Genomic DNA, 55,614 nt, shown 5'->3' on the forward strand with positions numbered 1-55,614 from the left:
TTTACTGCTATCTACCGCCAGCTGGCTGACCGCGTTGCAGCCCAGCTTTATTGGCAGGGAGAAGTCATTCCTGGCGAGATTTCCTTCCGCGCGGTCTGACGCGTATTAAACTTTTTGGTTGTTTTTCATACACCGCAGAGATGTTACATTGATGCGGTGTATTTGTTTTTGCCGCATTAATGAACACTTATTTAATGCTGCGAATATTCTGCGGACCTTCGTCCGAAACTCTATACGATCGATTGATCGTACAGGCAATGCATCATTATCATCCTTCGTGGCTGTGTAGTGGATGTACAGCTATAGTTTGTTATGCACTCATTCTATCCAGGCATAACCTTTACTACAGGGATAACGTTCAATGAATAAGTACTGGCTGTCAGGAATTATTTTTCTTGCCTATGGAATGGCTTCTCCCGCGTTCTCTTCACAGACTGCCACATTAACGATTAATGGCAGGATCAGTCCCCCAACATGCAGTATGGCTATGGTTAATGGTCAACCTCAACAGCATTGTGGTCAGTTAACGTATGATGTTGATACCCGTCATCAGGTTTCTTCGCCAGTCAAAGGTGTGACGACAGAAGTGGTTGTTGCAGGTAGCGATAGCAAACGTCGAATCGTGTTAAATCGCTACGATTAATTTGCCACCCTGGTTTTTTAAGCGGATTTAGAAAGCTGAAATCATTCGTGTGAATGATTTCAGCTTTTTTATTGATATTAATAATACCATTTAAAAAAATCTGCATTAATTAATAGATGTGATAAATATTTAATATGCTTAAGTATTTGTTGTATTTATATTGCAATAGTTAATTTGTTTTAAATCAATAAAACAATATGTTTACATTGCGGCAACTTTTTTGATGTGAGAAATTTGTTTCCAAGAGATACAGACTCTTAACAACCAAAAAATAAATTTTATTAAGGAACATATTATGAAACGTTCAATTATTGCTGCCGCTGTCTTTTCTTCTTTTTTTATGAGCGCTGGGGTATTTGCCGCAGACGTTGATACCGGAACATTAACCATTAAAGGGAATATTGCAGAATCTCCGTGTAAATTCGAAGCGGGTGGCGATTCAGTAAGTATTAATATGCCAACTGTACCAACCACTGTCTTTGAAGGTAAAGCTAAATACTCGACCTATGATGATGCAGTCGGTGTAACCAGCAGCATGTTAAAAATTAGCTGTCCGAAAGAAGTTGCTGGTGTAAAACTCTCGTTGATTACCAACGATAAAATAACCGGAAACGATAAGGCGATAGCCAGTAGCAACGATACCGTGGGGTACTACCTCTATTTAGGTGATAACAGCGATGTCCTGGATGTTTCTGCACCTTTTAACATTGAAAGTTATAAAACAGCGGAAGGTCAATATGCCATTCCGTTTAAAGCGAAATATCTGAAACTGACAGATAACTCAGTGCAATCAGGTGATGTGTTATCTTCTCTGGTTATGCGTGTGGCGCAGGATTAATAAATAAAATTTCAAATTTCTCCAGGTAATAAACATGGCCGCTATCCCCATGGCGGCCTTTTAATTTAAGAGGCATTAAGATGAAAGGATTATTAGCTTTACTTATTTCTTCTATGGTCCTTCCTGCGCATGCCGGAATTGTTATCTACGGGACGCGCATTATTTACCCGGCAGAAAATAAAGAAGTGATGGTGCAGTTGATGAACCAGGGAAACCGTTCTTCGCTGCTGCAGGCGTGGATTGATGATGGCGATACGTCGTTACCACCAGAAAAAATTCAGGTTCCTTTCATGTTAACGCCACCAGTGGCAAAAATAGGGGCAAATTCCGGGCAGCAAGTAAAAATCAAAATTATGTCGAATAAACTGCCCACTAATAAAGAGAGCATTTTTTATCTGAATGTTCTGGATATCCCACCAAATAGTCCAGAGCAAGAGGGCAAGAATGCACTGAAATTTGCAATGCAAAACAGAATCAAATTGTTTTACCGGCCTGCGGGTATTGCACCGGTAAATAAAGCGACATTTAAAAAGTTACTGGTAAATCGCAGTGGCAATGGATTGGTGATAAAAAATGACTCAGCAAATTGGGTAACGATTTCGGATGTCAAAGCTAATAATGTCAAAGTCAATTATGAAACTATTATGATTGCCCCCTTGGAAAGTCAGAGTATTAATGTCAAAAGTAATAATGCGAATAACTGGTATCTGACCATTATCGATGACCATGGCAACTATATTAGTGACAAAATTTAATTGCAGGAGCTGCCTATGTTGAGAATGACCCCACTTGCATCAGCAATCGTAGCGTTATTGCTCGGCATTGAAGCTTATGCAGCTGAAGAAACCTTTGATACCCATTTTATGATAGGTGGAATGAAAGACCAGCAGGTTGCAAATATTCGTCTTGATGATAATCAACCCTTGCCGGGGCAATATGACATCGATATTTATGTCAATAAGCAATGGCGCGGGAAATATGAGATTATTGTTAAAGACAACACGCAAGAAACATGTTTATCAAGGGAAATTATCAAGCGGTTAGGCATTAATACCGATAACTTTGCCAGCGGTAAGCAATGTTTAACATTTGAGCAACTTGTTCACGGTGGGAGCTATACCTGGGATATCGGAGTTTTTCGTCTCGATTTCAGTGTACCGCAGGCGTGGGTGGAAGAACTGGAAAGTGGCTATGTTCCACCGGATAACTGGGAGCGGGGTATTAATGCGTTTTATACCTCTTATTATGTGAGTCAGTATTACAGCGACTATAAAGCGTCGGGTAATAGCAAGAGTACATATGTACGTTTTAACAGCGGGTTAAATTTACTGGGGTGGCAACTGCATTCTGATGCCAGTTTCAGTAAAACAAATAGCAATCCAGGGGTGTGGAAAAGCAATACCCTGTATCTGGAACGTGGATTTGCCCAACTTCTCGGCACGCTTCGCGTGGGTGATATGTACACATCAAGCGATATTTTTGATTCTGTTCGCTTCAGCGGTGTGCGGTTGTTTCGTGATATGCAGATGTTGCCTAACTCGAAACAAAATTTTACTCCACGGGTGCAGGGGATTGCTCAGAGTAACGCGCTGGTAACGATTGAACAGAACGGTTTTGTGGTTTATCAGAAAGAGGTTCCTCCTGGCCCGTTTGCGATTACAGATTTGCAGTTGGCCGGTGGTGGAGCAGATCTTGATGTCAGCGTGAAAGAGGCGGACGGTTCGGTAACCACCTATCTGGTGCCTTATGCAGCAGTGCCGAATATGCTGCAACCCGGCGTGTCGAAATATGATTTTGCGGCAGGTCGTAGCCATATTGAAGGGGCGAGCAAACAAAGTGATTTTGTTCAGGCGGGTTATCAGTATGGTTTTAATAACTTATTGACGCTGTATGGCGGATCGATGGTCGCGAATAATTATTACGCGTTCACTTTGGGGACTGGCTGGAATACACGCATTGGTGCCATTTCCGTCGATGCCACGAAGTCGCATAGTAAACAAGACAACGGCGATGTGTTTGACGGGCAAAGTTATCAAATTGCCTACAACAAATTTGTGAGCCAAACGTCGACGCGTTTTGGTCTGGCGGCCTGGCGTTATTCGTCGCGTGATTACCGGACATTTAACGATCACGTTTGGGCAAACAATAAAGATAATTATCGCCGTGATGAAAACGATATCTTTGACATTGCCGATTATTACCAGAACGATTTTGGCCGTAAAAATAGCTTTTCTGCCAATATGAGCCAGTCATTGCCAGAAGGCTGGGGTTCTGTGTCCTTAAGTACGTTATGGCGAGATTACTGGGGGCGTAGCGGCAGCAGTAAGGATTATCAGTTGAGTTATTCCAACAACCTGCGACGGATAAGCTATACCCTCGCGGCAAGCCAGGCTTATGACGAGAATCATCATGAAGAGAAACGTTTTAATATTTTTATATCGATTCCCTTTGATTGGGGTGATGACGTTACGACGCCTCGTCGGCAAATATATATGTCTAACTCAACGACGTTTGATGATCAGGGTTTTGCCTCAAATAATACGGGATTATCGGGAACCGTTGGAAGCCGGGATCAATTTAACTATGGGGTCAACTTAAGTCATCAGCATCAGGGAAATGAAACGACAGCTGGCGCGAATTTGACCTGGAACGCGCCGGTTGCGACAGTGAATGGCAGTTATAGTCAGTCGAGTACTTATCGACAGGCTGGAGCCAGTATTTCAGGGGGCATTGTCGCCTGGTCGGGTGGCGTTAATCTGGCGAACCGTCTATCCGAAACGTTTGCTGTAATGAACGCACCTGGAATTAAAGATGCTTATGTCAATGGGCAAAAATATCGTACAACAAATCGTAATGGAGTGGTGGTATACGACGGAATGACACCTTATCGGGAAAATCACCTGATGCTGGATGTGTCGCAAAGCGATAGTGAAACAGAATTACGTGGTAACCGGAAAATTGCCGCACCTTATCGCGGCGCGGTCGTACTGGTTAATTTTGATACCGATCAGCGCAAGCCCTGGTTTATAAAAGCGTTAAGAGCGGATGGGCAACCATTAACGTTTGGTTATGAAGTCAATGATATCCACGGTCACAATATTGGTGTTGTCGGTCAGGGAAGCCAGTTATTTATTCGCACTAATGATGTACCGCCATCGGTTAATGTGGCAATTGATAAACAACAAGGGCTCTCATGCACAATCACCTTCGGTAAAGAGATTGATGAAAATAGGAACTATATTTGCCAGTAATAATCGGGTGGCTCTATGAAAATTCGCATAATGTTATTTATATTAATTATGATGGTAATGCCTGTGAGCTATGCAGCATGTTATAGTGAGTTATCTGTTCAGCACAATTTGATTGTTCAGGGGGATTTTGCACTTACTCAAACACAAACGGCGACATATGAGCATAATTTTAATGATTCGTCATGCGTGAGTACAAATACTATCACCCCTATGAGCCCGTCGGATATTATTGTTGGACTTTATAACGATACCATTAAATTAAATTTACATTTTGAATGGACCAATAAAAACAACATCACGTTGTCAAATAATCAGACCAGTTTCACTAATGGTTATTCGGTAACGGTGACACCTGCGGCCAGTAATGCAAAAGTGAATGTTTCTGCGGGGGGCGGCGGTTCAGTGATGATTAATGGTGTTGCGACATTATCCAGTGCTTCATCATCGACACGCGGGAGTGCTGCAGTACAATTTTTACTGTGTTTATTCGGTGGCAAGTCATGGGATGCATGTGTAAATAGCTACAGAAATGCATTGGCACAAAATGCAGGTGTCTATTCCTTTAATCTGACATTGTCATACAACCCGATAACCACAACCTGCAAACCGGACGATTTATTAATTACTTTAGAGAGTATTCCCGTTTCACAATTACCAGCTACAGGTAACAAAGCAAAAATAAATAGTAACAAAGGGGATATTGTTCTGCGTTGTAAAAACTTATTAGGTCAACAAAATCAAACATCACGGAAAATGCAGGTGTATTTATCAAGTTCTGACTTGTTAACCAACAGCAACACAATACTGAAAGGTGCGGAAGATAATGGCGTAGGATTTATTCTTGAAAGTAATGGTTCTCCAGTCACACTTTTAAATATCACTAACAGCAGTAAAGAATACACAAATTTAAAAGAAATTGCGGCAAAGTCAAAACTTACAGATACAACGGTTTCAATTCCGATAACTGCCAGTTACTACGTCTACGATACAAATAAAATTAAATCTGGCGCACTGGAGGCAACCGCATTAATCAACGTGAAATACGACTAATAACAAGCAAGACGAGCAAGTGGCTAATAATAAAAAATAACAAGGTGTCTGCATTTCCCCCTCATGATGAGGGGGCTTTTTTTAGCGATGATAAAAAATCTCACCATCGTAGGCTTTAATGATTTTACCGTCGGTGTCGCTGATCAACACGTACGCGCCACCCATATAGGTCCAGTGCGTCCCGGCATCAGGCGCGGGCAGGTTACGTAACTGCCACTGCTTAATGTTGTACTCATCGGTGCGGTACATCTCTGGGACGGTATCGCCTGGTTTGAAATGCTTAAAGTCAGCAATGAAACTGCTTAACTCATACTTAGAAATTCCCGAGGTATTGGTCGAACCCGCGGTGGCTAGTGCGGCCCAGGCGGCACTGGTAACCAGCAAAAGCACACCCAGCAACATCTTATTTTTAATGGTCATAAACTCTCCACTTTGGGGATCTGTAATATCAGTCGCATATCTTTCCTGCCATACAATATAACTGACAAGCGATATTTTGTTAGTGATCCCATGATTTCGTAAAAAGTGTAAATGAAAGGATGCCCTAAAAGCATCCTTAGCGAGCAGAGAGCCAGCGGAAATAGCTGATTTAAGAATCATCCTGGGCTGAAGATAACATGCAGCCTATCGCATAATGCCCATAAAGCCATGCACGCCCATATACACCCCAACTAAGCCAATCAACAGACTGGAAAAATAGGGGGCACGTTTAGCGAGAGTGTTAAATCCGCTCCAGCGTTTTGCGACCTGCTGAACGCTGATTGCTGCGCCAACGCCTACGGTGACTAGCGTTAACGCCAGGCCAATGCTGAAACTGACGACCAGTGTTGCGCCTAGTGTCAGGGCTTTCAACTGAATACAAATCAACAGCACGGTAATTGCTGCCGGGCAGGGGATCAGTCCACCTGTTAACCCAAACAATAAAATTTGCCAGTTGGTCACTTCTCTGCCATTGAAGCGTCGTTTGATGTCATTGGCATGGGCTCGTGCATGAGCATCCTGATACTCCCCATGTTCGTGATGGTGATGATGTCCATGGTCGTGGTGATCTTCGTGATCGTGATGATACTCATGATCATGCCCGTGCATATTCTCCAGCCAGTTGCGTTCGCCGCGCCAGGTACGCCAGAACATCCAGAACGCGGTGCCAATAATGATCACCGCGGAAATCAACTGGAGCCACGGTTCTGCAGATTGAGCAGTAAAACGTTTGCTGATCACCATCCCGCCAAAGGCAATCAACCAGACCACCGCGGTATGCGAAATGGTTGCTGCCAGTCCGAGCATCACCGCCTGTTTAATGGTGCCTTTGATGGCGATGATAAACGCCGCCATCATCGTTTTTGAGTGCCCTGGTTCCAGGCCATGAAGCGCACCAAGTAAGATGGCGCTGGGGATGAAGAACCAGGCATTTCCTTGCTGAAGAAGAGTGGTAAATTCGGTCATGATAATAATTCTTAGTATTAATTCGGCAATCCGATTCTACTCCCCCCCAGTACCTGATACTACCCCCCAGTAGAATAATAGTGCTATGATTTTTCATGTTCTTGTTAACCAGGTGTTGCCATGTCTCATACAATCCGTGATAAACAGAAACTGAAAGCGCGTGCCAGTAAGATTCAGGGTCAGGTCGTGGCGCTCAAGAAAATGCTCGACGAGCCGCACGAATGCGCAGCTGTTCTACAACAGATTGCTGCTATCCGTGGCGCGGTAAACGGCCTGATGCGCGAAGTGATTAAGGGGCATCTGACGGAACACATCGTTCACCAGGGGGATGAGCTAAAACGTGAAGAAGATCTGGATGTCGTTCTGAAGGTGCTGGATTCATATATCAAATAATTTCACAACGTTATTGTAATCCCGCCGTTTTTCCTCGTTTACAACGTGTGCGCGGGACATTACCATCCATCTCTGCGATTCATCATCGCAACCAAACGACTCGGGGTGCCCTTCTGCGTGAAGGCTGAGAAATACCCGTATCACCTGATCTGGATAATGCCAGCGTAGGGAAGTCACGGACCACCAGGTCATTGCTTCTTCACGTTATGGCAGGAGCAAACTATGCAAGTCGACCTGCTGAGTTCCGCGCAATCTGCGCACACGTTAAACCTCTTTTACCAACACTCTCCTCTTGTGCATTGCATGACCAATGATGTGGTGCAAACCTTTACTGCCAATACCTTGCTGGCGCTCGGTGCATCGCCAGCGATGGTTATCGAAACCGAAGAAGCCAGTCAGTTTGCGGCTATCGCCAGTGCGTTGCTGATTAACGTTGGCACGCTGACGCAGCCACGCGCACAGGCAATGCGTGCTGCCGTTGAACAGGCAACACACTCTCAAACCCCCTGGACGCTTGATCCGGTCGCGGTTGGCGCACTCGATTATCGTCGCCGTTTTTGTCATGAACTTTTATCTTTTAAACCGGCAGCGATACGTGGTAATGCTTCGGAAATCATGGCATTAGCTGGCGTTGCTAATGGTGGACGGGGAGTGGATACCACTGACGCCGCAGCTAATGCGATACCCGCTGCACAAACACTGGCACGGGAAACTGGCGCAATCGTCGTGGTCACAGGCGAGGTGGATTATGTTACCGATGGGCATCGTATCGTTGGCATTCACGGTGGCGATCCGCTAATGACCAAAGTGGTAGGAACTGGCTGTGCATTATCGGCAGTTGTCGCTGCCTGTTGTGCATTACCAGGCGATATGCTGGAAAATATCGCATCTGCCTGTCACTGGATGAAACAAGCCGGAGAACGCGCCGTCGCCAGAAGTGAAGGGCCTGGCAGTTTTGTTCCCCATTTTCTTGATGCGCTCTGGCAATTGACGCAGGAGGTGCAGGCATGAAACGGATTAACGCTCTGACAATTGCAGGCACTGATCCCAGTGGTGGCGCAGGAATTCAGGCAGATCTCAAAACGTTCTCTGCACTTGGTGCTTATGGTTGTTCAGTAATAACCGCCCTGGTAGCGCAAAACACCCGAGGCGTGCAATCGGTGTATCGCATAGATCCTGATTTTGTCGCCGCGCAGTTGGATTCGGTGTTCACTGATGTGCGAATCGACACCACTAAAATCGGTATGTTGGCGGAAACCGATATTGTTGAAGCGGTGGCAGAACGGTTGCAACGTTATCAGATCCAAAACGTGGTACTCGACACCGTTATGCTGGCAAAAAGCGGCGACCCTCTGCTTTCACCTTCGGCGGTTGCCACGCTGCGCAGTCGATTATTGCCACAGGTTTCATTAATAACGCCAAACTTGCCCGAAGCAGCTGCCTTGCTCGACGTGCCACACGCGCGCAACGAACAGGAAATGCTGGAACAAGGACGAGCGCTGTTAGCGATGGGCTGTGGCGCAGTGCTGATGAAAGGCGGTCATCTGGATGATGAGCAAAGCCCGGACTGGCTGTTTACCCGAGAGGGGGAACAACGGTTTACTGCACCGCGCATTATGACCAAAAACACCCACGGCACTGGTTGTACGCTCTCTGCGGCGTTGGCTGCACTACGCCCGCGCCATACAAACTGGGCTGACACCGTACAGGAGGCAAAAAGCTGGCTTTCATCGGCGTTAGCCCAGGCCGACACGCTGGAAGTTGGCGACGGTATTGGTCCGGTTCACCACTTCCACGCCTGGTGGTGAGCACCGTACTATAGCTGCTTTGGTTATTGTCAGTCTTTGGCGCTGACATTCAGGGATGAAACCAATGCAACTGAGAATCACCAGTCGAAAAAAATTCACCGCTTTATTATGCGCTCTGGGGCTCATTTCTATCGTTGCGATTTATCCGCGTCAGACGGTGAATTTTTTCTATTCGACAGCAATTCAGATTAAAGACTACATCCACTTCTACGGTTATCGCCCGGTCAAATCTTTTTCTATTCGCATTCCTGCCAGTTATACCATTCACGGAATAGATGTTTCGCGCTGGCAGGAGCGGATCGACTGGCTGCGTGTCGCAAAAATGCGCGACAACGGTATCCGCTTACAGTTTGCTTTTATTAAGGCCACGGAAGGCGAAAAGCTGGTTGACCCGTATTTTTCGCGCAACTGGCAAAAAAGCCGTGAAAATGGCCTACTGCGTGGGGCGTATCACTATTTTTCTCCGTCGGTATCCGCTTCAGTTCAGGCGAGATTATTTCTGCAAACGGTGGATTTTGCCCACGGCGATCTCCCTGCCGTGCTGGACGTAGAAGAGCGAGGAAAATTATCGGCAAAAGAATTACGCAAGCGGGTAAGTCAGTGGTTAAAAATGGTTGAAAAAAGCACGGGAAAAAAGCCGATTATTTACTCCGGAGCCGTGTTTTATCACACGAATCTGGCGGGGTATTTCAATGAGTATCCGTGGTGGGTAGCGCACTATTATCAACGTCGCCCGGACAATGACGGCATGGCATGGCGTTTCTGGCAGCATTCTGACCGTGGACAGGTCGATGGCATCAATGGTCCGGTGGATTTTAATGTGTTTAATGGCACGGTGGAGGAGTTGCAGGCATTCGTTGATGGGATTAAAGAAACGCCTTAAATAAGAAGCAGTGATATACTCCCACCAGACTCCCTGGCAGGAAAAAGACAAATGGAACAAGCGCATACCCAGCTGATTGCCCAACTGAACGAACGTATTTTAGCGGCGGATAACACGCCGCTTTATATTAAGTTTGCCGAAACGGTGAAAAATGCCGTGCGCAGCGGGGTGCTGGAACATGGCAATATTTTACCCGGCGAGCGCGATTTAAGTCAGTTAACCGGCGTTTCGCGTATTACGGTGCGCAAGGCGATGCAGGCGCTGGAAGAAGAGGGCGTGGTGACACGTTCGCGCGGCTACGGCACGCAGATTAATAACATCTTTGAATACTCGTTAAAAGAAGCGCGAGGATTTTCTCAGCAGGTGGTGTTGCGCGGGAAAAAGCCCGATACGCTATGGGTTAACAAGCGTGTCGTGAAATGTCCCGAAGAAGTCGCGCAGCAGCTGGCGGTCGAAGCAGGAAGTGATGTCTTTTTGCTTAAGCGTATTCGCTATGTTGATGAAGAAGCGGTCTCTATTGAGGAGTCGTGGGTTCCGGCGCATTTAATTCATGATGTTGATGCCATCGGAATCTCTCTTTATGACTACTTCCGCAGTCAGCATATTTTTCCAAAGCGTACCCGTTCCCGCGTTAGCGCCCGGATGCCGGATGCCGAGTTTCAGTCACATATTCAATTAGATAGTAAAATACCGGTGCTGGTGATCAAGCAAGTGGCGCTTGACCAACAGCAACGGCCTATTGAGTACAGCATCAGCCACTGTCGCAGTGATCTATACGTTTTTGTGTGTGAGGAGTAGTTCCTCGCGGGTTGGCGCGCAATCACCGCCGCGATGCCCGACAACCCACGACGCCACTGCATTGCCCAGCAATACGGCATCCGCCAGTGGCAAACCAGAGGCCAGTCCAGCTAATACGCCACCTGCATGACTGTCGCCCGCCCCAATGGTGTCTACAACTTGCGTTGGAAATGCCGGGATGCAGCCAGAAGCGTTATTGCTGAAATACCATGCGCCTTCTTTATCCAGACGAACGATCAACGGCGCGGCAAATTTCTCCTGCCATTGCTTGCCAAGTGTTGTTATCTCTGCTGATAAAGCAAAACGTTCGGCGGCAATCTCACCCTCCTGACGATTGAGTGACACTAAAGGTCGACAGGCCATGATTCGCGCCAGTAATGCATCCGGGATATCGCCAATACGTGGGCCAAAATCGATGAACGGCGTCACGTCTTGCAGACTCTCCAGCCATTCCACTAACAATTCACCGCAGGGCGAGGCCAGTTGATAACCGGAAAAATAGAGCAGGCTGCCAGGCGCAACGGTTAATCGCGCCAACCATTCGCGATTCCACTGATTTTCCACACCACTGAACGACATAAACGTGCGTTCACCATCAGGCTCAACCAGCGCCAGACACCAGCCGTTATCGCCTTCGGCGTTATCGATGAGGCTGATTAATCCTTCTTTCGCCATCCGGTTACGAATAATTTCCGCCCACACACCCTGGCCGAGCGGCAGGGCATTACCCGCTTCGATACCGAGGCGCTTTAACGCCACGGCAATATTCAGTGCGCAGCCGCCAACGTTAACGCTCTGCTGTTTCAGTTCGATATCGCACCCACGCCAGGGCAGGGCATAAGCGTCGGCGATCACATCAATGACTGCCGCGCCGACGACCATCACCGGCTGACGCGTGGTTAATTCAGGCAGCAGCGTGTGTAATCGAGCGCCGCTCATGCCGCCTCCCGTTGTTGACGATACTTCGCCAGCGCTGTGGCATAGCGGTTGAAATCAAGCTGATTTACCGCATCCAGTTCCGCCTTTAACGCAGGAGCGATAGTGTTAACGCCATGCAACGCGCCGCAAATCGCCGTCGCCATAGCGCCGATGGTGTCCGTGTCACCGCCAAGATTGGCGCACAGAATGGCGCAACGGTTCGGGTCGGTTTGTGCTAGTTCAACCAGCGCAATGGCGCACGGAACGGACTCAATAGTACTGGTACCTGCCCCAACCACCTGATACAGCTGTTCGCTGGCGGATTCGGTGCCGTCGGCATTGCGCACAATTTTCAGCGCAATCTCCAGACGTGCTGCCAGTGAGGCGCTGAAGGTAGTGATGCGTTTTTGCTGTGCATGTCGCGCAATTGAAGGCAGTGAATCAACAATCGCTGACCAGCTTTCTCCGTCAATGGCACGAGAAACCGCCCATGCGATGACTACCGCGCCTGCCACCGCCAGATCGGATTTATGGGTCGGGCTGGACGCCAGCGCCACATCATCAATAAAGGAATCAACATCGCGCGCCGGAAGCAAACAACCTAATGGCGAGACGCGCATCGCTGCGCCGTTGGTCACGCCATTGTTTTCCAGTTCAGCAACGGGTTTACCGTCGCGAATGGCGTTGAGAGCAATCTTCGAGGTCGGACCTAGTACGTTTTTGTTAAAGGCGTCGAAACGCAGCGCCCAGTCGAGAATATTACGCCCAATCAGATCCGGATCGATCTCGCCTTCACGTTCCAGTAACGCATCCGCCAGACACAGCGCCATTGAGGTATCGTCGGTGAATTCGGCGCGGTTAAAATAACAGGCCGCGTTATTCTCCTTTGGTCCAGGCAGAAAACGGTCAATCCAGCCAAAGTGTGCTTTAACGCGGCTGCGTGGCCAAAGCTCGGAGGGCATCCCCATCGCATCCCCTAACGCCTGCCCATAAAGAGCACCGAGAATACGTTCTGTTTTCATTTAACTTCCCCTTGTGTCAACGCAATATCGCGATCATCGACCTTGATAGCCGTAATTTCGTTGTCGGATTCGCGGAAAAAAATCATGAACAGCACGGCGATAATGGCAATCATCACCGCGCCGAAAGTCCACATCCCGGACCAGTTGAAAGTCAGTCCGTTTACCGGTTCCGGATAAGCGAACATCTTTTCCATCATCACACCGCCAAGACGATAGCCGAGCAAACTGCCGAATCCCTGGCAGCAGAGCGTGATCAGCCCCTGCGCAGCGGTACGCATATGCACGGGGGCTTTTTTATCGACATAGATGTAAGCGGTAACGTAGTAAAAATCGTAACTTACTCCATGCAGCAAAATGCCGAGGAACAGTAACGCGTAGGTGAAATATTCATCCGCACTACCGTAAATAAAGAAGCCATAGCGGATCGCAGCGGTGACCAGACCAAGTAATAATACCTTTTTGATACCAAATCGTTTGGTAAAAAACGGCAATGCCAGCATAAAGAAGATTTCAGAGAACTGGCCGAGCGTCATCCAGCCGGTGGCGTTTTTCATGCCGACTTCTGTCAGATAACCGTTGGCAAAGATGTAATAGAACGCCAGTGGCATCGCAAACAGGAATGAACAGAAGAAAAAGACGAGGAAGTTTTTATCGCGCAGCAGGATCAGCGCATCCAGGCCGAGCATGACTTTAATGTCCATTTTGCCGGTGCTTTTTGGCGGCGTGTCGGGCAGGAAAAACGCAAACACACCGAGTAATGCGGAGCTTCCGGCGGTAATTAATAGTGGAATATTGGTCGGTGAGATATCGTCATATCCCAGCATCTGAGGCAGGAATCCGCAGACCAGGCCAGAGGCAATCCAGCCTATAGTCCCCAGTACGCGAATGCGCGGAAAATCGCGCTCCACATCCGGGACGTTAGCAAACGCGATGCTGTTAGTCAGCGCAATGGTCGGCATATAGGTTAGCGAGTAGGCCAGCAGTAACGGGAAGAACCCGGCAAAAGTGGTCTGTTGCGCAGCGAAATACATCAGCGCCGCACCAGCGAACATCAATACCGCCAGCACTTTCTGCGCCGAGAAAAAGCGGTCAGTGATGGAGCCAACCAGAATTGGCGACAGGATCGCCGCAATGGCGGTACAGGCATACGACCAGCCAATTTCTCCGGCACTAAAACCGCTTTTACTTAACCACAACCACAATGGCACAAACCACGCGCCCCAGATAAACCATTCAACAAACATCATGAACGACAGCTTTGCTGTTGTTTTCATCTTTTAATTCCTTCATGACAGGTAATGTAAGGTACGCGATGACAATACCATTTAATAATACCTTTTAAATACCTTTGCGGTGAAAACTTGACCGCGGTAACATTTTTTCTGATGAATCGAGCCAACAGAAAACGCTGAAAAAACATCCAAAAGATGGAAAAACTCGCCTGTAACGACCAGGATTATGATTGCCCGCAAAAGGCGGGCCAGGACAATCCATAGCCGATATCCAATCGGAATTTACGGGAGCATAGTAATGACAGATATTGCGCAGTTGCTTGGCAAAGACGCCGACAACCTTTTACAGCACCGTTGTATGACTATTCCTTCTGACCAGCTTTATCTCCCCGGACATGACTACGTAGACCGCGTGATGATTGACAATAATCGCCCGCCAGCGGTGTTACGTAATATGCAGACGTTGTACAACACTGGGCGTCTGGCTGGCACAGGATATCTTTCTATTCTGCCGGTTGACCAGGGCGTTGAGCACTCTGCCGGAGCTTCATTTGCCGCTAACCCGCTCTACTTTGACCCGAAAAACATTGTTGAACTGGCGATCGAAGCGGGCTGTAACTGTGTGGCGTCAACTTACGGCGTGCTGGCATCGGTATCGCGGCGTTACGCGCATCGCATTCCATTCCTCGTCAAACTTAATCACAACGAGACGCTAAGTTACCCGAACACTTACGATCAAACGCTGTATGCCAGCGTGGAGCAGGCGTTCAACATGGGCGCGGTGGCGGTTGGCGCGACCATCTATTTTGGCTCGGAAGAGTCACGTCGCCAGATTGAAGAAATTTCTGCGGCCTTTGAACGTGCGCACGAGCTGGGCATGGTGACCGTGCTGTGGGCCTATTTGCGTAACTCCGCCTTTAAGAAAGATGGCGTTGATTATCATGTTTCCGCCGACCTGACAGGTCAGGCGAACCATCTGGCGGCAACCATAGGTGCAGATATCGTCAAACAAAAAATGGCGGAAAATAACGGCGGTTATAAAGCGATTAATTACGGTTATACCGACGATCGCGTGTACAGCAAGTTGACCAGCGAAAACCCGATTGATCTGGTGCGTTATCAGTTAGCTAACTGCTATATGGGCCGGGCAGGGTTGATAAACTCCGGCGGTGCTGCAGGCGGTGAAACTGACCTCAGCGATGCAGTGCGTACTGCGGTCATCAACAAACGCGCTGGCGGAATGGGGCTGATTCTTGGACGTAAGGCGTTCAAGAAATCGATGGCTGACGGCGTGAAACTGATTAACGCCGTGCAGGACGTTTATCTCGATAGCAAAATTACTATCGCCTGATACGCCTCATACGAACAGCACTACCCCGTAGGGCGGATAAGGCGTTCGCGCCGCATCTGACATAAAACAACGTGCACTTCGTTACGGCTTCCCCCGGGAGGCCGTTTTTTTTTCCTGTCATTCTGATTAATTTTCATATTGTCGTTTTTGTGATCGTTATCTCGACATTTGAAAACAAATAATTTCATTATATTTTGAAATCGAAAACAAACGACAGGATGTGAAAATGTACGTGGTATCGACAAAGCAGATGCTGAACAACGCGCAGCGCGGCGGTTATGCGGTTCCGGCATTCAATATTCACAATCTCGAAACGATGCAAGTGGTGGTGGAAACCGCTGCCAGCATGCATGCGCCGGTCATCATCGCCGGAACGCCCGGTACATTTACTCATGCTGGTACAGAAAATCTGGTGGCGCTGGTCAGCGCTATGGCGAAGCACTATCACCATCCATTGGCGATTCACCTCGACCATCACACGAAATTTGACGATATCGCTCAGAAAGTTCGTTCAGGTGTGCGCTCGGTAATGATCGACGCCTCGCATTTGCCTTATGCGCAAAATATTGCACGGGTAAAAGAGGTGGTGGATTTTTGCCATCGCTTTGATGTCAGCGTCGAAGCGGAGCTGGGGCAGCTTGGCGGCCAGGAAGATGATGTACAAGTCAATGAAGCTGATGCGTTGTATACCAACCCCATTCAGGCGCGTGAATTTGCCGAGACAACCGGGATTGATTCCCTGGCGGTCGCCATCGGCACGGCTCACGGTATGTATGCCAGCGCACCGGCGCTTGATTTTTCTCGACTGGAGAACATTCGCCAGTGGGTGAACTTACCGCTGGTGCTGCATGGCGCGTCAGGGTTATCGACTAAGGATATTCAGCAAACCATCAAACTGGGGATATGCAAAATCAACGTTGCAACGGAGCTGAAAAATGCCTTCTCGCAGGCGTTAAAAAATTACCTGACCGAGCACCCCGAAGCGACCGCTCCCCGGGATTATTTGCAGTCGGCTAAATCCGCAATGCGCGATGTGGTGAGCAAAGTGATTGCTGATTGTTGCTGCGAGGGCAGGGCATAACGCACCTGCCATTTACAAGGAAAAAACATGAAAACGTTAATTGCCCGGCATAAAGCTGGTGAACATATCGGCATATGTTCAGTCTGTTCTGCCCATCCGTTGGTTATCGAAGCGGCGCTGGCATTTGATCGCAACAGCACGCGCAAAGTGCTGATTGAAGCAACGTCAAACCAGGTCAATCAATTTGGCGGTTATACCGGAATGACACCGGCGGACTTTCGCGAATTTGTGTTTGCGATTGCCGATAAAATCGGATTTGCTCGTGAGCGTATCATTCTCGGCGGCGACCATCTGGGACCGAACTGCTGGCAGCAAGAAAATGCGGAAACGGCGATGGAAAAATCCGTCGAGCTGGTAAAAGCATATGTTCGAGCGGGGTTCAGTAAAATTCACCTTGATGCGTCAATGTCATGTGCGGGGGATCCAATACCATTAGCGCCAGAAACGGTTGCTGAACGTGCTGCCGTGCTTTGTCAGGCGGCGGAAAGTGTGGCGACAGATTACCAGCGTGAGCAACTGAGCTATGTCATTGGCACCGAAGTTCCGGTTCCGGGCGGTGAGGCCAGCGCCATTCAGTCAGTACACATTACCCGGGTTGAAGATGCCGCCAATACTTTACGTACGCATCAAAAGGCCTTTATTACTCGTGGGCTGACAGAGGCGTTAACACGCGTGATTGCCATCGTGGTACAGCCGGGTGTGGAATTTGATCACAGCAATATTATCCATTATCAGCCGCAAGAAGCGCAGGCGCTGGCGCAATGGATAGAAAACACCCGAATGGTTTATGAAGCACATTCTACCGATTACCAGACCCGGACGGCTTATTGGGAATTAGTCCGCGATCACTTTGCAATTTTGAAAGTAGGGCCAGCATTAACCTTTGCTCTACGTGAGGCGATATTTGCGTTGGCACAAATTGAGCAGGAGCTTATCGGCCCCGAAAATCGTAGCAGTTGCCTGGCGGTGATTGAAGAAGTGATGCTCGATGAACCGCAGTACTGGAAAAAATATTATCGCACGGGTTTTAACGATTCATTACTGGATATTCGTTACAGCCTGTCGGATCGTATTCGTTATTACTGGCCGCATAGTCGAATTAAAAATAGCGTTGAAACGATGATGGCGAATCTGGAAGACGTGGACATCCCACTGGGCATGATTAGTCAGTATCTACCCAAACAATTTGAACGCATACAGTCCGGGGAATTATCGGCAATACCGTATCAGTTGATTATGGATAAAATTTATGATGTTTTGCGTGCCTATCGCTACGGCTGTGCGGAATAAGGACGGTATATGACTAACCTGTTTGTTCGTAGCGGAATTTCTTTTGTCGATCGTAGCGAAGTTTTAACTCATATCGGTAATGAGATGATCGCGAAAGGTGTGGTTCATGAAACCTGGCCACAGGCATTAATTGCCAGAGAAGCAGAATTCCCCACGGGGATAATGCTTGAACAGCACGCCATTGCAATACCGCATTGTGAGGCGATTCATGCTAAGTCGTCAGCCATTTATCTGTTAAGACCGGCGAATAAAATAAAGTTTCAGCAAGCTGATGATGATAACGACGTGGCGGTGTCGTTGATTATCGCGCTGATTGTCGAAAATCCGCAGCAGCAACTGAAGCTTTTGCGGTGCTTATTTGGCAAGTTGCAGCAACCAGATATCGTTGAAACGCTAATCACCATTTCTGAATCGCAATTAAAGGAATATTTCACACAGCATATTTTAGATTCCGAATAACCAAAAACATCTGTACCAATAAAAAGGATTGATTATGAAACGCAAGATAATTGTCGCTTGCGGAGGCGCGGTTGCGACCTCTACGATGGCGGCGGAAGAAATTAAAGAGTTGTGTCAGAGTCATAATATTCCTGTTGAATTAATCCAGTGTCGGGTTAATGAAATAGAGACCTATATGGATGGCGTGCATTTGATATGTACTACCGCCAAAGTTGACCGCAGTTTTGGCGATATTCCGTTAGTTCACGGCATGCCTTTTGTTTCTGGTGTCGGTATCGAAGCATTACAAAATAAAATTCTGACTATCTTACAGGGGTGACCTATGTTTTCAGAAGTCATGCGTTATATTCTCGACCTCGGCCCTACGGTCATGTTGCCGATTGTCATCATTATTTTTTCTAAGATATTAGGCATGAAGGCAGGCGATTGCTTTAAAGCGGGTCTGCATATCGGGATTGGCTTTGTTGGCATTGGCCTTGTGATTGGCTTAATGCTGGATTCCATTGGCCCGGCGGCGAAAGCGATGGCGGAAAATTTCGACCTGAATCTGCATGTGGTCGATGTCGACTGGCCGGGCTCTTCACCCATGACCTGGGCGTCGCAAATTGCGCTGGTGGCGATTCCGATTGCGATTCTGGTTAACGTGGCGATGCTACTGACCCGTATGACGCGGGTAGTAAATGTTGATATATGGAATATCTGGCATATGACCTTCACCGGCGCATTGCTGCATCTGGCAACCGGTTCATGGATGATAGGGATGGCGGGTGTGGTAATTCACGCGGCGTTTGTTTATAAGCTCGGCGACTGGTTTGCCCGCGATACCCGAAATTTCTTTGAGCTGGAAGGCATTGCTATTCCGCACGGTACGTCGGCGTATCTGGGGCCAATTGCGGTGCTGGTGGATGCTATCATCGAGAAAATCCCAGGCGTTAACCGTATTAAATTTAGCGCCGACGATATTCAGCGCAAATTTGGCCCATTTGGCGAACCTGTCACCGTGGGCTTTGTGATGGGGCTGATTATCGGCATCCTCGCGGGTTACGATGTCAAAGGCGTATTGCAACTGGCGGTAAAAACGGCGGCAGTCATGCTGCTGATGCCACGGGTGATTAAACCCATCATGGATGGTTTAACGCCCATCGCTAAGCAGGCCCGTAGTCGTTTACAGGCGAAGTTCGGCGGTCAGGAGTTCCTGATAGGCCTTGATCCGGCATTACTGCTGGGGCATACGGCGGTGGTATCGGCAAGCCTGATTTTTATCCCGCTCACCATTTTAATTGCTGTTTGTGTTCCGGGTAATCAGGTACTGCCGTTTGGCGACCTTGCCACCATCGGCTTCTTTGTTGCGATGGCAGTTGCCGTGCATCGTGGAAATCTGTTCCGCACCTTAATCTCGGGTGTCATCATTATGAGCATCACCCTGTGGATCGCGACGCAAACTATTGGTTTGCACACCCAACTGGCGGCTAATGCTGGGGCGTTAAAAGCCGGGGGCATGGTGGCTTCAATGGATCAGGGCGGTTCTCCCATTACCTGGTTACTGATTCAGGTTTTCTCCCCGCAAAATATTCCCGGTTTCATTATTATCGGTGCCATTTATCTAACCGGTATTTTCATGACCTGGCGTAGAGCGCGCGGCTTTATTAAACAAGAGAAAGCCGTTCTCGCAGAATAATTTTTACCTGAGGGGGAGTTTATCCCCCTTAATAATCAGGAGTTTTTATGAAATCAGTGGTGAATGATACTGATGGTATCGTACGCGTTGCCCAACGAGTCATTCCTGAAATTAAACATCAGGATGAGGTGCGGGTAAAAATTGCCAGCTCGGGATTATGTGGTTCCGATTTACCCAGAATTTTTAAAAATGGTGCACATTATTATCCAATAACGTTAGGCCATGAATTTAGCGGCTATATTGATGCTGTGGGATCCGGTGTTGATGATTTACATCCTGGCGATGCGGTTGCCTGTGTGCCGTTATTACCCTGTTTTACTTGTCCAGAGTGTCTGAAAGGGTTTTATTCCCAGTGCGCAAAATATGATTTTATTGGCTCACGGCGTGATGGCGGGTTTGCCGAATATATTGTCGTTAAGCGGAAAAATGTCTTTGCTCTACCTGCGCATATGCCTATTGAGGATGGGGCTTTTATTGAACCGATTACCGTTGGCCTGCATGCTTTCCATTTAGCGCAAGGTTGTGAGAATAAAAACGTTATTATTATTGGTGCCGGAACCATTGGCCTGCTGGCCATTCAGTGCGCTGTCGCGCTGGGAGCAAAGAGTGTGACGGCTATCGACATTAGCTCAGAAAAACTGGCACTGGCAAAATCTTTCGGTGCGATGCAAACATTTAACAGCCTTGAAATGAGCGCGCCGCAAATGCAGGGCGTTTTACGCGAGCTGCGCTTTAATCAGCTTATCCTCGAGACGGCTGGCGTCCCGCAAACCGTCGAACTGGCGGTAGAGATTGCCGGGCCTCATGCCCAGCTGGCGCTGGTGGGCACGTTGCATCAGGATCTGCATTTAACATCGACAACGTTTGGCAAAATATTACGTAAAGAGCTGACGGTTATCGGCAGTTGGATGAACTACTCCAGCCCTTGGCCGGGGCAGGAGTGGGAAACGGCGAGCCGGTTGCTGACAGAACGTAAGTTAAGCCTGGAGCCATTAATCGCTCACCGTGGAAGCTTTGAAAGCTTCGCCCAGGCGGTGCGTGACATCGCTCGTAATGCTATGCCGGGCAAAGTGTTGCTTATTCCCTGAAACCGCGGGCCAGCGTGATGCTGGCCCGGTATTGTGCAAAACAGATCATTCACCAATGGTCCCCCTTCGTTTACACTAGCCACAATTGAATATGGGTAAATGACGATGAATTCATTCGAGCGAAGGAATAAGATCATCCAATTAGTGAATGAACAGGGAACAGTGCTTGTTCAGGATCTGGCGGGAGTATTTGCTGCCTCGGAAGCGACAATCCGTGCCGATTTGCGCTTTCTCGAACAAAAAGGCGTGGTTACGCGCTTTCATGGCGGTGCGGCGAAAATAATGTCCGGTAATAGTGAAACCGAGACCCAGGAAGTCGGGTTTAAAGAGCGATTTCAGCTCGCCAGCGCGCCGAAAAACAGAATTGCGCAGGCGGCAGTCAAAATGATCCACGAAGGGATGACCGTTATTCTCGACAGCGGAAGTACGACAATGCTTATCGCAGAAGGTTTAATGACCGCCAAAAATATCACGGTGATTACCAACAGTCTCCCGGCGGCGTTTGCCCTTTCCGAAAATAAAGACATTACTCTGGTCGTCTGTGGTGGCACGGTCCGCCATAAAACGCGCTCGATGCATGGCTCCATTGCCGAGCGTTCATTGCAGGATATTAATGCCGATTTAATGTTTGTCGGTGCTGATGGTATTGATGCGGTTAATGGTATTACGACCTTTAATGAAGGTTATTCGATTAGCGGTGCGATGGTCACCGCCGCTAATAAAGTGATTGCCGTTCTCGATTCATCGAAATTTAACCGTCGCGGTTTTAATCAGGTACTGCCAATCGAAAAAATTGACATTATTATTACCGATGATGCCGTGTCAGAGGTGGATAAACTGGCATTGCAGAAGACACGGGTGAAATTAATTACGGTGTAGTATTGTTCAGTAGGCCGGATAAGGTGTTTATACCGCATCCGGCATAACTGTTTCTCCCTGGTTCAAGAGAGAATAGTTTGATTAACGCAATAATGGACAATCCGGTGGTAATCGACAACGCAACGCCGCCGGAAGTATTTCAATATGAAAGTTTTGCCCACTCAACGGTTCGCCATCAAGATTAAAGGTAATTTCGTGTGGCGCTTGTATATCGAACCACGCCGAAGCATCTTCGATAATATTCGGGTTATCTTCGTCAGATTTTAAGGTTGATACGAGAGCCGGAAGAATTTCATCGCCGGTGAAAATGCGCAGTTGCAGTAAGCCGTCGTTAATTAATGCGTTCGGGCACAATTGCTGACCGCCACCTGCCTGACGGCCGTTACCAATACCAATGACTAGTGCGTCACCTTGCCAGTGAAAGTTTTCACCGCGGATTTCACAACGGTCCGGTTGCAGTGTATCCATGCGCATTAAGCCGTGAATGATGTAAGAGACGCCACCCAGCGCTGCTTTTAATTTTTCCGGCGTTTCTGTGGTAATACGTGTCCCAAACCCACCCGTTGCCATATTAATAAAACAGGTTTGTTTGTTGACCTGCGCCATATCAATCGCAATAGCGTCACCAGCAATTGCTAGTTTCAGCGCCTTATCCAGTGCCTCAGGTATACCCACGCTGGTCGCGAAATCGTTCGCTGTACCTAGTGGCAAAATCCCCAGCGCGGGTATGTCATCGCCCTCACACTGAATCAGCGCCGAGGAAACTTCATTAATAGTGCCATCGCCACCACCGGCAATTACCGTTGCGACGCCCAGCTTCCGGGCCTCTTCTACAAATCGGGCGGCATCGCCTTTCTCCCAGGTGACCCGCACATGGATCGTCATTCCTTCCTCGCGCAACAGCATAATTGCTTCGCGCAAGGGTTGATTGTCAGTACTTTTGCCGTTAAGAATCAGTAAGCTGGCGGGAAATTCTGCCATAATCGTATGCCTTTATGATTGGTCTGTAGATAGTGTAGAGCAGAAAAGAAAAGGCGGAGTCAGAACAGGATGAAAATCGGAGGATAAAAAATCAGTTCAAGGATGGGGAATTCAGTGGTTACCAGTAAGGGGGGGCAACGGTACACTCGGTTTTTATCGGCATAAATGATCACTCAAAGCACTTAAGCATTATTTTACTGTGGATTCAGCGTGGTAGCGAACATTAACGGTAGTCAGGGACAAACTTCAAAAGAGCCTATGCATCATATTCAACAAAGCAATGGCATCCTCAATGTACGATTCCAATTATATTAAATAATTCCTATGAGGTTATCGGTGATAGGCCTCCATGTCTGTATTTCCTACTTATGTAGGAAATTCTGCACAAAACATTTATTATAATCCTATTCAATAATGACAATGATGTCATTATTATATTTCAACACTAGAGAGTGTCGTTGGTGTTTAATGGGGGAAGGTGAGATGAAAAAGACAGCTGCTATATCATTAATTAGTGTTTTTCTTATGTCTGGTTGTGCTGTGCATAATGATGAGACAAGTATCGGTAAATTCGGTCTTGCCTATAAAAGTAATATCCAGCGTAAACTCGATAACCAATACTACACTGAAGCCGAAGCATCTTTAGCCAGGGGCAGAATATCTGGTGCAGAAAATATAGTGAAAAATGATGCAGCTAATTTCTGTGTTACTCAGGGCAAAAAAATGCAGATAGTTAACCTGAAGACTGAAGGGGCAGGATTACATGGCGTCGCGCGTCTGACATTCAAATGTGGAGAGTGAGAATAGATTCAAGACTACCATGGACACATCCATTTTTATCTCTGATAAGGTATTCTTCAACACCATTATTGAATGTGAGTAATAATGACAAGCAGATAGATGAAACTACAGCAGAATTTTTATTTTATGCGGCTATCAGAAAATGATGGCATAAATATTCCTATGCTTTAGCTTCATTTTTTGTAAGCGTCAAACATGCGCGTTCTGGCTGTGCGTAGCCGGACCCTGTGCGAGCACGATGCCGTTAAGTGAAAGGCATCGTGCTATGAAGGGGAATTCTATCGATATGGTCAATGGAAGGAGGTAACCCGGTATGAATCCTTCCTTCTGTTTCATTGAATTACGCATAAAAAATAAGCCCGTGTAAGGGCGTTTTTCAGGGTAGGTAACATGGGCTTTCAGCGGTGCAATGCGGGTTTGCGCGGCACGCAAGACCACTGAAAGCCATAATAAACTACCCTACTGTGGACACAGTGTGGACACTCATGGAGTCAACGCCACCACGTAGCGGATTGAGTGAAACAGCATCCTGAAGATACTCCGGGGCAAAGTGCGCATAGACCATTGTCTGCTCTATGCGTGAATGTCCCAGTATTCTCTGCAGGGTGATGATACTCCCGCCGTTAATCATAAAGTGGGTAGCAAAACTGTGACGCAATGCGTGAGTTGCTTGCCCGTCCGGTAGATCTGGTTTTACATCTTTCATTGTTCGCCTGAACTTCGGATATGAGGCATCAGGGAACAGATAACCTTTACCCGCAATCATTACAGCAACTTCCTCAGAGATAGGGACTGTGCGCGGTTTGTTCGTCTTTGTTTTAACGAACGTCACCCGATTCTGTATTACGTTCTCAGCTTTCAGTTTCGCGGCTTCACCCCATCGAGCGCCGGTACTTAAACAGAGGATCGCGATTTTCTTGTTGTCCCCGTCAAGATTGGCAAGTAACAATGTTATTTCTTCCTGCGTCAGATAGCCTGTTTCTGGTTTCTGCTCCTTGAGCTTTTTCATCCCTCTGAAAGGGTGTTCGCCAAAAAACAGTTCCGCATCAATTAGCGCAGTAAACATACCACTCAGGCAGGTAAGGTCGCGGTTAATACTGGCCGGTTTTATGCCTTGCCCTCTGCGAGTCATGCTGTACTGGCTAATAAGCGCTTTGGTTATCTGGAACGCGCAAGGGTCATCAGTGATCCGGGTAAAGATTTCAATCTTACCCAAATTGGATTTTCCGTGTTCTTCATGCTTGCCTTTCAGATCCCACCAGACTTTTGTTAATTCAGACAGATGCCGCTTATCTGTCGGTTTAGCTAGCCATTCTTTATCGTGATGGTTGTATTGAGTGTGTTTCTCAAAAGCTACAGCCTCACTTTTCTTGTCAAATTTCCTGCGGATGCGCTTTCCGTTGCGCCCTGCAGGTCTGATATCCACTTCATAACGACCATCATCGAGTTTCTTAATTGTCATAAGACCCCCAAATGAATGGTGCTAGGTTGAGTTTTCTTTGCTGCTGTTAATTTTCCCTTGCGCTTAGATTTCACAAAATTGTTGTGCTTGTTGTATTTGGCAACAAGTAAACAAATTTTGTTATAAAGATGCGCCTGGTGAATGGTTAACCAATCTTTTGGTCTGAGTGCTGCGATGTTGTTACATCTTGCCCAAAGTGTGCGAGGGCCGGTGCTATCTGACCGGCTTCGGGAGCAACCTGATCGGTCATAAACCACAACGTGTATTTGCTGAACTGGGGCATTTGCAAAATCCTCATCATTACGTCCGTGGGCGGTGTAGAACGACCACTTTCGTAATAACTTAAAGTGCCATAGGGAATGCCTGTTAAATCAGCAAGTTGCTGTCTGCTGAGATACTCAGACTTTCTGATGAGTACAATTTTCTCGTTTAAGGCGTTTGACATGGTGTTTAGATCTCAATACTATTTGATTTAGATGTAGACTGTTTGATGTTTAGAAATGAACATCAAAAGCAACTATAAGCCATTGGTGACGATTCTTAAACTTGTGAGGGCCTTAAATGGTTAAACAGATCGCGTTAAGCACAGATGCCGTCCCATATCAGGAGTTCGCAAAACTCATTGGTAAAACACCGGCAGCGGTGAAGGGGATGATTGAAAAAGGAAAGCTACCTGTAGTTGAAATGACCGATCCGCAATCAACTTCCGGGCGGGCAGGTGAGTACTGGGTCTATCTTCCAGCCTGGAACAACGGCATGAAAATGGCGTATGAGAGCCGCCCGAAGGAAATTAGGGAAGGGTGGTTAATGTGGTTGGGTCTGGGCAATCCATCATAAGCAACTTACAGGGTTGAATAAAATGGACACGGCAAAAATCTTTAAACTCTCAGATAGTCATACAGCGTTATCAAATGTGTTTATACGGATTAAGGATAAAAGAACACCTTGCGGTAATTACTTTTTCCGTTTGGATAAGTTGGACTGCGTTTCGTTAGCAGATAATTCAGGACTAACACCATTAATTGAGGTTACTGGTGGGTATGTTGAACCCAGCGTCACTTATGAGCAATTCATGAGTTTTCTTTTTCAGGTATTTGATGACGTATCAAAAGGTGATAACAGCATCAGAGTTTATGAGTTGATTGTTGATGAAGAAACAGTGCGAGATGTACCACCTCGCACAAGAAAAACGATAACGCCACAGTGATGGATTATTTGAACCATTTACTAGATGGGTGAGTGTCACCAATGTGGTGCGTTTCCTCGAAAGATTTTGAGAAGTGCATGCCGGGGATAGCGACATCGGCTTGATCCAGAATAGGAGCGTCGATAATGGCATTAAGGAAAAACTGGGCATTTTGCTTTGCTAATTCTAATGAGTCAAAGCCATTTCCTGAACTTTCGGTAACTTTAGACAGTTGTCCATTTTTTGAGATAAATAATTCCCAGCCCCATAGCGATTCATGCTGTTTTAAAGAAATAACTACAGATGGACAGTTTTCTGTATCGCCAGAATTAATATCGTCACCAGCCTTAATAAAGATTGGCGATTCCATAAGGCCTACAAATTTCTCAAGGTCATCAATGGCTTTAGGTCTTGTTTCAAATAGTGGACTTTCAAAGAGGGGGGCACCATCGGAAAGCACCCAGTGTGATCCGTGGTCTTTTTTAAAAAATACATTGAATTTCATTACAACTCCTTCTGTGTTGGTGATTGTTATGCCTGATTCACCGCTCAAAGTTACACAGGCATAGCGATGTTATCACAGGAAACACGCGCCGGGCGTGGGGTCGTATCCCGGCATCTTTTCAATATGACGGAGATCAACATGGAATTAACACAATGCCCTTCACTCGCCAGTCTGCTCACGCACGGCCAGCAGATCACCCACCGTCAGCATCAACGTGGCTGGATTGAAACCCCGGACGGGAGGTTCTTCCAGCCGAAAGCGGTAGATGTTCAATTTGTTAAAAACTGCCGTGTACCGTTCATGTCGCGCCCGCGTAATAAGCGCCGCTGGTTTTCCCGCTTAATGGGCATCTTTGCGTAGTTCGGGGAGGTGGTTATGTTGATGGATAAGACAGAACAACAGCCAGGTCGCCGCCAGTTCTTAGAGCAACGGGCGCGGCTGCAAGCAAGTTTGAACGCCTCACGCGTGAATGACACTGCAACCCGTTTTAACCGCCTGGATCATGCCTGCAAAAAGGTGATTTTCATCCTGGCAAACGATGCGTCCAGATACATAGTCGGAATGCCGAAGCTGACCGCCAAACAGCTGGGTTGTACTTACGAAAATCTAACCGAAAAGGAGCAAACGTGCCTTTTGATGGGCATTAAACGCCTTTCCGAATTTGCAGCATCAATGCCGTGGGAATTTGAGGACTACGCCGCACCACGCGCCGAAATTCAGGCGATACGAGACAAACCACCCGCGGCAGATAACGCAGTAAATTAACAACTAACTACCCACAAAAAAGAAACAGGCGCTAACGCGTCGGGCTTCTTGCACCCTGGAGAAAGTAAAAATGATTCGATCTCTCGTTAAATGGCCCGGTGGTAAAGGCCGCGTTATGCCTGATTTGCTGCCGATTCTGCCGAAAGCCGATTGCCTGGTGGAACCGTTTGTCGGCGGTGCTTCTGTTTTCCTCAATACTGAATATCGCCGTTATATCCTGGGTGATATCAACCCAGATTTAATTAACCTGTATCGCCAGATAACCCGCTGGCCTGATGCGGTGATCGACGCTGCTCGCCCACTGTTTAAAGTGTACGGCGATAAAGACGGCTATAAGTGGATCCGCGATGATTTCAACGCCCGCGCCCGTGACCTACTGTCATTGCGCAGTGTGTTTGAAGATGGGCCGGACGCGGGCAAGATTCTTCGTGCAGCACAATTTCTTTACCTGAACCGTCACGGATATAACGGCGTAGTACGCTACAACCAACAGGGTGGATATAACGTTCCCTTTGGGCGTCACAAAACCCCGCCTTACTTCCCGGAAGAACAAATCCGTTTATTCTCTGAAAAAGCTAACGACACGAAAGCTATTTTCGTGTGCTGCGATTTCCAGAGCACGTTAAAAATCATGATTGGTAGTGACGCGGTTATCTATTGCGATCCGCCATATCTGCCAACAAGCGAAACCGCTAATTTCACCCAATACCACACCGCCCCGTTTGGGATTAAAGAGCATCGCCAGTTAGCTGCCGCTCAGCTGGATATTAACCGCCTTACTGGTTCGCCGGTGATCCTGTCTAATAGCGACACCCCAGCCACCCGCGAGATTTATCGCTCTTTCAACTTCCAGGAAATTATCGTTAACCGTTCTGTCAGCGCGAACGCCATTACCAGAGGGGCCGCCAGTGAAGTGATCGGCGTCCTCAAAGTCTGCGCGACTTGTCGCCGTGCCGGTGGTGGGTGCTGTCCTGACTGCGGCCCTTGTGCTGGTTATTCCGTGTGGGGTGGAGCGGCTGACGAGGTGCTCTTCTGATGGCTAGCAAAATTAATAACGGTCTTTCGGAATACCAGCGCGGCGCACTGGCTGCGCTTAACGAAGCCAAAACACTGGCCCTTGCACACGCAACGTTGGCGGGTGTTCTCGCCGGAAGTGAAGCCGCAAACACGCTGTTGATTTCTTTCAATGTGTTACTCGACCCGCTAATCGAAAAGCATTCCCAGCGGGAGGGTGATAGCGGGGCATCCAATGTCTGACACCGCTTTTGCATGGCCCTGGAACGCGCCGCGCCCAGCTATTGGCCTGTACACCTACGAACCGAAAAAAATCGCCCCGCTTGCAGGGGCGGTGGTACATCATCCAGCCGTAAAAAAACACATCGATCACATCTTCAAACGCGCCGGTTACAACCCCGACGAGGTTCGGGACCGTAACGCGCTTATCCAGGCGCTGGACAGGCACGAACCGTGCGGCCTGCTACTGGCCGCCCATCAAAATATAATCCGGCAGGAAATGGAAGCCGCTAAAGCTACGACGGCAGCCTGGGTCAATACGCCGGAGGGTGTCGAAGCGCGTTTATTATCAGAGCCGTTCTTCATTCGTGAAGTCTGGCGTAAAAAAATTGAGTGGTTACGGGTCAACCGTGAAACCAGACACACCAATGATTTTCTTATGGGGACCGTGAAAAAATCATTGCTGCGTCTTGATGTTGTACGCACAAGGCAAGGTGTTTCGCCTGATATCACCGGCGAACTGGCTGCGTACTGGTTCGGGCGCTGGCAACGTCTGGCTGATTTCACAAAGCGGGAAGCACTGAGCGCCGCTAATGAGATCGCCAGCCGCATGGCTGAAATGCTGGGGACGGAATGCGAAGCCCTGGGACGGAATGTTTCAGACATGAACGTCGAAGAATTGGACTGGCTTTATTACCACCTGGGCCGCGAAATGCTGGCGCTTCGCATTGTACCGCCTGCATGGTATGCGCCGTGGGAACGCGAGCGCATATGCACGGCCATTTTGCGTATGGCTTCGCCTGACTGGTGGGGGCGTAAAATCTGGCGCTTGCGTTGTGACTGGCGCGAGAACCAGCTGCGTGCTGTTGGCGCGGTAAATAAAAAAGCGCACGCCTACGTTAGCGTTTCCAGCCTGATCGAGTGGCAGGAACAGCGCCGTAAAAACCGGGATTTTTTCAAAAGTCATGAACTGGTAGACGAATACGGCAACGTTTCGTCGCTTGAGGAAATGATTAATAAATCCACGTCTAACCCGGCTATTCGTCGCCATGAGCTTATGGCCCGAATGGCTGGGGTTGAGCTTGTCGCCCAAAGTCGCGGCGATGTTGGCATCTTCCTGACCATCACTTGCCCGTCGAAATATCACAGTAATATTGCGTCCGGCCACCATAACGCCAAATGGAATCATTCCACCGTCGCCCAGGCGCAGCGCTATTTATGCCGAGTATGGAACCGGGCAACCGCCAAACTGAAACGCGAAGATTTGCGCCCTTACGGCTTCCGCGTCGCTGAGCCGCATCATGATGGGACACCACACTGGCACGCATTGCTATTTATGCCACAAGAGCAAGTTAAAGCTACGGTTGCGATCCTTCGCGCCTACTTCATTGCGGAAGACCGCGACGAGCTGGGCCGCAATACCGGTGCTCGTTTCAAGTCAAAAAAAATGGACCCACGGAAAGGGTCAGCAACGGCGTATATCGCGAAATACATTTCGAAGAATATCGACGGCCACGCGCTGGCCGGTGAACTGGACGACGAAAGCGGCAAGCCGCTGAATGAAACAGCCAAATATGCAATGGCCTGGGCGTCACTTCACCGCATCCGCCAGTTTCAGCCCATCGGACAGCCGCCCATATCGGTTTACCGCGAGCTGCGCAAACTGAGCAATCAGATCACGACCCGCCAGAAAATTGACAATACCTTCAAGCGCGGTGCGCCGTTGCTTGTGGATCCTGCAATGGATGCGGTTTGCGCCGCTGCCGATGTCGGGTGCTTTGCTACCTACATCATCCGCCAGGGGGGTGTTTTGATCCCGCGTGAAAACTATGTCGTCCGTCTGGCCTATCAGCCAGCTGATGAAATGAATGCTTATTGTGAGATCCCCGAAAAGGTTTTCGGGGTCTGGTCGCCGCGTCTGGGTGATGCCTCCCGTATTAGCACCCGTCTGGTTAAATGGAAAATCCGCGCCAAATCCAAAGCCGCCACCGGGGCCAGAAACGGCCCCGGTTTGGGGGTTGACCTTTTGCCGTCGCCAACCGGCGGCGCTTGGAGTTCTGTCAATAACTCTACGGAAGACGAAAAAATCACCGATTTTTCGCTTGGTGTGGAGGGTATTACAGAAGAATCAGAAGAGGAAATCGTCGATTTTGAAAATATGGACCAGCCAACGCGGCGCAAATTGATGCGGCGACTACGTGAAACACCATTCAAAAGGCAGCAAAGCGGATCACCTTATGAGCCAAGCAGCGAATTAGATGTCGCCTGGCGTTCTGCCGTGGAAAAAACCGAGGCCAGATCGGAGGCTGAAAAAGCCAGACGGGCGGCTCTTGCCCCTGCGATTGCCAGCCTGCTGGCTGATGCGACGTTGTATTCGGTTGAGATTTCAGAGATTCAGGCCGTTTCGCTGTTAATGGGGAGCCGTCTGGAGATAGACGGCAAAGTTTATCAGGCCAGCGCTGACGGCCAGTTGATAACACGTCAATTACCCGATGATGCACGGACGATAAATAAATTATGGGAACGCCTGCGGGATAACCACGGCATTGATGCCACGCGCCTGCGCTTTGATCCGGTCGGGGAGTATCAAAAAATGCTGGCGGGTGTGGAAGGTCGTCTCCCAAAAGAATGAATGCAATCGCGCTGGCCGTCGCAACTGGTTGCGTCGGTTGGCGTGATTCTGCGGGTGCGGGCGGCAAAGAGCCCGGTAGTCAATTTAGCCACTTGAAAGGAATGCTATGTTCAATATGCCTCAAAAGGTATTGTTTCTGCTAGATAGAAACTGTAATAATGCTATGGTATTTTACCTACCACCGATTATCTTTCAGGTAAGCTAGATTTTGATGGAGCAATAATGGTTGATATAGAAGAAGTTATTACTAAGAAAAGAAATTCATTAAAGGCCGATCGTTTAGATATGTCTTTTGGTGAATTGATGAATATGTTTGAAGACGGAGATTTATTCATCACTCCTGAATATCAAAGGGCATTTCGTTGGTCTAATTTTCAACAAACAAGATTTATTGAGTCTGTTTTATTGGGAATACCGATCCCCCCGATTTTTGTAGCAGAAGATGATAAGGGAAAATGGGAGGTTGTTGATGGCTTACAGCGTATATCAACAATTTTTTCATTTTTTGGTGTTCTTACTAATCTCCCAGAAAAAAACAACCTGAAACTATGCAAAGGAGAAATGGTTGCCGAGTTAGAAAATATAACTATTGATGCTCTTCCAATCAGATTAAAAACAACCATTAAAAGAGCAGTTTGTAGAGTTGAGATTGTTCGCTGGGATAGTAACGAAGATATTAGGTATGAACTATTTAATCGACTGAATACAGGGGCTAGCCCGTTATCTGATCAAGAGATAAGAAACTGTATTTTTAGATCATACCCTGTTGATTTAAATAAAATATTGCGTGAAATTGCAGTTATGCCAAATTTCATTGAGTTGATTAACCCTTCAGCAGCTAAAAAAGAAGAAATGTTTTTAGAGGAGTTAGTGCTTCGCTATTTTGCTTTTAAACATTTTGATGGTGATTTTAATACTACTGTTCCTAATTTCCTTTCAGACTTCATGCGCTCCGTGTCGAAAGGTGACATTGCTTTTGATTTAGATTGTGAAAAAAAATCATTTGTTGAGTTAATTGATTTCTTAATATCTCATGGCGGCAAGGAGTTATTTAGACCTAATGGACCTTTTGCCTTACATCTTTTTGATTCTATATCATACGCTTTGCCAAAAGTATTCGATACTGTCATTGGTAATGAGCAAAAAATTACAGAAGCTATAAATACATTGCTTACTGACGAAAAATATCAAAGTATTAGCGTGCTCACATTCTCAACTGCACGTACTCGTAATCGGATGGATCGAGCTTTAGAGATTTTCAAAAGTGCATAGTTTAGTGGCTGAAATTTATGAAACAAACTCCTGGCGAGATGGGGAGTTTGCTAAATTTAGAGTCAACCCCCATCAAGTAGACCCTGTTTTATGGGGGCGGATGTGTGTACCGATGATTTATGCAAACTGGGAGGGTTTTGTAGTTAGTTCATTAAAAATGCTTTTAAAGCATTTAAATAAATTAGAACTAACCCCATTACAAATACCTACTAGATTAGTTGTAGTTGGATTAGGTGACACATATAGAAGTTTAAGTGGGAAGCAATCATTTGAACAACGATGTGAGTTCACTGATAAATTTAATGAGTTATTAAAAAAAACCGTTAAATTTAAGACAAAAATTGAAACTAAATCGAATTTGCATAGTGGTGTATTGAAAGAACTATGTCAAATGTTTGCTTTTGATTTTGAAAGATTTAGTGACGTAACTGTTACTCTAGATCGTCTTGTTCAAGTGAGAAACTGTATTGCACATGGAGAAAACTCGATTTTACCAACTCAGGAAAATATTGAGTTATACATCGATGCAGTGAAAGCAGCAATTGATATCATGTTAGAAGAAATTGACTTGTTTTTAACGCAAGAAAGTTATTTATATAAACAGCAAGCCTAAAATAAATACTCCGCCTTAAAGGCGGAGTATTTATTGTTGAAGTAATTCCAATGCTATCTGGCGTTCTTCCGGCTTGAGTCGATCAATTAGAAATTTAACCAGCTTGTTGCCGGTCAGTCCGCTGGGGCTTAGGGTATGTGAAAACTGGGCGTTAAAAACAAAGGTGTGGCCGCATTCAACTTCCGTGCAGGCGCAGTATAAATCAGCCAGTTTTTTGTCTTTCCAGTCAGATTTACGAATGATGGCCGGTGAGCCGCATTCAGGACATTTAATTTTAAAAACTCGCATGTTCACCATCCCGCACGCCATTGCTAACAATGGGGATGATTTTAACTTAACTGCGCTCATTTTTCGCCCTTTTCGGTGGTGATTGCCGGGATATCTACATCAAAATGCAGGTGCAAATGTGGGGGGATCTCCGGGTCATTGTTGACGCCGTTCATTAGCTTGCGCTGCAACGGGATAACTTCATCCTTGCGATAGGTTGTGCGGGCGGTTTCAGGGTTGCCCATTACCGCGCCATTGGTCGGGATGATACCTGCCAGCCCTGCGGGGAAACGGTGAGCGGTAAAGATATCCTGCGCGGTGATCCCTTTGATGTTGGCAAATTCATCCTTTGCGCTGACTTCGCCCACAGGCATGATTTTAACCCCTTCCGGGTCGCCCTTCGGGATGTTGATAAACATATTGCGGAAGTTACCCAGCCCTTTGGACTGGGCGATCTTCTCTTTGATTTCGTTTTCCATTTCCAGCGTCAGATTCGGATCGCTGGTATAGAGAATAAAGCCCATATGCGCCCCGTTATTGTAGTAACGGCGCCGGAAGATGGTTGCCTCACTGTTGAGTAACACCGAATGGATGCCGCCGATATAGTCAGGCAGGCCATATACCTGCTGGCGCGGGTCGTACATTTTAAAGAAAACGATGTCTTCCGGGTCATAGATAAGCGCTGGCCCTTCCTGCAGAACGGCAAACGAGCCGTCTTTCCGGCAGCGCAGATACAACGACGGCAGCGGCAGCAGGTCGATCACTTCCCCGAATACGTTACGAATTTTCAGGATAGCGATGTCACCAAACAGCAGGTAATCAAAGACAGCCTGTTCGACCTGGTCAGGTGTCAGGCCGCCGCCAATATAGCCACCGGCCACCATATTGCGCCGCGCATACAGCACCCCACCATGCTGGCCGTTAAGGTTCGGCAACTGGGCCAGCGCCAGGCGATCAATCGGGAGTCGCCAGTGGTCATATTCATTGTCATACCAGATATTGTGATAATCCGTGCCGGTCGTCAGGATGGGTTCGGGTTCGCCAAATGTGATCACGCTTCCGCGCCCTGGCGTGAAGGTTTCAACCTTGCTGCCGGTCATGGACCTGAATTTTTTATTTTTACGCTGTTTCTTTGTCATGCTGCTTTCCCAAAGTACCAGCCCGATGGGCGGTCATATTCGTGATCGATAGGTTCGTTAATTACGGCGTGCGAGATAGCGAAGAAAACATCTGCATGGCCGGTCGCGTCTGAACGTTCGGCAACAAACGTCAGCGCGTTGCCGCTGTTGGTTGTCGTGCGCCGGATAGCCATAAAGCTGGCCGGAATTTCGACGCGCTCCTTGTTCGTTTCGTCTACGGCGTCTTTTGCCCATTCGATGCGCTTACGCTCGACAACGTCGATCATCTTCATCACCAGGCGGTTTTTGCTTTCGACGCTGTAAAGAATGGGTGTGGCTTCGCGTGGCGCAAATTTGCTGACCAGGTCATAAACGCCTTTACCTATGCCGGTTGTATCGATCCCGATGTAAGTGATGTTAAAGCGGCGCATAAGCTGCTTTATCTGGTCGGCCTGCCAGCTGAAGTTAAAACCCTGCCATTGCCAGACGGCCAGCACGCGGAAGCGCTCGCCGTCCTCTATAGGGGGCGCGATTAACACAAATGTTGAGTTGTCGCCGGAGCGCGACGGGTCAAAACCTGCCCATACTTCGCGATTGCCGAAGGGCCGCGCAGCAGTCAGATCAAAGTCGCCCCATGTGGCCCGGTCCACTTCACAGCCAACAAGCGCGGAGAACTTGAAAACCGCGTCTTTACTGTCAACAAACTGGCACATGTAGAGCATGGCGAACGCGGTCGGGCTGTATTTGTTGCGAAGCCGTTCAATATCGACAAGCGCACCGAGGCCACCTTCGATAGCGTCTTCCATCGTGATGATGTAGCGCCAGATCTGGTCCGGGCAGAGAATGCCCTGGCGCATTTCGCTTTCTGTCGGGAACGCCACACCTTTGCGTTTCGGGTCGTCACCGCGCCAGGCTTCGCCAGTCCAGACCGGGTAAGCCTGGTGCGTTTTCGCGCTGGGCGTCGAAAAGTAGGTCGTGCGGTATTTGTTATGCGTTGCCATTGCACTGGCAACTTCATGCAGGCGCGTGAATTTCGGGATCCAGAAAACCTCATCGCCATACAGGTGGCCGTTAAAGCCCTGTGCGGTGCTGGCGTTCGTGGACAAAAAGCGCAGTATTGCGCCGTTACTGAGGCGGATATTTTTACCCGTCAGCGTCACGCCGAAATGGTTCTGGGCGATCTGGACGATGTATTCGCGGAAGATTTCCGACTGGGATCGGCTTGCAGAGAAAAAGACCTGGTTATCACCGGTAATGACGGCGTCTTCAAATGCTTCCCAGGCGAAATAATAGGTCATACCCACCTGGCGGCTTTTCAGAATGAAGCGCCAGTCTTCGCCTTTATGTTCGCGGCAGTGCAGCTGGTACTCGAAGAGATGTTCCCGCGCCCAGGTGTCGAGCATTTCCGCTGTAATACCGGAAACGTCGTTTTTCTTATACCGGCGCTTTCTTTCCCTTGGTTCCCCGCCTGCGCTGCTGAGGCAGTACCCTTCACCATCATAAGCCGCTTTCTGGGCCTGAATTTCTGCCAGCTTTTCGGCGTGCTTGTTGCGCTGCGCCATGAGTTTCACATGGTGAGCAATCAGATCGCGCAGTTCTTCCAGTTCCAGCGCCGTTTTTTTCTCGCGGCGGGAGAGCTGGTCGATACGGCGGGCGATGACATTTTCCACCGATTCAACAGGCAGCAGTGATGCCCACTTCCCGACGTCAGCCCAGTGGTAAATTGTACGCGGTGGAATATTCAGTTCCTGCGCAATATCTTTCGGCGTCCAGCTTTTTATATAAAGCGTGCGGACCGCTTCTTTTAATTCATCGGAATATTTAGCCATGCGGCTATTATGGCGGGATTATTTTGCAGAATTTATAATTAAATATCGGTATAAAGTGGCTATCCAGTTATAACCGAATACATAAGAAATAAAGCGGTCGCGCTGTTTTAATCAATTCGCAATACTAACCACCACAAACGAATTATTGTTATTTAAATTCATTATTAAAGGTCAGCTATGCCGCAATCTCATTACCGCACGGATTGGCTATGTATTGCCACATCTGGACAGGCTGTGGACGGTCGCACCATTGAACCGCAATGGTTGATTGATGCGGCAGAAACCTACACCCGCAAAACCTACACCGCCATGATTTGGCCGCACCACCCGCAATACGATATCGGCGAGCGTGAATTTACCTGCAACCTGGGTGAAGTGGACGCGCTGAAAGTGGAAACGGAAGGTGACGTCACGAAGTTATATGCCCAGTTAATCCCGAATCAATTTTTAATTGATGCCAACCGTATGGGGCAAAAGTTATTTACGTCAGCCGAATTTGTCACTGATTTTGCAGGCAGTGGTCGTGAATATCTTTTCGGGCTGGCTGTGACGGATATTCCGGCAAGTCTGGGAACGGAAAAACTTAAATTTGTTTTAGCCGGTGAAGAAAAAGACGCCGAGCGCGGGAGTCTGGAAACATTCAGCTTAGGAAAATTACAGACAAGTAAACCGGATAAAAAAGATTCTTTCTGGTCGCGTTTATTTTCGGCCAGTAAAGATTTTACGCCAACGCCAGAGCCAAACACTGATAAGCCCACCGAGGGCGACGGAGAAAAAATGGAAGAATTAAAAGCGCTCATTCAGCAAATGCTGGATCTGCTTAAAAGCGGTAAAGACGCCGCAACGGGTGATGCTGACACGGTTGATACCCCGGAACAGGCCGCTGATGTGGTGGCAGATGTTGCCGCCCAGATCGCTGATGCTGCCGACGAGGTGGCCGAGCTGGCGCAGGACGTTATCGAAAACCCGGAAGACGAAGTCAAAGCGGAAGAATTCAGCGCCGCCAAAGCCAACCTGGCAAAAGTCATGAAGTCATTCAATGTGACGCCAGCGAAGCGCCCACGCGCCAGCCGTCGCCGTGACTTTTCCGCCCGTCGCCAGCCAGCTGGCAACCAGATGGACAACCTTACCACGCAGCTGACTACCGTCCTGACCAAGTTGTCAGCGATGGAAAACGGCAATACGCGCCGCCCTGGCAGTGCGCCAGGCGGAAGCAAAGAACCGTTTGAGTTTGTTTAACAGCCATTCTTTTCAGGAATAAAAGATTATGCAATTAACCCCAAAAGCAGAGCAGATGCTGCGTAAGTTTGCCGCAGGCCTGGCGAAAGCTAACGGCCAGGTGGACACGTCGCGCTACTTCTCGCTGACCAATCCGAAAGAAACCCAGCTGCGCAATGCCCTGCTGCAAAGTTCTGAGTTCCTGCGTCTGCTGCCTAACGTGCTGGATGTGGACCAGATCACCGGCCAGGTGGTCAGCACCGGTAAACCGGGTATTTATACCGGACGTAAAAAAGACGGTCGTTTCTCTCGCGCCCTGGGTGTGTCCGGTAACGAGTACAAGCTGGTAGAAACGGATTCTGGTTCGTATCTGCCTTACTCCCTGCTGGTTGTCTGGGCGAACGCGGGCAGCGAAGAGGAGTTTTTCCAGCGTATTCAGGCATTCAGCAACGAATCTTTCGCGCTGGACATGTTACGCGTGGCGTTCAACGGTACGAGTGTTGCAGAAGACACCGACCCGGAAGCTAACCCGAACGGCGAAGACGTCAACATCGGCTGGCACAAAATCGTTAAAGACCGTTCATCTGAGCAGATTATTTCTGATGCCGTCACTATCGGTGCGTCAGGGGCTGACTTTATTGGGCTGGACGCGGCAGTCACGGACCTTGTGCACACCTGCATTTATGAGCCATTCCGCAATGACCCACGCCTGGTCGTGCTGGCTTCCGCTGACCTTATCGGCAACGACGCCACCACAATGATGAATAAGATTGATCGCCCGACTGAGAAAGTTGCCGCGCAGCTTATTGGCCGCCAGATTGCTGGCCGTACCGTGTACACCCCGCCGTTTATGCCGGAGGGTCGCCTTATCGTCACCACGCTGGACAACCTGCATATCTACACCCAGCAGGGTACACGTAAGCGTAAAGCGGAATGGAACGACGACCGCAAGCGCTTCGAGAACAACTATCTGCGCATGGAAGGTTACGGCGTCGAGCATGACGAGCTGTATGCGGCATTCGACAAAATCACCCTTGCGACCGGCGAAGTTGCACCGGGAGGGGGCGCGTAAAAATGGCTATGACCCCGTGTCAGCGACACCGAGCACGCATTAAAGCCGCAAAGGCGCTGGATAAGTGCGAAGCCCTGACGGCATCGCCGGTCAGCTTTCACATTCAAATGCTGGAACTGGAAAAGGATGTTGAACGGCTTCGCAATCTGACACGCGCTGACCGTATGGACATGAAGCGCGATGTTCTTTTGCCGCGCTGGATGCCAACCGTTGAAGCATACCTTTCCGGTGATGCCCGCTTTGCCAATCCGGCCCTGGTTTACTGCGTGATCTGGCTGTTCGATACGGGGGAAATGGGCAAGGCGCTGGACTGGGCTGATGTGGCTATCAGTGAGAGCCAGGCCACGCCGGAAAACTTCAATAGCAACCTGCCTGCCTTTGTGGCCGACACGGTGCTGGAGTGGGCGATCATGCAGGCGGAAGCCGGTCACAGCATCGAGCCCTATTTCAGCCGCACCTTTGAAAACATCCGCGAAAAGTGGCGTTTGCACGAAGACATTAACGCGAAGTGGTTCAAGTTCGCCGGTCTTTACCTGCTGCGCGACGAGAAGGGGCAGCCGCGAGTCACTGCCGTGGATGATGTGAACACGCTGGAGCAGGCCGACGCCCTTTTGGCCCAGGCGGCGGCGTACAACAAAAACGCCGGAGTTAAGACCATGCGCGAAAAAATCCGTGCCCGGATTAACGGCCTGACCCAGCTTTAAAGACTCCCGCTAGCCGGGACGGGCGCGGGGGAGGCATCAACCATGCGGTTGTTGGCCGTGGAACCCGTTAGCCCGTTTCTATTGCAAAACCGAGGTACGCCAATGAGTGGCCCAAGTTTCAGTATCAGCGGCAAGCCAGTGACGGTGACGCCAACAGCGATCACCAACGGCGTGATGTTCTGGCCCGATCTCGATCTGGCCGAGTTTCAGAAGGTGCGCACGCTGCCCGCTGATCTGCCGCCAGAAACCGCAGGCGTGGCCCTGCTGGCCGCTATTGCGGAGGTAAACGACGCGCTGGCCGACGTGGTGACGTACTGGAACGCGAAAGCCTGCGAGCGGGCCGCAGATGTACCGGGTGCAAAGATGGGCGACGAAACCCAGTTAACAGCCCAGTACAAAAAAGCGGTCTACGCCCGCGCAAAGGCCGATTTACTGGGGGAGTTCGCCACCATCGGGCGGCGTGAATCGCATCCGGGGCAGGAAAGCCAGGACACCCGCGCCAGCCTGCTGGCCGAGGCGGCCAACGTGATGCGAAACATGCTGCGACAACCACGCGTTGGGGTGCATTTGATATGAGCCAGCTTGAAAGCCTGACGGCGTTTATTACGGCAAATCTGCCGCCTGATGCCATGCAGATGTTTTCCAGTTCAATGGAGGATTGCGAGCTGGTACGCAACGCCAAAGCGCTGGGGAACAACCAGCGCCGGATCGGGGTGCTGACTTATACCGCCCGTTTGTCGTGGGATGACTTCCCCTACCGCAAATATTCGCCGGGGCTGATTTATGCCCTGGTGCTGGCCTGGGTGGATGAATTCGCCAACGAGCTGCGCGACGAGCTGAAGTTAGCCGATCCCACCGTGGACCCGGAGTTCGACGACGAAGGGTCATGCATTCTGGATGTGGTTGTCCCGCTGGTTGATCCGCTGGTCCTGCGCGAAGTGGAAAAAGGGCCGATCCCCTTCAAGGGTAAGAAATGGGACATCGTAAACCCCGAAATCTGGGAGGCGTCGCAACTGGAATTTATTGTCCAGCGTGGTGACGCGTCGTGATCCGTGGGGAGCTGAACCAGCAACAGCTAAAGCAGATGCGGGAAACGCTGGCAAAAGCTGACCTTCCCCCGCGTAAGCGCCAGCGCCTTTTATGGCGTATTGCAAAGCTGGGCATTGTTGCAGCGGCAAAGCGTCACCAGCGCCAGCAGGCGGCCCCGGACGGTACGCCGTGGGAGCCGCGTAAGCGTGGCAAAGGGAAGATGCTAAAAGGGCTGCCCAAACTGCTGGCCGTGCGTGAAATGCCGGAGATTCAGGGGGTAAGAATTTACCTCAAGGGCGGGAACTACCGGAACGGGACGAAGCCCATTGCGGCGGGTCTGGTCGGTGCGGCCCAGCAGGACGGCGCACGGATCCAGATGAAAGCCAGTAACGCCCCGCGCAAGCCGCAGGCCGACAAACCCGCGCTACCGCGACAGGCCAAGCGTCTGCGGGCGCTGGGCTACAAAACCCGCAAGGGCAAGCGCTGGGTTAAGCCGTCCAGCAGGCAAATCATGGAAACCATGAGCATGGCCCAGGCGGGATTACTGATTCGAAAACTGAAAGGCACACCCTCAAAACGCGCATGGACCATTGATATTCCGGGGCGCGTTTTTCTGGGGGTGAGCGACGATGAGTTTAACCAAATTATTGCGCGGCAAATGCAGGCAATCGGCTTCGGCTGGGACATCAACGCGCAGCAAATCAGGGGGTAAAAATGACCTGGCCGAATGTCAACGTCAGTCAGAAAAACCGCTTCAACGGCACAACGAACGACGTCGAGCGCGTCATCCTCTTTGTGGGTTACGGCGACACTAACATCGGGAAAACCCAGTCGCTGAATACCGACAGCGATCTGGATAAAGCCCTGGGCGACAAAGACAGCCCGTTAAAAAATATGGTGGCCGCAGCGGCCAATAACGCCGGTCAGAACTGGTTTGCTTACGTGCATGTGCTGGCAGAGCCAGACAAGGAAGCCGAGGGCTATAAACCAGACGAAGACTGGATGAACGCGGTCAAGATGGCCCAGAGCGTGGCATCCGTGGAAGGGGTTTTCCTGGTATTTGATACCGACGAAGTGGCAACCATCAACCGCGCAATGGAAATGCGTATCACCTTGCAGGCTAATTATGGGCGATTTATCTGGTTTGGCCTTGCGATAGGCGGGCCAAAACAGGGCGAAGCATGGGCCGATTATGTGACGCGCCTGGCACAACTCCAGGACGGTATTGCGTCACCGGGTGTGCAACTGGTCCCGCGTCTGTGGGGCAATGAACCCGGCGTCCTGGCCGGTCGCTTGTGTAACCGTTCGGTGACGGTGGCAGACAGCCCCGCCCGCGTTGCAACTGGCGCAGTCACCGCGCTGGGGCGTGACACACTGCCGGTTGACGGGACGGGAGCCGAAATTGATCTGTCCGTGTTGCAGTCCCTGCAGGCGAACCGCTACAGCGTGCCGATGTGGTATCACGACTATGACGGCATCTACTGGGCTGACGGTCGCACCCTGGACGTTGAAGGCGGCGATTATCAGGTCATTGAAAACGTGCGCGTGGTTGATAAAGCATCCCGCCGCGTCCGTCTGCGTGCTATCCCCAAAATTGCCGATCGTTCGCTGAACAGCACACCGGGCAGCATTGCCGCGCATGAAACCTATTTCGGCAAGCCGCTGCGTGAAATGGCGATTTCAACCCAGATCAATGGCGTCGAATTTCCGGGCGAAGTGAAGCCACCAAAGGACGGTGACATCACCATCACCTGGACCAGTAGCGAAGCGGTACAGATTTACCTTGTGGTTCGACCGTATGAGAGCGCGAAAGAAATCAGCGTCAGCATCGAACTGGACACCTCACTGGAGAGCTAATCAATGACTGAACGTATTAGCGGCGGATCGTTCGATGTGAACTACGACAGCATCATGATTCACGTCGAAAACGCCACCGTCACCATTACGGACAACAGCGCCGTTGCGCAGTCGCGTGGCATCCCGAACGGCCACACGAAAGGGTCAGTTTCGGCGGATGTGGAAGTCGAAGTCGATTCCCAGAACTTTAAAAAGTTTACCGCCGTTGCCCGTGCCGCAGGTTCCTGGCGAGCCATTCCGGCAAAGGACTTTTTGTTCTACGCCAACGCCGGGGACGACGAAGAAAAAATCGAGGTGTTTGGCTGCGTTCCGACGCTGTCCGACATCGTCAACATCAACCCCAACGAGGCCAGCAAAACCACGAAGAAAATTAAATTCATGGTGACAAGCCCGGACTTTGTCGCGATTGACGGCGTTCCGTACCTGTCAGCCCGTGACACTCGCGATCTGAAAGGCTGACACGATGATGAACGGAGAAACGTCACTGCTTGAAAAGCTGTTGCTTATCGGGGCCGTGATCGGCCTGGGGCAACTGATGGTCAGCAATGAGCGAATCACAACCCGTCTGCTGGTCGGGCGGATGATTCTGGGATCTGCGGTCGCACCACTGGCCGCAATCCCGCTGCTGAAATTCCCCGATATGCCGGAACTGGTCGTCATTGGGCTGGCCTGCGCCCTAGGCATTCTGGGAAGTGCGTTTATTGAGGCCGGGTTAAAGCGCTGCCTGGATATGTATATCAAGCGATGGGGGAGCAAGCGCAATGAAACTGAGTGAAAAACAGCAACTTTTCACGGTGATGATCGCCAACCTGATTCATTTTGCCGAAGAAAAGGGCTATCGCCTGACGTTTGGCGAAGCGTACCGCACGCCGGAACAGGCCGCGCTTAACGCAAAAAAAGGGAGTGGCATTGCTAACAGCCTGCATACCCAGCGCCTCGCGGTGGATTTTAACCTGTTTATTAACGGCGAATACCAGACCGACAGCGCCGCATACCGCCCCCTGGGCGAATACTGGGAATCTATCGGCGGATCGTGGGGTGGACGTTTCAGTAAGCCGGACGGCAACCATTTCAGTCTTGAGCATAACGGGGTTCGCTGATGCGCAATTTGCTGGGTCTTTTGCTGATTCTGGTCGCTGCGATGTCAGCGGGCTGGCAGGCGCATGACTGGCACGACGCAAAGCTGAAACTCGCTGCCAGTGAAGCGGCAGAACAAACGCGCCAGATTGTTGTTGAGGTGACGCAGCAGTCTGGTGAAGCGCTGGAAGCAAAACTCGCGGAGCTGAGGGCCAATGAAATTCACACGGAACGGGTTATCCGCACGGAAACCATTAAGCCGGTTTTTAGCAACGTTTGCGCTTCTGATGATTACGTCCGGTTGTTCAACGAAAGTGCAGATCAAGCCGAACGAAAATTATCAGGAAAACCAGCTGACACTTTGCCCGGTCACGCTGCCACGTCTGGCCGGACCGACCGGAAATGACTTTGACGCGGCGCTGAAAGCCTACCGGCTGATGTATACCGACTGCGCCGCCCGACATAACGCCCTGGTGGGCATCATTCGACAACGTAAGGAATTAGCACAATGAGCAAATCGAAAAAAATCGCCATGACCGTGGCGGGCGTAAATCTGAGCTTTGAGCCGAATAAAACCGCGTTTAACAACCTGCTTAACGAAATGACCATGACCAATAAGGTTGCCCCTATGGTGACGTATCTGGGCCGCATTGTTGATGCCGAGTGTAAAGAGGCGCTTAACAAGCTGATGGAAGATTATCCGGGTTGCGAAATGCAGATCGTCGAGAAAGTTAACGAGATTTACTCCCCCAAACTTGAGATCGAAGTAAAAAACTGACGGCGCGGGTAGCGGCCATTCGCACAAATGCGCTTGAGCAATACCTTGCCCTGCGCCGCTACTACCTCCCGCACGAAGCCGACGACGAAGAAAGCATCGCCCGCGCCCTGTGGCTGGATGAATATTTCGCCCAGACCCGCGCCAGTAAGACGGCGGAAGGGATAGCAATCGCATTTAACGGAAACTGATATGAGCCACCTGGATTTTACCCTGAGCCTGATCGATAAGCTGACGCGGCCATTAAAGACGGCCCAGTCTTCGCTGTCCGGCTTTGCCGAAAAATCGCAGGCGTCTTTTACAAAAATCGGGATCGGTGCGGCGGCTGTCTGGGGCGTGGCACAGTCCATCGCGGGCGTGGTGGGGCCGGCGTATGAGATGAACGCCGCACTTGCAGAAGTAGGTTCCAAAGGCGTGGCAGAGGACGCGTTGAAGCGTCTGTCCGGCGAAGCCATGCGATTCAGTATGCGCTACGGCAAAGGGGCCGTTGATGTGGTCCGGTCAAGCTACGCGATGAAAGGCGCAATGGCGGGTCTGTCCGATCTGGACCTGCCCCGCGTCACCATCGCGGCCAATACCCTGGCGGCAGGCGTCAAGGCCAGCGGCGAAGAGGCAGGAGAATACATCGGCGCGATGGCGTCACGCTTCAACGCGGAGTTGTCCAGTCTGGGCCATGTGCGTTTTGCCGAAGAGCTGGCAGGGAAAACGGCGTACATGGTGCAAAACTTCGGCGTGAAAATGCAGACCATGCAGGAGCTTATCGAGGGGACGAAAAGCGCCGGTGCTGACTTTGGCGTTAGCCTGGATGAACAGTTCGCCGTCCTGGGTACGCTTTCGCGCACGCTGGGTACTGAGGCCAGCGGGATCTACGAGCAGTTTTTACGCAGCGCCCCGGCTGCCGCTGAAAAGCTGGGTATGAGCTTTGTCGATGCCACCGGAAAAATGCTGCCGATGGGCGACATTCTGCAAAAACTCCAGAACAAATACGGGCAGAGCATTGAAGGGAACGTCAAGGCACAACAGGCGCTGGATTCCGCGTTCGGTGGTGGTGCTGACGTTATCAAAAAGCTGTACGGTCAGCAGGATAAATTAAATCGCAGCATCACCGAGCTGGGCCGAAATGACGGGATGAAACGCGCCCAGGAAATGGCCGAACGAATGGCTGAGCCGTGGAAACGTATCAAAGCGACATTCTTTGCCATTCGCGTGGCGATTGGTAACACGCTGATCCCTATTCTGTCGCCGCTGATGAACCGTATTGCCGACGTGGGGGCAAAATTTGCCCGCTGGCTGGATATGTTCCCGAATATTGCCCGCTGGCTGGGTTACATCACCCTGGGCGTGTTGTCCTTCGGGCTGGCCGGGGCGGCGGTCAATATCGTGATGGGGGTCTTTGGCTTCACCATGACAGGGCTGGCCGCAATTGCAAAAGTGCTGGGCGGGGCATGGAAACTCCTGTTATGGACGCTCAACCTGTTGCGTCCGTCCCTGCTGACGACGCGCATCGGTCTGGCTGCATTGTGGATCCAGTCAAAATTACTGGCGCTGTGGACGGGCGTCTGCCGCATCGCGCTTGCTGCATGGAATATCGCGTTAAAGGCCGGAGCCATTGCCATGCGGGTTTACGGTGCGGCGACCATGTTTGCCGGGGCGGCAATGCAACTCCTGATGAGTCCGATCACCCTGATCGTTGCCGGGCTGGCACTTCTGGCCGTGGGGGTCTGGTACGTCATCACCCACTGGGAAGAACTGGCAGCAGCAATCATGGATACGTCGGCTTTTGCCTGGGTGATGTCGGTCGCTGAACAGGTAGGCCAGGTGTTTGCGCAGGTCTGGCAGTCCATCACAGACGGCTGGGCCGTGGTGGTTGATTTCTTTGCCGGTCTTTCCCCGCTTGCCACCTTTGAAGGGTTCGCACAAACCATCGGCGGGGTATTCAGCAAACTTTTTGACGTCCTCAAAAATACCTTTGCGTCTACCTATAACTGGATTGTTGAGAAGTTAAACAAGATCCCCGGCGTAAACATCGACCTAAAAACCGTTTCGCCACCGGCTGCCGTTCCGGCAAATGCGGTCATTCCTGACAGTGCTGCAGGTTCATCGAAGCTGAACAGCCCGTCCGTGCTGACGGGGAACCGAATTAATGCAGGCATCCCACGCGGCGGCCTGATGAGTCAGGTTAAAAGCGACAGCAAAACCGCTGTTGATAACCGTAAAACGTGGGGCGATACCTACATCAACGCCCCCAATGGAATCACCCCGGCCCAGCTGGCTGAATGGCAGGAGCTTAACGCAGGATGAGTACCGAACCGTTATACATCGACCTTTTGATCACTGACGGCGATTTCACGCTGGATAGCGGCAACGAGCCGCGCCGTTGCGATAACCGCGACAGCATCACCCAGGACATTATTCACAGCATTCTGGAAAGCGGTATCACCACCCGCCTGATCGGTGAACGCAGCCCGACAATGCGCGGTGACGTGCTGACGCAACTGTCCTTACTGGTGGAAAGCGACGAACGTCTGGTCCCAGGAACCATAGTGATCACCGAAGAAACCCTTTCGAGGTTGTATATCACGGCGGAAACCTACGATTTCGGCCCTGTCAGTACAGAGGTTAACTATGACTGAGAAACCCGACGTTGATTTTGAAAAGGTACTGAATGACAGCGGGATGCCTGCGACAGAGGCCGAAATTAAGGCAGCGTTTAAAGCCACCGTGCAGGCGGAAGGGTTCGTCACAAACACGTCGAGGATGTCGCCTTTCTGGCGGCTGATTTCGAAGATTGTCACCACGCCGGTGTTATGGCTGCGGGCGGCGATGATCGATGTGGTTCTACGCAATATGTTTGTTGCGACGGCCACCGGTCCCATGCTGCGCCTGCTGGCCTGGGCGGTTCATATCGTGCCTAAACCGGCCAGCGCTGCCGCTGGCGTGCTGCGGTTCTACAAGCTGAACGCGGCGGATGTGGTCGTCGTGCCTGCCGGAACACTGGTGCAAACCGAGCGCATTAACGGCGTGGTTTACGTGCTGGCGGTGAATGAAGACGTGACGCTGCCTGCCGGGGTTGAAAGCGGGCTGGTTACCGTCACGGCGACCGGCACCGGCAGCGGCTATAACCTTGCGCCAGGCTATTACCGGATTTTACCCGTTGCGGTGGCCGGGATTGCCAGCGCGGTCAATGAGGACGAATGGCTGATTTCGCCGGGAGCCAACGAGGAAAGCGACGACGAGCTGCGCGACCGTACCCGCAACCAGTTTAATCTGGTGGGGAATTATCACTCTGACGCTATTTACCGCAGCATGATTGCCAGCGTGCTGGGCCTGAGCGTTGATCGCATTTACTTTTTGCACGATGCCCCACGGGGACCGGGTACGGCAAATGCTTACCTGTTGCTGGACAGTGGCGAAATATCACAACCCTTTATTGATGCGGTTAACGACTATGTGAATACCCAGGGCCACCACGGACACGGTGATGATTTGCAGTGTTATGCCATGCCGGAAACCAGCCACACCCTGGCGGTAACGGTATACGTCAAAAGCGTGGAAAACATGGAAGCGGAAGACCTGAGCGCGTTAAAAACAGGTATTACCGACCTGATTCGTTGCGCGTTTCGCGAGAACGCCAATTACGACGTTAAGAAGACGCAGCCCTATTCGCGCTATTCCTTTTCGAATCTGGGCCGCGAGATCCACAAGGCTTTTCCGGTTGTCGATTCACTGCATTTTTCACTGACGGATATTGTCAGCGAACTGTCGGTCCCGCGCCTGTCAGGGTTAACGGTGGAGATTGAGAATGACTGAGTTTTCAAAGTTGCTTGCCGGTCTGAAATTGCCGTCGTGGCTGAACAAAGGCGACCCCGCCAGGCTGCTGCGGGCCTGCGTGAAGTTCTGGTCGCAGGTGTACGGGTGGATCTCCTGGCCGTTAAAGCAGTTTGACCCGCTGGTCTGCCCCGAACCGCTGTTAAACCTGATTGCCTGGGAACGCGATATCGATCGGTTTAAGGGGGAGCCGCTCGACATCTTCCGCAAACGGGTGAGCTACGCATTTATCAATGCGCAGCAGGCCGGAGAGGTGGCGGGCTTTATTGCCATTTTTGAGCGACTGGGGATTGGTTATGTTGAATTACTGGAACGGCAGGACGGACTCGACTGGGATGTGATTGTCGTTCGGGTGACAAATAGTCAGATTGCGGAAAATGGCGATCTCCTGCTGGAAATTATCCGTAAATATGGGCGTACATGCCGCCGTTACCAGTTTGAAGTGATCACATCCCTGCCACTGAATATCAATATTGGCTGGTATCAGGGGGAATATATTTGCTGTTATGCCACCCTGAGTGATGTGAATAACCAGCCCCAAATAACATACAGCGCAAGTTTGAAGTAGAGGAAAAACCTATGTCACAGGCTGTTATTACAAAAGCATTTACAGAGTGGAAAGCCCAGCAGGCTATTAATAATCAGCCCGTCACGCTGGATGAATTTATTTTCGCGTATATTCCGGGGCTGGATGCTGATAAGCCGATTGATAATACCGAGACAGCACCCGCAGCGGATAAAATTGTTTATCGTCAGGTGGTGAGTAAATCCGGTGTTGTGAATGAAAACTCTGTCGTTTATTCCGTCACGATGGGGGCAGATGTGGGTGATTTTGATTTCAACTGGATCGGTCTGGCAAATAAAGCCACCGGTACACTGGCGATGATTATTCATGCCCCGACCCAGCGTAAAATCAAAAATGCGAACGGCCAGCAGGGAAACGTTCTGGTCCGTGCCATGCTGATGGAATACAGCGGAGCCAGGGAAGCAACGGAAATTACCACCCCGGCAGAGACATGGCAGATTGATTTTACTGCCCGTCTGGCGGCAATGGATGAACGCCAGCGCCGCGAAAATATCGATCTGTATGGTGCGGCGTCGTTCTTTGATGCGGGTTATCTGGTCGCGAAAACAGGCACCCAGTATTTTGTCACTAAAGGTACTGGATACCTTGCCGGTCTGCGTTCAGTGTTGGCCGCAAACCAGAATATTACCGTGTCAACAAAGCCGGTTAAGGTCTGGCTGGATGTGGCGTGGATGGGAACGCTTACGAGCATTTGGGCGGTACAAAGCAAAATCACGGTTGCCGCCGACCTTAAAGATTACGTGCAGAATGGTGAGCAACATTTCGTGTTTGCCCTTGCGAGTATCGACGCAAACGGCGTCATTACCGATCTTCGTCCAAAAGGTACGCTGAACGAGCAACAGGCCAGTGATGCGCTGAAAAAACACGAACAATCACGCAACCACCCGGACGCCACCACAACCGCAAAGGGATTCACGCAATTAAGCAGCGCCACGGATAGCGATTCTGAAGAAGTAGCGGCAACGCCGAAAGCGGTTAAGGCAACCTATGACCTGGCGAAAGGTAAATACACCGCGCAGGACGCTACGACAGCGCAGAAAGGGATTATTCAACTGAGCAGCGCCACCGACAGCGAGTCGGAAGCCGTCGCCGCGACGCCGAAAGCAGTTAAGGCGGCTAACGATAATGCTAATAGTCGCGTGCCCTCAACACGAACGGTTAACGGTCGAGCGCTATCGAGTAATATCGATCTTTTCCCGTCTGATATTTTTCGGTTGGCCGAAGGGATTGGTAATGCAGCAAATCTGAACAACTACACCACGCCAGGGCTTTATTACCAGCCCGCGAACGCGCAGGCGCAAACCGGGACGAATTACCCGGAGGCGATCGCGGGTTCTCTTGAAGTCCTTAAGCATGCCGGAATCACGCAAATTTATCGCGTGTACAACAATTCCCGCAGTTATGCCCGAACGCTTTATGGTGGCACCTGGTCTGCATGGACAAAAGCCTATGATGTGGCGAACAAGCCCACCCCGGCAGAGATTGGCGCTCTTGCGTCAAATGGTAATGCGGTTTCAGCGTCACAATTGCAAACCGCCCGCACCATCAACGGCGTGGCATTTAACGGTACAGCAAACATCACCATTTCGGCGGGGTCGATTGGGTCGTATACAAAAGCCGAGAGCGACGCACGCTATAACCTGAAGAATACGGCCAGCCTGGGGCAAAACGGCTGGGAGCGCGACGGAACAACAGGAAGGATCCGTCAGTGGGGTTACACGAACCAGACGTCCGGTTATCAAAATATTACGTTCCCGATCGCATTCCCGAATGCGTGCCGGAATATTCAGGTCACGCCTTTTACCTCGAATGTGGCCGGGACGCTCGAATGTTCGGTGTCGCAATATTCCAATACGACGGCAAGGCTTAACGCAAACCAGGGCTTTCCTTTGTTCTGGCTGGCAACGGGATATTAAAAAATGGATGAGCAATATTATTACAGTGCTTCCATGAATGGATTTTTCTTCCTTTCGTTGAAGCCAGATTATGAAAAATCGGAACTGGGCTGGCCTGCTGACGCCTTGTTGATTTCTGAGCGCTGGTATCAGTATCTGATTGATAAGAGTTCAGGGCGTATCATCATCCCAAATGAATATGGTCAGCCGGTCCTTTCTGACCCCCTACCGCTTTCTGAAGAAGAATCAATCGTAAGGGCTGAGACGCAAAAATCTGCCCTGATGGCTGCGGCCAGCAATATCCTGGCACCTTTGCAGGATGCCGTTGATCTGGGTAAAGCGACGGACGCAGAAAAAGCGCTTTTTACTGCCTGGCGTGAATACAGGGTATCGCTGATGCGCATTGATACCGACTCAGCGACAGATATTGTCTGGCCGGAGCAACCTGCCGATGTGGCGTGATTCAATTATAAGGATTGCCGATGATATGTCGGCATTATCCTGTTCAATCATTCCGGCCCATCCGTGGGTGTATGGGCTGGGTCAGTCCACGGATTCAGGCGCTTATCTTAGTCCGGCCAATGCGATGGGATATCTTGCTAAAAAGCTGTTATCCGGTGGCGGTAGCGGCGATGTTATCGTCATGATGGTAGCGGAGAATACCCACGACGCATTTATGCAGGGGCTGAATAAACTGTCCACCGTATTTCCTGCCCCCGTTTTTACGCAGGTAAGCCGCATGGCGGCAGCCGCCGCAGAACTCAGCACGGTAAAAATGCAGTTGCCGGTTAAAGCCGATGTATTGCCAGCCAGTGCGCCGTTATCAGTCTCAACCAACCGGCTGGCGCTGAATGCCCGGCGTGTTGCCGCCGCGCAGCTGGCCGCCGCAGTCAGTACCACCACAACAGATCTAAAAAACCAGGTGACGGGATTTATTCAGGAACGGGCCGGTTTGCTGTCCTCACTCAGCCAGGGACTGGACGACCTGAAAGCCGCCAGTGCGAATATTTTTTCATTCAGTTACAGCGGGAGTTATGCCGTTGCTGCCGCTGAATTGCTGAAAGGCATCCCGCAAACAACGGCAGTGCATACCGCCGCGATGATGTTTATCGGGGATTCGTTATCTGACTTAGGGAGGATGCTACATGAGCCAGACCGCATTACTCGCGCTTGATGGTGAAGGGATCGCCATGCAGAACATGCTGGTTTCACCTTCCATGCAGTTTCAGGAGAAGGACCAGTCGGGCCAGACATCGAGCACGGCCAATGCTGAACAGGGTATCAAGGCCAAAGAGCTGCGCGTGTCGGGTCTGGTGACATTCGACGATGAAGCCGTTTTACAGCGGCTTTTTCAGCTGGCATCCGCAACCGAAGCCAGCGGAGCACTGAAAAAGTACCGTGTTGCCAATGCGACGGCAACGGCTATCAACCTTCGTGAAGCCACGTTCACCGGTCAGATTGATGCCGTACCGCAGGAGGATCGCCTTGCCTGGCAGGTAAGTTTCACCCTGCGTGAAAAAGGCAGCGTCCCGGAAAAACGACAGGCCAGAAAAGGCAACGCGACGGCCACCACCAGGCAAACAGGGGCAAAGGGCGCGGGTCCGGCTGCCGGTGCTGATGAACCAGCCGACAAAATGAGCTGGTTTGAAGAAAAGGTCTTAAAGCCGGTCAACGATGCGCTGGGGTAATTAAACGATGAAACCAATTAAACGCCTGTACCTTTCCTCTGATCCGGTCCATCTGATTGACTGCAATATCGTGCTGGAGCTGAACGCGTGCGGTCGGGGGTTTATTACGGCGGGGACAGAGACAGATTACACCGGCAAAATGGTGCGTATCGATGTTGGTTATGATGGTCTGGTCCTGCGCTGGTTTACCGGATACGTCGAACGGTCACAGCCTGCTGATAATGGAACATGCCGGTTGTTCGTGCGTGAGCTGGTCGGCATCTTTGATAAATTGTGGCCGTGTTCTTTCCAGCATCCAACGTTGCGCCAGATTACTGACTGGATAAGTGAGCAAAGCGGGCTGACCGTCACAACGCCGGTCGGCGCTGCTTATGCAGATAAACCGATCCCCCACTTTACGCACAGCGGCACGGGCTACCAGCTTTTTGCCAGTCTGGGCCGAGCATTTTCAGTGACGGATTATCTTTGGTATCAGCTGCCGGACGGGGATGTCTTCGTCGGTGCTGCTGAGCACAGTCTTTTTGCGGGTAAACCAGTAGAGATCCCGCACGAATTTAGCCAGGCATCGGCGGGCGGCAATTCAATGGTTGTGCCGATGATTCAGAGCCTGCGCCCGGGTGCTGAGGTGAACGGCCAGCGGTTAAACCAGGTCCGGCTAAATAACGACGACATGACAATCACCTGGCAGCCATGCAACAAAGCCAACGGCCAGCCATTGCAAAAATCACCCATTCAGCGGCAGATTGAAAACGCATTCCCGGAGCTGGCAAGCGGCCTGCATCTTCCAAAATTCGCCAGGGTGGAAGCGCCAAGCGAGGATGTTTCAGGGGGTAATATTGCCGATCCATTCCGCCCGCGCTATGCCGTGGATCTCCAGCTGCTTGACGAATACGGCAAGCCAGCCGCAAATACGCCGGTTTATTCTGCCGTTCCGCTACCTGTACCAATGGCGGGCAGCGAGTCGGGAATGTTCCAGTTTCCGCCCCCTGGCACGCTGGTTGAAATCGGGTTCACTGAGGGGCGGCAGGATAAGCCCTTCGTGCGCCAGATTATGGCGGAGGGTCATAACCTGCCAGCGGTTAAACCCGGCGAGCAGTTGCAGCAACAGCGCGATGGTGTATCGCAGCGCGTGACGGTTGCCGGAGACTGGGAACGCCAGACGGACCAGACAATCCGCGAAAACTCCATGATGCGCGAAGTCACCACCGACGAAGAGATCCGCAAAGTGGTTGTCCGTGAAACTACGGTCCAGGCAACGGATAAAACAACCGTGCTTGGCACGGCCACTCTTCTGGCCGGGGCGGTGGTCCATATCAGCGAGGGTGATTACAGTATCGGCACATCCGGCAACCTGACAGTAACCTGCAGCAAGGACAATTCCGTCAGTGTTGGCCGGAACGCAAAACGGGACGTCGCGGGCGATGTTACAGACGACGTGAAAGGGAATGTCACGTCAAACGTCAGCGGCGCACTGACTGAGAAAATCAGCGGTATCCGCCGAAGTGTGGCCCAGGCGCAACAGCTGATTGCCCCGGTGGTAAAACTGGGAAGCGAAGAGATTAACGTCCTGACACTACTCACCGACACCCTGGACGTGGTGAGGGAACTGGCAGAGACTGCCGCGTCACATACTCACCCCAACACAGGGGCCAGCGGGCAGGCTGCGCAGTTCAGCGCAACGGCCACTAAAACCGGTACATTGAAAAGCAAATACGGTCCCCTGATAGCCTGACAAAAACGGCATTACCGCACACCTCACCAGACACCACAGAACGCGCCACAGCAGGCGCAAATATTAAAGGTCGCCACCGTGCGGCCTTTCTTTCGTTTGTTCAACAGCGGCCCACAGCGTAAGCGACAGCAGGCAGACGGAAGCGGATCCAAGACGGAAACGGCGCTACACCGCACCCGCCTGCGCAGTTTGGATCATAAAAATTTTGCAAAAGAAATTTTGTGCAAAGCACCCCGCCAGCCTGCGCCGCTGCTGGGCTTTTGCATCCTGCGGGCGTTTGCACTCTGCGCAAAGATTTGCAGCACTTTGCAAAAGTCACCGCGTCGCCAGTCGCTAACCGACTGGATAACATGATGTTTTTAAAAGGATCGTTTTAGTTTCCGTGACGATCAAAATGATTCGGTTGTATCCGATGGTTTTCGGGGGCGGATATTGTGAAGCCTTGTGCGGCGCGGGCTGGCGGCTAGTTTGCTTTTATTTGGGTTTTGCAAAATGATGCACGAAGTTTTGATAAAAGGATCTCTAGCTAAGGGGGAGGGAACGTATAAAAACCCCCGCCCTCTGGGTGATATTTTGTTCTATTTATAGAAGTTTACTTACTGAAATCAGTTTGGGAGATTTAATGCCAATCTCACATAATGTTGTATGATGTGCTTCACGCTCAGTTTCCTGATAATAGGTGGCTATCCATTCCGTATTTTTACTAACAATGCTATGTATAAAAGAAAAGTAGGGAACATCTACAGATGATAACGAATGGCCGATGATGATGATTTCGTCTACGTTACTGAGATTTTTAAAAAATTTAGCGCTGTCAGCAATGACTTTTTCAGTATTCTTAAAAGAAGAAGTGAAGTATTTATTAATAGTCTGCTTTCCCATTTCATAAGAGTGATCGTAATTATCAGCCATCCACTGACGCCACTCTTCAAGTTCTTCATCGGTTGCATTTTCGGGCGGGACTGCTTCCTTTTCTTCAAAGTTGATAGGGTCAATACCATGACCTAAAATCAACTGTTGATCTGATGATGCTTTCCCATGAATATATAAAATTTGTCTATCATCAATACTATAATATTTCTGAAGAGTGTCAGTGTAATTAAAACTGATAAAGATAGAATCAGAATCGATACGCAATCTTTTTTTTAAATTAAGTTCGGGGTAGTTAACCTGCAATATAAATGACTTGAATTGTGTTAAAAGTCCCTCGGTTAAATTTTCTAGTATACGTTCCATTTCAATGGATAATGAGTTCCAGTCCCTGTCACGAAAATCGGGGCTGCTAATTTGGGGTAAAAGATAGCTAAACTCTTCGAGCACCGACTCTGTATCCAGACCCGCTAAGCTGTTTTCGAAATCAGACCAAAGAGAATGTTTTGAC

Annotated in this window: 64 protein-coding genes and 1 riboswitch (1 of these 65 only partly in view); of the genes, 51 read left to right on the top strand and 13 right to left on the bottom strand. The window is 50.0% G+C overall.

The genetic code is table 11. The annotated features are described in order from the left end of the window. The 6 genes from ATB02_RS26700 to ATB02_RS13670 all read left to right on the top strand — a co-directional run. Positions 1-99: hypothetical protein (locus tag ATB02_RS26700; protein ID WP_241957639.1), on the top strand; the 99-nt coding region annotated here is incomplete at its 5' end. A 262-nt stretch (positions 100-361) separates the two neighbouring features. Further along, positions 362-643, top strand: coding sequence for a YehE family protein (locus ATB02_RS13645; RefSeq protein ID WP_001046488.1), 282 nt, complete (start codon positions 362-364; stop codon positions 641-643). A 295-nt stretch (positions 644-938) separates the two neighbouring features. Beyond that, the gene (locus ATB02_RS13655; protein WP_000830468.1) at positions 939-1,481 is read left to right on the top strand and encodes a fimbrial protein; all 543 of its coding nucleotides are present in this window, start codon (positions 939-941) and stop codon (positions 1,479-1,481) included. Between the two features lie 80 nt (positions 1,482-1,561). After that, positions 1,562-2,236, top strand: coding sequence for a fimbria/pilus periplasmic chaperone (locus ATB02_RS13660; protein WP_000677343.1), 675 nt, complete (start codon positions 1,562-1,564; stop codon positions 2,234-2,236). Between the two features lie 15 nt (positions 2,237-2,251). Next, entirely contained in the window at positions 2,252-4,732 is a 2,481-nt protein-coding gene (locus ATB02_RS13665) for a fimbrial biogenesis outer membrane usher protein (protein ID WP_105271746.1), read from the top strand. Positions 4,733-4,747: 15 nt separating this feature from the next. Continuing rightward, on the top strand, positions 4,748-5,782 hold the full coding sequence (locus ATB02_RS13670; protein WP_088541334.1) for a putative fimbrial-like adhesin protein: 1,035 nt from the start codon (positions 4,748-4,750) through the stop codon (positions 5,780-5,782). A gap of 81 nt (positions 5,783-5,863) precedes the next feature. On the opposite strand, the gene rcnB is transcribed toward ATB02_RS13670, so the two are convergent. Both rcnB and rcnA read right to left on the bottom strand, forming a co-directional pair. Further along, complete coding sequence (gene rcnB / locus ATB02_RS13675) at positions 5,864-6,202, bottom strand: Ni(II)/Co(II) efflux transporter accessory subunit RcnB (protein ID WP_105271747.1); 339 nt, start codon at positions 6,200-6,202, stop codon at positions 5,864-5,866. A gap of 204 nt (positions 6,203-6,406) precedes the next feature. Beyond that, a complete protein-coding gene (rcnA, locus tag ATB02_RS13680) occupies positions 6,407-7,228 on the bottom strand; it encodes a nickel/cobalt efflux protein RcnA (RefSeq protein ID WP_000134589.1) in 822 nt (273 codons plus the stop codon). Positions 7,229-7,348: 120 nt separating this feature from the next. Between rcnA and rcnR the strand changes: the two genes are divergently transcribed. The 5 genes from rcnR (at position 7,349) to ATB02_RS13705 (ending at position 11,110) form a co-directional block, all read left to right on the top strand. Further along, complete coding sequence (rcnR, locus tag ATB02_RS13685; RefSeq protein ID WP_000019944.1) at positions 7,349-7,621, top strand: Ni(II)/Co(II)-binding transcriptional repressor RcnR; 273 nt, start codon at positions 7,349-7,351, stop codon at positions 7,619-7,621. A gap of 91 nt (positions 7,622-7,712) precedes the next feature. Next, a riboswitch (TPP riboswitch) is annotated at positions 7,713-7,809 on the top strand. 34 nt (positions 7,810-7,843) lie between these two features. Next, positions 7,844-8,632, top strand: a complete 789-nt coding sequence (gene thiM / locus ATB02_RS13690; protein ID WP_105271748.1) for a hydroxyethylthiazole kinase — start codon at positions 7,844-7,846, stop codon at positions 8,630-8,632. Next, on the top strand, positions 8,629-9,429 hold the full coding sequence (thiD, locus tag ATB02_RS13695) for a bifunctional hydroxymethylpyrimidine kinase/phosphomethylpyrimidine kinase (protein ID WP_032184563.1): 801 nt from the start codon (positions 8,629-8,631) through the stop codon (positions 9,427-9,429). Before thiM ends, thiD begins: the two co-directional genes overlap by 4 nt. A 64-nt stretch (positions 9,430-9,493) precedes the next feature. Further along, a complete protein-coding gene (locus ATB02_RS13700) occupies positions 9,494-10,312 on the top strand; it encodes a glycoside hydrolase family 25 protein (RefSeq protein ID WP_105271749.1) in 819 nt (272 codons plus the stop codon). A 51-nt stretch (positions 10,313-10,363) separates the two neighbouring features. Beyond that, positions 10,364-11,110 carry a GntR family transcriptional regulator gene (locus tag ATB02_RS13705; RefSeq protein WP_000434034.1) on the top strand — a complete coding sequence of 249 codons (747 nt, stop codon included), beginning with the start codon at positions 10,364-10,366 and terminating at the stop codon, positions 11,108-11,110. Here ATB02_RS13705 and ATB02_RS13710 read toward each other — a convergent pair. From ATB02_RS13710 to ATB02_RS13720, 3 genes are read right to left on the bottom strand one after another with little or no spacing between them, the layout of a single operon-like run. Beyond that, positions 11,084-12,049, bottom strand: a complete 966-nt coding sequence (locus ATB02_RS13710) for a carbohydrate kinase family protein (RefSeq protein ID WP_088541338.1) — start codon at positions 12,047-12,049, stop codon at positions 11,084-11,086. The genes ATB02_RS13705 and ATB02_RS13710 overlap by 27 nt on opposite strands. After that, positions 12,046-13,050: an ADP-ribosylglycohydrolase family protein gene (locus ATB02_RS13715; protein WP_105271750.1), complete on the bottom strand. Its 1,005-nt coding sequence runs from the start codon at positions 13,048-13,050 to the stop codon at positions 12,046-12,048. Before ATB02_RS13715 ends, ATB02_RS13710 begins: the two co-directional genes overlap by 4 nt. Further along, positions 13,047-14,324, bottom strand: a complete 1,278-nt coding sequence (locus tag ATB02_RS13720) for a nucleoside permease (protein ID WP_088541340.1) — start codon at positions 14,322-14,324, stop codon at positions 13,047-13,049. The genes ATB02_RS13715 and ATB02_RS13720 overlap by 4 nt, the downstream gene beginning before the upstream one ends. A 256-nt stretch (positions 14,325-14,580) precedes the next feature. On the opposite strand from ATB02_RS13720, the gene fbaB reads away from it, so the two are divergent. The 8 genes from fbaB to ATB02_RS13760 all read left to right on the top strand — a co-directional run bounded on the left by fbaB (position 14,581) and on the right by ATB02_RS13760 (position 22,108). Then, positions 14,581-15,633: a class I fructose-bisphosphate aldolase gene (fbaB, locus tag ATB02_RS13725; protein WP_000129551.1), complete on the top strand. Its 1,053-nt coding sequence runs from the start codon at positions 14,581-14,583 to the stop codon at positions 15,631-15,633. A 226-nt stretch (positions 15,634-15,859) separates the two neighbouring features. Beyond that, entirely contained in the window at positions 15,860-16,714 is an 855-nt protein-coding gene (gene gatY / locus ATB02_RS13730; RefSeq protein WP_105271751.1) for a tagatose-bisphosphate aldolase subunit GatY, read from the top strand. A 27-nt stretch (positions 16,715-16,741) separates the two neighbouring features. Then, positions 16,742-18,004 carry a tagatose-bisphosphate aldolase subunit GatZ gene (gene gatZ / locus ATB02_RS13735; RefSeq protein ID WP_105271752.1) on the top strand — a complete coding sequence of 421 codons (1,263 nt, stop codon included), beginning with the start codon at positions 16,742-16,744 and terminating at the stop codon, positions 18,002-18,004. Positions 18,005-18,013: 9 nt separating this feature from the next. Next, the gene (gene gatA, locus ATB02_RS13740; protein ID WP_000182883.1) at positions 18,014-18,463 is read left to right on the top strand and encodes a PTS galactitol transporter subunit IIA; all 450 of its coding nucleotides are present in this window, start codon (positions 18,014-18,016) and stop codon (positions 18,461-18,463) included. A 34-nt stretch (positions 18,464-18,497) separates the two neighbouring features. Continuing rightward, the gene (gatB, locus tag ATB02_RS13745; protein ID WP_000823282.1) at positions 18,498-18,782 is read left to right on the top strand and encodes a PTS galactitol transporter subunit IIB; all 285 of its coding nucleotides are present in this window, start codon (positions 18,498-18,500) and stop codon (positions 18,780-18,782) included. A gap of 3 nt (positions 18,783-18,785) precedes the next feature. Beyond that, a complete protein-coding gene (locus ATB02_RS13750) occupies positions 18,786-20,141 on the top strand; it encodes a PTS galactitol transporter subunit IIC (protein WP_105271753.1) in 1,356 nt (451 codons plus the stop codon). Positions 20,142-20,188: 47 nt separating this feature from the next. Continuing rightward, positions 20,189-21,229, top strand: a complete 1,041-nt coding sequence (gatD, locus tag ATB02_RS13755; RefSeq protein ID WP_032303335.1) for a galactitol-1-phosphate 5-dehydrogenase — start codon at positions 20,189-20,191, stop codon at positions 21,227-21,229. A gap of 105 nt (positions 21,230-21,334) precedes the next feature. Next, a complete protein-coding gene (locus tag ATB02_RS13760) occupies positions 21,335-22,108 on the top strand; it encodes a DeoR/GlpR family DNA-binding transcription regulator (protein WP_001295426.1) in 774 nt (257 codons plus the stop codon). Positions 22,109-22,189: 81 nt separating this feature from the next. Here the strand turns inward: ATB02_RS13760 and yegS are convergent, their stop codons facing one another. After that, positions 22,190-23,089 carry a lipid kinase YegS gene (gene yegS / locus ATB02_RS13765; RefSeq protein WP_105271754.1) on the bottom strand — a complete coding sequence of 300 codons (900 nt, stop codon included), beginning with the start codon at positions 23,087-23,089 and terminating at the stop codon, positions 22,190-22,192. A gap of 483 nt (positions 23,090-23,572) precedes the next feature. On the opposite strand from yegS, the gene ATB02_RS13770 reads away from it, so the two are divergent. Then, positions 23,573-23,890 (top strand): hypothetical protein, encoded by a 318-nt coding sequence (locus ATB02_RS13770; RefSeq protein ID WP_001353116.1) that lies wholly within the window; start codon positions 23,573-23,575, stop codon positions 23,888-23,890. Positions 23,891-24,344: 454 nt separating this feature from the next. Here ATB02_RS13770 and ATB02_RS13780 read toward each other — a convergent pair whose 3' ends face one another. Both ATB02_RS13780 and ATB02_RS13785 read right to left on the bottom strand, forming a co-directional pair. Then, positions 24,345-25,352: a phage integrase gene (locus ATB02_RS13780; RefSeq protein ID WP_024243417.1), complete on the bottom strand. Its 1,008-nt coding sequence runs from the start codon at positions 25,350-25,352 to the stop codon at positions 24,345-24,347. A 145-nt stretch (positions 25,353-25,497) separates the two neighbouring features. Then, positions 25,498-25,797 (bottom strand): helix-turn-helix domain-containing protein, encoded by a 300-nt coding sequence (locus ATB02_RS13785; protein ID WP_000063559.1) that lies wholly within the window; start codon positions 25,795-25,797, stop codon positions 25,498-25,500. Positions 25,798-25,913: 116 nt separating this feature from the next. Here ATB02_RS13785 and ATB02_RS13790 point away from each other — a divergent pair, with 116 nt between their 5' ends. Continuing rightward, entirely contained in the window at positions 25,914-26,189 is a 276-nt protein-coding gene (locus ATB02_RS13790) for a regulatory phage cox family protein (RefSeq protein WP_000240614.1), read from the top strand. A gap of 22 nt (positions 26,190-26,211) precedes the next feature. Next, on the top strand, positions 26,212-26,559 hold the full coding sequence (locus ATB02_RS13795; protein ID WP_000379071.1) for a hypothetical protein: 348 nt from the start codon (positions 26,212-26,214) through the stop codon (positions 26,557-26,559). A gap of 4 nt (positions 26,560-26,563) precedes the next feature. On the opposite strand, the gene ATB02_RS13800 is transcribed toward ATB02_RS13795, so the two are convergent. Further along, a complete protein-coding gene (locus ATB02_RS13800; protein ID WP_053897717.1) occupies positions 26,564-27,043 on the bottom strand; it encodes a hypothetical protein in 480 nt (159 codons plus the stop codon). A 138-nt stretch (positions 27,044-27,181) separates the two neighbouring features. Between ATB02_RS13800 and ATB02_RS13805 the strand changes: the two genes are divergently transcribed. The 7 genes from ATB02_RS13805 to ATB02_RS13835 all read left to right on the top strand — a co-directional run bounded on the left by ATB02_RS13805 (position 27,182) and on the right by ATB02_RS13835 (position 33,558). After that, positions 27,182-27,403 carry a phage filamentation protein Fil family protein gene (locus ATB02_RS13805; RefSeq protein WP_024243415.1) on the top strand — a complete coding sequence of 74 codons (222 nt, stop codon included), beginning with the start codon at positions 27,182-27,184 and terminating at the stop codon, positions 27,401-27,403. Positions 27,404-27,424: 21 nt separating this feature from the next. After that, positions 27,425-27,808, top strand: coding sequence for a hypothetical protein (locus tag ATB02_RS13810; protein ID WP_172934472.1), 384 nt, complete (start codon positions 27,425-27,427; stop codon positions 27,806-27,808). A 70-nt stretch (positions 27,809-27,878) separates the two neighbouring features. Beyond that, positions 27,879-28,844 carry a DNA adenine methylase gene (locus tag ATB02_RS13815; RefSeq protein ID WP_053897719.1) on the top strand — a complete coding sequence of 322 codons (966 nt, stop codon included), beginning with the start codon at positions 27,879-27,881 and terminating at the stop codon, positions 28,842-28,844. Further along, entirely contained in the window at positions 28,844-29,065 is a 222-nt protein-coding gene (locus tag ATB02_RS13820; protein ID WP_053897720.1) for a hypothetical protein, read from the top strand. Before ATB02_RS13815 ends, ATB02_RS13820 begins: the two co-directional genes overlap by 1 nt. Then, positions 29,058-31,673 (top strand): replication endonuclease, encoded by a 2,616-nt coding sequence (locus ATB02_RS13825; protein WP_053897721.1) that lies wholly within the window; start codon positions 29,058-29,060, stop codon positions 31,671-31,673. Before ATB02_RS13820 ends, ATB02_RS13825 begins: the two co-directional genes overlap by 8 nt. Positions 31,674-31,895: 222 nt before the next feature. Continuing rightward, positions 31,896-32,945 (top strand): DUF262 domain-containing protein, encoded by a 1,050-nt coding sequence (locus tag ATB02_RS13830; RefSeq protein WP_053897722.1) that lies wholly within the window; start codon positions 31,896-31,898, stop codon positions 32,943-32,945. A gap of 4 nt (positions 32,946-32,949) precedes the next feature. Then, positions 32,950-33,558 (top strand): MAE_28990/MAE_18760 family HEPN-like nuclease, encoded by a 609-nt coding sequence (locus ATB02_RS13835; RefSeq protein WP_143210312.1) that lies wholly within the window; start codon positions 32,950-32,952, stop codon positions 33,556-33,558. A 30-nt stretch (positions 33,559-33,588) separates the two neighbouring features. Here the strand turns inward: ATB02_RS13835 and ATB02_RS13840 are convergent, their stop codons facing one another. The 3 genes from ATB02_RS13840 to ATB02_RS13850 are packed head-to-tail and all read right to left on the bottom strand — an operon-like array spanning position 33,589 to position 36,772. Then, positions 33,589-33,855, bottom strand: a complete 267-nt coding sequence (locus ATB02_RS13840; RefSeq protein WP_052765805.1) for an ogr/Delta-like zinc finger family protein — start codon at positions 33,853-33,855, stop codon at positions 33,589-33,591. 47 nt (positions 33,856-33,902) lie between these two features. Further along, a complete protein-coding gene (locus tag ATB02_RS13845) occupies positions 33,903-34,964 on the bottom strand; it encodes a phage portal protein (RefSeq protein WP_105271755.1) in 1,062 nt (353 codons plus the stop codon). Continuing rightward, positions 34,961-36,772, bottom strand: coding sequence for a terminase large subunit domain-containing protein (locus tag ATB02_RS13850; protein WP_053897725.1), 1,812 nt, complete (start codon positions 36,770-36,772; stop codon positions 34,961-34,963). Before ATB02_RS13850 ends, ATB02_RS13845 begins: the two co-directional genes overlap by 4 nt. A gap of 177 nt (positions 36,773-36,949) precedes the next feature. Here ATB02_RS13850 and ATB02_RS13855 point away from each other — a divergent pair, with 177 nt between their 5' ends. From ATB02_RS13855 to ATB02_RS13960, 22 genes are all read left to right on the top strand, one after another. Beyond that, positions 36,950-38,011 carry a GPO family capsid scaffolding protein gene (locus ATB02_RS13855; protein ID WP_053897726.1) on the top strand — a complete coding sequence of 354 codons (1,062 nt, stop codon included), beginning with the start codon at positions 36,950-36,952 and terminating at the stop codon, positions 38,009-38,011. Between the two features lie 28 nt (positions 38,012-38,039). Then, positions 38,040-39,062: a phage major capsid protein, P2 family gene (locus ATB02_RS13860; protein ID WP_001177621.1), complete on the top strand. Its 1,023-nt coding sequence runs from the start codon at positions 38,040-38,042 to the stop codon at positions 39,060-39,062. Between the two features lie 2 nt (positions 39,063-39,064). Beyond that, the gene (gene gpM, locus ATB02_RS13865; protein ID WP_053897727.1) at positions 39,065-39,766 is read left to right on the top strand and encodes a phage terminase small subunit; all 702 of its coding nucleotides are present in this window, start codon (positions 39,065-39,067) and stop codon (positions 39,764-39,766) included. A gap of 102 nt (positions 39,767-39,868) precedes the next feature. After that, positions 39,869-40,342 (top strand): head completion/stabilization protein, encoded by a 474-nt coding sequence (locus ATB02_RS13870; protein ID WP_053897728.1) that lies wholly within the window; start codon positions 39,869-39,871, stop codon positions 40,340-40,342. Continuing rightward, the gene (locus ATB02_RS13875) at positions 40,339-40,815 is read left to right on the top strand and encodes a phage tail protein (protein ID WP_000080428.1); all 477 of its coding nucleotides are present in this window, start codon (positions 40,339-40,341) and stop codon (positions 40,813-40,815) included. Before ATB02_RS13870 ends, ATB02_RS13875 begins: the two co-directional genes overlap by 4 nt. A gap of 35 nt (positions 40,816-40,850) precedes the next feature. Then, on the top strand, positions 40,851-41,507 hold the full coding sequence (locus ATB02_RS13880; RefSeq protein WP_053897741.1) for a hypothetical protein: 657 nt from the start codon (positions 40,851-40,853) through the stop codon (positions 41,505-41,507). A gap of 2 nt (positions 41,508-41,509) precedes the next feature. Next, positions 41,510-42,652 carry a DUF2586 domain-containing protein gene (locus ATB02_RS13885; protein WP_047081127.1) on the top strand — a complete coding sequence of 381 codons (1,143 nt, stop codon included), beginning with the start codon at positions 41,510-41,512 and terminating at the stop codon, positions 42,650-42,652. 3 nt (positions 42,653-42,655) lie between these two features. Next, positions 42,656-43,111, top strand: coding sequence for a phage protein (locus ATB02_RS13890; RefSeq protein WP_000140062.1), 456 nt, complete (start codon positions 42,656-42,658; stop codon positions 43,109-43,111). 4 nt (positions 43,112-43,115) lie between these two features. Continuing rightward, complete coding sequence (locus ATB02_RS13895; RefSeq protein WP_000980879.1) at positions 43,116-43,427, top strand: holin; 312 nt, start codon at positions 43,116-43,118, stop codon at positions 43,425-43,427. Next, a complete protein-coding gene (locus ATB02_RS13900) occupies positions 43,414-43,752 on the top strand; it encodes a M15 family metallopeptidase (protein WP_049027674.1) in 339 nt (112 codons plus the stop codon). The genes ATB02_RS13895 and ATB02_RS13900 overlap by 14 nt, the downstream gene beginning before the upstream one ends. Beyond that, positions 43,752-44,135 carry a hypothetical protein gene (locus ATB02_RS13905; protein ID WP_001245145.1) on the top strand — a complete coding sequence of 128 codons (384 nt, stop codon included), beginning with the start codon at positions 43,752-43,754 and terminating at the stop codon, positions 44,133-44,135. Before ATB02_RS13900 ends, ATB02_RS13905 begins: the two co-directional genes overlap by 1 nt. 102 nt (positions 44,136-44,237) lie before the next feature. Then, entirely contained in the window at positions 44,238-44,507 is a 270-nt protein-coding gene (locus tag ATB02_RS13915) for a putative phage tail assembly chaperone (RefSeq protein WP_000045611.1), read from the top strand. Positions 44,508-44,557: 50 nt separating this feature from the next. Further along, on the top strand, positions 44,558-44,695 hold the full coding sequence (locus ATB02_RS27080) for a DUF6890 family protein (RefSeq protein ID WP_407204596.1): 138 nt from the start codon (positions 44,558-44,560) through the stop codon (positions 44,693-44,695). 1 nt (position 44,696) lies between these two features. Further along, positions 44,697-46,805 carry a phage tail tape measure protein gene (locus ATB02_RS13920; RefSeq protein ID WP_053897730.1) on the top strand — a complete coding sequence of 703 codons (2,109 nt, stop codon included), beginning with the start codon at positions 44,697-44,699 and terminating at the stop codon, positions 46,803-46,805. Next, entirely contained in the window at positions 46,802-47,137 is a 336-nt protein-coding gene (locus ATB02_RS13925; RefSeq protein ID WP_000102748.1) for a DUF2590 family protein, read from the top strand. Before ATB02_RS13920 ends, ATB02_RS13925 begins: the two co-directional genes overlap by 4 nt. Then, the gene (locus ATB02_RS13930) at positions 47,130-48,314 is read left to right on the top strand and encodes a baseplate J/gp47 family protein (RefSeq protein ID WP_053897731.1); all 1,185 of its coding nucleotides are present in this window, start codon (positions 47,130-47,132) and stop codon (positions 48,312-48,314) included. Before ATB02_RS13925 ends, ATB02_RS13930 begins: the two co-directional genes overlap by 8 nt. Next, positions 48,307-48,900, top strand: a complete 594-nt coding sequence (locus ATB02_RS13935) for a phage tail protein (protein ID WP_053897732.1) — start codon at positions 48,307-48,309, stop codon at positions 48,898-48,900. Before ATB02_RS13930 ends, ATB02_RS13935 begins: the two co-directional genes overlap by 8 nt. Before the next feature lie 11 nt (positions 48,901-48,911). After that, positions 48,912-50,834 carry a tail fiber protein gene (locus ATB02_RS13940; protein WP_105271756.1) on the top strand — a complete coding sequence of 641 codons (1,923 nt, stop codon included), beginning with the start codon at positions 48,912-48,914 and terminating at the stop codon, positions 50,832-50,834. 3 nt (positions 50,835-50,837) lie between these two features. Further along, positions 50,838-51,275, top strand: a complete 438-nt coding sequence (locus tag ATB02_RS13945; protein WP_000344413.1) for a tail fiber assembly protein — start codon at positions 50,838-50,840, stop codon at positions 51,273-51,275. Next, positions 51,265-51,987, top strand: a complete 723-nt coding sequence (locus tag ATB02_RS13950; RefSeq protein ID WP_053897734.1) for a hypothetical protein — start codon at positions 51,265-51,267, stop codon at positions 51,985-51,987. Before ATB02_RS13945 ends, ATB02_RS13950 begins: the two co-directional genes overlap by 11 nt. Continuing rightward, positions 51,959-52,501 (top strand): baseplate complex protein, encoded by a 543-nt coding sequence (locus ATB02_RS13955; protein WP_000083771.1) that lies wholly within the window; start codon positions 51,959-51,961, stop codon positions 52,499-52,501. Before ATB02_RS13950 ends, ATB02_RS13955 begins: the two co-directional genes overlap by 29 nt. 7 nt (positions 52,502-52,508) lie before the next feature. Then, the gene (locus ATB02_RS13960; protein ID WP_105271757.1) at positions 52,509-54,233 is read left to right on the top strand and encodes a hypothetical protein; all 1,725 of its coding nucleotides are present in this window, start codon (positions 52,509-52,511) and stop codon (positions 54,231-54,233) included. 582 nt (positions 54,234-54,815) lie between these two features. On the opposite strand, the gene ATB02_RS13965 is transcribed toward ATB02_RS13960, so the two are convergent. Then, positions 54,816-55,614, bottom strand: partial view of a bacteriophage abortive infection AbiH family protein gene (locus tag ATB02_RS13965; protein ID WP_053897737.1) — the 3' portion only. It continues 167 nt past the right edge of the window; only the last 799 of its 966 coding nucleotides appear in the window; its start codon lies off the right edge, out of view; it ends in the stop codon at positions 54,816-54,818.

Source organism: Escherichia sp. MOD1-EC5189, from assembly GCF_002966045.1.
GTDB classification, from domain to species: domain Bacteria; phylum Pseudomonadota; class Gammaproteobacteria; order Enterobacterales; family Enterobacteriaceae; genus Escherichia; species Escherichia coli_F.

Excerpts from the sequence above, each read along its gene's own strand:
- ATB02_RS13645 (WP_001046488.1), top strand. The coding sequence starts at position 362 with ATGAATAAGTACTGGCTGTCAGGAATTATTTTTCTTGCCTATGGAATG.
- ATB02_RS13655 (WP_000830468.1), top strand. The coding sequence starts at position 939 with ATGAAACGTTCAATTATTGCTGCCGCTGTCTTTTCTTCTTTTTTTATG.
- ATB02_RS13660 (WP_000677343.1), top strand. The coding sequence starts at position 1,562 with ATGAAAGGATTATTAGCTTTACTTATTTCTTCTATGGTCCTTCCTGCG.
- ATB02_RS13665 (WP_105271746.1), top strand. The coding sequence starts at position 2,252 with ATGTTGAGAATGACCCCACTTGCATCAGCAATCGTAGCGTTATTGCTC.
- ATB02_RS13670 (WP_088541334.1), top strand. The coding sequence starts at position 4,748 with ATGAAAATTCGCATAATGTTATTTATATTAATTATGATGGTAATGCCT.
- rcnB (WP_105271747.1), bottom strand. The coding sequence starts at position 6,202 with ATGACCATTAAAAATAAGATGTTGCTGGGTGTGCTTTTGCTGGTTACC.
- rcnA (WP_000134589.1), bottom strand. The coding sequence starts at position 7,228 with ATGACCGAATTTACCACTCTTCTTCAGCAAGGAAATGCCTGGTTCTTC.
- rcnR (WP_000019944.1), top strand. The coding sequence starts at position 7,349 with ATGTCTCATACAATCCGTGATAAACAGAAACTGAAAGCGCGTGCCAGT.
- thiM (WP_105271748.1), top strand. The coding sequence starts at position 7,844 with ATGCAAGTCGACCTGCTGAGTTCCGCGCAATCTGCGCACACGTTAAAC.
- thiD (WP_032184563.1), top strand. The coding sequence starts at position 8,629 with ATGAAACGGATTAACGCTCTGACAATTGCAGGCACTGATCCCAGTGGT.
- ATB02_RS13700 (WP_105271749.1), top strand. The coding sequence starts at position 9,494 with ATGCAACTGAGAATCACCAGTCGAAAAAAATTCACCGCTTTATTATGC.
- ATB02_RS13705 (WP_000434034.1), top strand. The coding sequence starts at position 10,364 with ATGGAACAAGCGCATACCCAGCTGATTGCCCAACTGAACGAACGTATT.
- ATB02_RS13710 (WP_088541338.1), bottom strand. The coding sequence starts at position 12,049 with ATGAGCGGCGCTCGATTACACACGCTGCTGCCTGAATTAACCACGCGT.
- ATB02_RS13715 (WP_105271750.1), bottom strand. The coding sequence starts at position 13,050 with ATGAAAACAGAACGTATTCTCGGTGCTCTTTATGGGCAGGCGTTAGGG.
- ATB02_RS13720 (WP_088541340.1), bottom strand. The coding sequence starts at position 14,324 with ATGAAAACAACAGCAAAGCTGTCGTTCATGATGTTTGTTGAATGGTTT.
- fbaB (WP_000129551.1), top strand. The coding sequence starts at position 14,581 with ATGACAGATATTGCGCAGTTGCTTGGCAAAGACGCCGACAACCTTTTA.
- gatY (WP_105271751.1), top strand. The coding sequence starts at position 15,860 with ATGTACGTGGTATCGACAAAGCAGATGCTGAACAACGCGCAGCGCGGC.
- gatZ (WP_105271752.1), top strand. The coding sequence starts at position 16,742 with ATGAAAACGTTAATTGCCCGGCATAAAGCTGGTGAACATATCGGCATA.
- gatA (WP_000182883.1), top strand. The coding sequence starts at position 18,014 with ATGACTAACCTGTTTGTTCGTAGCGGAATTTCTTTTGTCGATCGTAGC.
- gatB (WP_000823282.1), top strand. The coding sequence starts at position 18,498 with ATGAAACGCAAGATAATTGTCGCTTGCGGAGGCGCGGTTGCGACCTCT.
- ATB02_RS13750 (WP_105271753.1), top strand. The coding sequence starts at position 18,786 with ATGTTTTCAGAAGTCATGCGTTATATTCTCGACCTCGGCCCTACGGTC.
- gatD (WP_032303335.1), top strand. The coding sequence starts at position 20,189 with ATGAAATCAGTGGTGAATGATACTGATGGTATCGTACGCGTTGCCCAA.
- ATB02_RS13760 (WP_001295426.1), top strand. The coding sequence starts at position 21,335 with ATGAATTCATTCGAGCGAAGGAATAAGATCATCCAATTAGTGAATGAA.
- yegS (WP_105271754.1), bottom strand. The coding sequence starts at position 23,089 with ATGGCAGAATTTCCCGCCAGCTTACTGATTCTTAACGGCAAAAGTACT.
- ATB02_RS13770 (WP_001353116.1), top strand. The coding sequence starts at position 23,573 with ATGAAAAAGACAGCTGCTATATCATTAATTAGTGTTTTTCTTATGTCT.
- ATB02_RS13780 (WP_024243417.1), bottom strand. The coding sequence starts at position 25,352 with ATGACAATTAAGAAACTCGATGATGGTCGTTATGAAGTGGATATCAGA.
- ATB02_RS13785 (WP_000063559.1), bottom strand. The coding sequence starts at position 25,797 with ATGTCAAACGCCTTAAACGAGAAAATTGTACTCATCAGAAAGTCTGAG.
- ATB02_RS13790 (WP_000240614.1), top strand. The coding sequence starts at position 25,914 with ATGGTTAAACAGATCGCGTTAAGCACAGATGCCGTCCCATATCAGGAG.
- ATB02_RS13795 (WP_000379071.1), top strand. The coding sequence starts at position 26,212 with ATGGACACGGCAAAAATCTTTAAACTCTCAGATAGTCATACAGCGTTA.
- ATB02_RS13800 (WP_053897717.1), bottom strand. The coding sequence starts at position 27,043 with ATGAAATTCAATGTATTTTTTAAAAAAGACCACGGATCACACTGGGTG.
- ATB02_RS13805 (WP_024243415.1), top strand. The coding sequence starts at position 27,182 with ATGGAATTAACACAATGCCCTTCACTCGCCAGTCTGCTCACGCACGGC.
- ATB02_RS13810 (WP_172934472.1), top strand. The coding sequence starts at position 27,425 with ATGGATAAGACAGAACAACAGCCAGGTCGCCGCCAGTTCTTAGAGCAA.
- ATB02_RS13815 (WP_053897719.1), top strand. The coding sequence starts at position 27,879 with ATGATTCGATCTCTCGTTAAATGGCCCGGTGGTAAAGGCCGCGTTATG.
- ATB02_RS13820 (WP_053897720.1), top strand. The coding sequence starts at position 28,844 with ATGGCTAGCAAAATTAATAACGGTCTTTCGGAATACCAGCGCGGCGCA.
- ATB02_RS13825 (WP_053897721.1), top strand. The coding sequence starts at position 29,058 with ATGTCTGACACCGCTTTTGCATGGCCCTGGAACGCGCCGCGCCCAGCT.
- ATB02_RS13830 (WP_053897722.1), top strand. The coding sequence starts at position 31,896 with ATGGTTGATATAGAAGAAGTTATTACTAAGAAAAGAAATTCATTAAAG.
- ATB02_RS13840 (WP_052765805.1), bottom strand. The coding sequence starts at position 33,855 with ATGGTGAACATGCGAGTTTTTAAAATTAAATGTCCTGAATGCGGCTCA.
- ATB02_RS13845 (WP_105271755.1), bottom strand. The coding sequence starts at position 34,964 with ATGACAAAGAAACAGCGTAAAAATAAAAAATTCAGGTCCATGACCGGC.
- ATB02_RS13850 (WP_053897725.1), bottom strand. The coding sequence starts at position 36,772 with ATGGCTAAATATTCCGATGAATTAAAAGAAGCGGTCCGCACGCTTTAT.
- ATB02_RS13855 (WP_053897726.1), top strand. The coding sequence starts at position 36,950 with ATGCCGCAATCTCATTACCGCACGGATTGGCTATGTATTGCCACATCT.
- ATB02_RS13860 (WP_001177621.1), top strand. The coding sequence starts at position 38,040 with ATGCAATTAACCCCAAAAGCAGAGCAGATGCTGCGTAAGTTTGCCGCA.
- gpM (WP_053897727.1), top strand. The coding sequence starts at position 39,065 with ATGGCTATGACCCCGTGTCAGCGACACCGAGCACGCATTAAAGCCGCA.
- ATB02_RS13870 (WP_053897728.1), top strand. The coding sequence starts at position 39,869 with ATGAGTGGCCCAAGTTTCAGTATCAGCGGCAAGCCAGTGACGGTGACG.
- ATB02_RS13875 (WP_000080428.1), top strand. The coding sequence starts at position 40,339 with ATGAGCCAGCTTGAAAGCCTGACGGCGTTTATTACGGCAAATCTGCCG.
- ATB02_RS13880 (WP_053897741.1), top strand. The coding sequence starts at position 40,851 with ATGCGGGAAACGCTGGCAAAAGCTGACCTTCCCCCGCGTAAGCGCCAG.
- ATB02_RS13885 (WP_047081127.1), top strand. The coding sequence starts at position 41,510 with ATGACCTGGCCGAATGTCAACGTCAGTCAGAAAAACCGCTTCAACGGC.
- ATB02_RS13890 (WP_000140062.1), top strand. The coding sequence starts at position 42,656 with ATGACTGAACGTATTAGCGGCGGATCGTTCGATGTGAACTACGACAGC.
- ATB02_RS13895 (WP_000980879.1), top strand. The coding sequence starts at position 43,116 with ATGATGAACGGAGAAACGTCACTGCTTGAAAAGCTGTTGCTTATCGGG.
- ATB02_RS13900 (WP_049027674.1), top strand. The coding sequence starts at position 43,414 with ATGAAACTGAGTGAAAAACAGCAACTTTTCACGGTGATGATCGCCAAC.
- ATB02_RS13905 (WP_001245145.1), top strand. The coding sequence starts at position 43,752 with ATGCGCAATTTGCTGGGTCTTTTGCTGATTCTGGTCGCTGCGATGTCA.
- ATB02_RS13915 (WP_000045611.1), top strand. The coding sequence starts at position 44,238 with ATGAGCAAATCGAAAAAAATCGCCATGACCGTGGCGGGCGTAAATCTG.
- ATB02_RS13920 (WP_053897730.1), top strand. The coding sequence starts at position 44,697 with ATGAGCCACCTGGATTTTACCCTGAGCCTGATCGATAAGCTGACGCGG.
- ATB02_RS13925 (WP_000102748.1), top strand. The coding sequence starts at position 46,802 with ATGAGTACCGAACCGTTATACATCGACCTTTTGATCACTGACGGCGAT.
- ATB02_RS13930 (WP_053897731.1), top strand. The coding sequence starts at position 47,130 with ATGACTGAGAAACCCGACGTTGATTTTGAAAAGGTACTGAATGACAGC.
- ATB02_RS13935 (WP_053897732.1), top strand. The coding sequence starts at position 48,307 with ATGACTGAGTTTTCAAAGTTGCTTGCCGGTCTGAAATTGCCGTCGTGG.
- ATB02_RS13940 (WP_105271756.1), top strand. The coding sequence starts at position 48,912 with ATGTCACAGGCTGTTATTACAAAAGCATTTACAGAGTGGAAAGCCCAG.
- ATB02_RS13945 (WP_000344413.1), top strand. The coding sequence starts at position 50,838 with ATGGATGAGCAATATTATTACAGTGCTTCCATGAATGGATTTTTCTTC.
- ATB02_RS13950 (WP_053897734.1), top strand. The coding sequence starts at position 51,265 with ATGTGGCGTGATTCAATTATAAGGATTGCCGATGATATGTCGGCATTA.
- ATB02_RS13955 (WP_000083771.1), top strand. The coding sequence starts at position 51,959 with ATGAGCCAGACCGCATTACTCGCGCTTGATGGTGAAGGGATCGCCATG.
- ATB02_RS13960 (WP_105271757.1), top strand. The coding sequence starts at position 52,509 with ATGAAACCAATTAAACGCCTGTACCTTTCCTCTGATCCGGTCCATCTG.